This is a genomic window from Celeribacter neptunius (assembly GCF_900113955.1).
Classification (GTDB): domain Bacteria; phylum Pseudomonadota; class Alphaproteobacteria; order Rhodobacterales; family Rhodobacteraceae; genus Celeribacter; species Celeribacter neptunius.
On the sequence record NZ_FORH01000001.1, the window covers coordinates 851,088 to 908,758 of the forward strand.

At 62.8% G+C, this 57,671-nt stretch carries 48 protein-coding genes and 1 pseudogene (2 of these 49 cut by a window edge); 20 read left to right on the top strand and 29 right to left on the bottom strand.

All coding sequences use genetic code 11. From position 1 onward, the window contains the following. From pstC to BM151_RS04235, 6 genes are all read left to right on the top strand, one after another. A protein-coding gene (gene pstC / locus BM151_RS04210) for a phosphate ABC transporter permease subunit PstC (RefSeq protein ID WP_090057868.1) crosses the window boundary here: on the top strand, positions 1 to 1,250 show its 3' portion. The gene continues 217 nt to the left of window position 1, outside the view; 1,250 of the gene's 1,467 nt are visible here — the last part of the coding sequence; its start codon lies off the left edge, out of view; it ends in the stop codon at positions 1,248 to 1,250. Beyond that, positions 1,250 to 2,605, top strand: a complete 1,356-nt coding sequence (gene pstA / locus BM151_RS04215; RefSeq protein WP_090057872.1) for a phosphate ABC transporter permease PstA — start codon at positions 1,250 to 1,252, stop codon at positions 2,603 to 2,605. The genes pstC and pstA overlap by 1 nt, the downstream gene beginning before the upstream one ends. Before the next feature lie 13 nt (positions 2,606 to 2,618). Continuing rightward, the gene (pstB, locus tag BM151_RS04220) at positions 2,619 to 3,416 is read left to right on the top strand and encodes a phosphate ABC transporter ATP-binding protein PstB (protein ID WP_090057876.1); all 798 of its coding nucleotides are present in this window, start codon (positions 2,619 to 2,621) and stop codon (positions 3,414 to 3,416) included. A gap of 11 nt (positions 3,417 to 3,427) precedes the next feature. Then, the gene (gene phoU / locus BM151_RS04225) at positions 3,428 to 4,153 is read left to right on the top strand and encodes a phosphate signaling complex protein PhoU (protein ID WP_090057879.1); all 726 of its coding nucleotides are present in this window, start codon (positions 3,428 to 3,430) and stop codon (positions 4,151 to 4,153) included. Next, positions 4,153 to 4,842: a phosphate regulon transcriptional regulator PhoB gene (gene phoB / locus BM151_RS04230; protein WP_177213017.1), complete on the top strand. Its 690-nt coding sequence runs from the start codon at positions 4,153 to 4,155 to the stop codon at positions 4,840 to 4,842. Before phoU ends, phoB begins: the two co-directional genes overlap by 1 nt. A gap of 227 nt (positions 4,843 to 5,069) precedes the next feature. Beyond that, positions 5,070 to 5,780 carry a GntR family transcriptional regulator gene (locus BM151_RS04235; RefSeq protein WP_090057889.1) on the top strand — a complete coding sequence of 237 codons (711 nt, stop codon included), beginning with the start codon at positions 5,070 to 5,072 and terminating at the stop codon, positions 5,778 to 5,780. Between the two features lie 14 nt (positions 5,781 to 5,794). On the opposite strand, the gene BM151_RS04240 is transcribed toward BM151_RS04235, so the two are convergent. The 3 genes from BM151_RS04240 to BM151_RS04250 are packed head-to-tail and all read right to left on the bottom strand — an operon-like array spanning position 5,795 to position 9,984. Continuing rightward, on the bottom strand, positions 5,795 to 7,234 hold the full coding sequence (locus tag BM151_RS04240) for an aldehyde dehydrogenase family protein (protein WP_090057894.1): 1,440 nt from the start codon (positions 7,232 to 7,234) through the stop codon (positions 5,795 to 5,797). A 38-nt stretch (positions 7,235 to 7,272) separates the two neighbouring features. Beyond that, entirely contained in the window at positions 7,273 to 8,583 is a 1,311-nt protein-coding gene (locus BM151_RS04245; RefSeq protein WP_090057898.1) for an NAD(P)/FAD-dependent oxidoreductase, read from the bottom strand. 15 nt (positions 8,584 to 8,598) lie between these two features. After that, positions 8,599 to 9,984, bottom strand: a complete 1,386-nt coding sequence (locus tag BM151_RS04250) for an aspartate aminotransferase family protein (RefSeq protein ID WP_090057903.1) — start codon at positions 9,982 to 9,984, stop codon at positions 8,599 to 8,601. 485 nt (positions 9,985 to 10,469) lie between these two features. Here BM151_RS04250 and BM151_RS04255 point away from each other — a divergent pair, with 485 nt between their 5' ends. The 10 genes and pseudogenes from BM151_RS04255 to BM151_RS04300 form a co-directional block, all read left to right on the top strand. Next, entirely contained in the window at positions 10,470 to 11,495 is a 1,026-nt protein-coding gene (locus BM151_RS04255; protein ID WP_090057908.1) for a BMP family protein, read from the top strand. Further along, the gene (locus BM151_RS04260) at positions 11,496 to 13,022 is read left to right on the top strand and encodes an ABC transporter ATP-binding protein (protein WP_090057912.1); all 1,527 of its coding nucleotides are present in this window, start codon (positions 11,496 to 11,498) and stop codon (positions 13,020 to 13,022) included. It abuts the gene before it with no gap. 1 nt (position 13,023) lies between these two features. Then, positions 13,024 to 14,073, top strand: a complete 1,050-nt coding sequence (locus BM151_RS04265) for an ABC transporter permease (RefSeq protein WP_090059187.1) — start codon at positions 13,024 to 13,026, stop codon at positions 14,071 to 14,073. Next, the gene (locus BM151_RS04270) at positions 14,073 to 15,017 is read left to right on the top strand and encodes an ABC transporter permease (protein WP_090057916.1); all 945 of its coding nucleotides are present in this window, start codon (positions 14,073 to 14,075) and stop codon (positions 15,015 to 15,017) included. Before BM151_RS04265 ends, BM151_RS04270 begins: the two co-directional genes overlap by 1 nt. After that, positions 15,017 to 16,291: an amidohydrolase family protein gene (locus BM151_RS04275; RefSeq protein WP_090057919.1), complete on the top strand. Its 1,275-nt coding sequence runs from the start codon at positions 15,017 to 15,019 to the stop codon at positions 16,289 to 16,291. The genes BM151_RS04270 and BM151_RS04275 overlap by 1 nt, the downstream gene beginning before the upstream one ends. Positions 16,292 to 16,593: 302 nt before the next feature. Further along, positions 16,594 to 17,175 (top strand): cupin domain-containing protein, encoded by a 582-nt coding sequence (locus BM151_RS04280; protein WP_090057923.1) that lies wholly within the window; start codon positions 16,594 to 16,596, stop codon positions 17,173 to 17,175. Positions 17,176 to 17,589: 414 nt separating this feature from the next. Then, positions 17,590 to 18,693, top strand: a complete 1,104-nt coding sequence (locus tag BM151_RS04285) for an ABC transporter ATP-binding protein (RefSeq protein ID WP_090059189.1) — start codon at positions 17,590 to 17,592, stop codon at positions 18,691 to 18,693. A gap of 86 nt (positions 18,694 to 18,779) precedes the next feature. Beyond that, positions 18,780 to 19,877: an extracellular solute-binding protein gene (locus BM151_RS04290; protein ID WP_090057926.1), complete on the top strand. Its 1,098-nt coding sequence runs from the start codon at positions 18,780 to 18,782 to the stop codon at positions 19,875 to 19,877. 156 nt (positions 19,878 to 20,033) lie between these two features. Further along, entirely contained in the window at positions 20,034 to 21,308 is a 1,275-nt protein-coding gene (locus BM151_RS04295) for an ABC transporter permease (RefSeq protein WP_090057928.1), read from the top strand. Between the two features lie 5 nt (positions 21,309 to 21,313). Beyond that, a pseudogene (locus BM151_RS04300) lies at positions 21,314 to 22,159 on the top strand (ABC transporter permease); the annotation flags it as partial. Positions 22,160 to 22,287: 128 nt separating this feature from the next. Here the strand turns inward: BM151_RS04300 and BM151_RS04305 are convergent. The 3 genes from BM151_RS04305 to BM151_RS04315 form a co-directional block, all read right to left on the bottom strand. Further along, a complete protein-coding gene (locus BM151_RS04305) occupies positions 22,288 to 23,304 on the bottom strand; it encodes a GlxA family transcriptional regulator (RefSeq protein ID WP_177213018.1) in 1,017 nt (338 codons plus the stop codon). 161 nt (positions 23,305 to 23,465) lie between these two features. Further along, entirely contained in the window at positions 23,466 to 24,542 is a 1,077-nt protein-coding gene (locus BM151_RS04310) for a flavin reductase family protein (protein ID WP_090057935.1), read from the bottom strand. A gap of 3 nt (positions 24,543 to 24,545) precedes the next feature. Then, a complete protein-coding gene (locus tag BM151_RS04315) occupies positions 24,546 to 25,781 on the bottom strand; it encodes an aromatic ring-hydroxylating oxygenase subunit alpha (protein ID WP_090057937.1) in 1,236 nt (411 codons plus the stop codon). A 346-nt stretch (positions 25,782 to 26,127) separates the two neighbouring features. Between BM151_RS04315 and BM151_RS04320 the strand changes: the two genes are divergently transcribed. Continuing rightward, positions 26,128 to 27,474 (top strand): NAD(P)/FAD-dependent oxidoreductase, encoded by a 1,347-nt coding sequence (locus BM151_RS04320; RefSeq protein ID WP_090057940.1) that lies wholly within the window; start codon positions 26,128 to 26,130, stop codon positions 27,472 to 27,474. 49 nt (positions 27,475 to 27,523) lie between these two features. On the opposite strand, the gene BM151_RS04325 is transcribed toward BM151_RS04320, so the two are convergent. The 7 genes from BM151_RS04325 to BM151_RS04355 all read right to left on the bottom strand — a co-directional run bounded on the left by BM151_RS04325 (position 27,524) and on the right by BM151_RS04355 (position 36,353). Next, entirely contained in the window at positions 27,524 to 28,858 is a 1,335-nt protein-coding gene (locus BM151_RS04325; RefSeq protein ID WP_090057942.1) for an MmgE/PrpD family protein, read from the bottom strand. Positions 28,859 to 28,861: 3 nt separating this feature from the next. Next, entirely contained in the window at positions 28,862 to 29,710 is an 849-nt protein-coding gene (locus BM151_RS04330) for a nitrilase-related carbon-nitrogen hydrolase (RefSeq protein WP_177213019.1), read from the bottom strand. Between the two features lie 63 nt (positions 29,711 to 29,773). Beyond that, complete coding sequence (locus BM151_RS04335) at positions 29,774 to 30,661, bottom strand: glycine betaine ABC transporter substrate-binding protein (RefSeq protein ID WP_090057947.1); 888 nt, start codon at positions 30,659 to 30,661, stop codon at positions 29,774 to 29,776. A 44-nt stretch (positions 30,662 to 30,705) separates the two neighbouring features. Beyond that, the gene (locus tag BM151_RS04340; RefSeq protein ID WP_090057950.1) at positions 30,706 to 31,458 is read right to left on the bottom strand and encodes an ABC transporter permease; all 753 of its coding nucleotides are present in this window, start codon (positions 31,456 to 31,458) and stop codon (positions 30,706 to 30,708) included. Beyond that, positions 31,455 to 32,591, bottom strand: a complete 1,137-nt coding sequence (locus BM151_RS04345; protein ID WP_090057952.1) for an ABC transporter ATP-binding protein — start codon at positions 32,589 to 32,591, stop codon at positions 31,455 to 31,457. Before BM151_RS04345 ends, BM151_RS04340 begins: the two co-directional genes overlap by 4 nt. A gap of 38 nt (positions 32,592 to 32,629) precedes the next feature. Next, on the bottom strand, positions 32,630 to 33,304 hold the full coding sequence (locus BM151_RS04350) for an ABC transporter permease (protein ID WP_143093034.1): 675 nt from the start codon (positions 33,302 to 33,304) through the stop codon (positions 32,630 to 32,632). A gap of 325 nt (positions 33,305 to 33,629) precedes the next feature. Beyond that, complete coding sequence (locus tag BM151_RS04355; RefSeq protein WP_245781091.1) at positions 33,630 to 36,353, bottom strand: cation-translocating P-type ATPase; 2,724 nt, start codon at positions 36,351 to 36,353, stop codon at positions 33,630 to 33,632. Positions 36,354 to 36,634: 281 nt separating this feature from the next. Here BM151_RS04355 and BM151_RS04360 point away from each other — a divergent pair, with 281 nt between their 5' ends. After that, positions 36,635 to 37,729 (top strand): Gfo/Idh/MocA family protein, encoded by a 1,095-nt coding sequence (locus tag BM151_RS04360; protein ID WP_245781092.1) that lies wholly within the window; start codon positions 36,635 to 36,637, stop codon positions 37,727 to 37,729. A gap of 52 nt (positions 37,730 to 37,781) precedes the next feature. Here the strand turns inward: BM151_RS04360 and argE are convergent, their stop codons facing one another. Continuing rightward, positions 37,782 to 38,927 carry an acetylornithine deacetylase gene (gene argE, locus BM151_RS04365; protein WP_090057959.1) on the bottom strand — a complete coding sequence of 382 codons (1,146 nt, stop codon included), beginning with the start codon at positions 38,925 to 38,927 and terminating at the stop codon, positions 37,782 to 37,784. Between the two features lie 30 nt (positions 38,928 to 38,957). Then, positions 38,958 to 40,319: an aminotransferase class III-fold pyridoxal phosphate-dependent enzyme gene (locus BM151_RS04370; protein WP_090057960.1), complete on the bottom strand. Its 1,362-nt coding sequence runs from the start codon at positions 40,317 to 40,319 to the stop codon at positions 38,958 to 38,960. Positions 40,320 to 40,435: 116 nt separating this feature from the next. On the opposite strand from BM151_RS04370, the gene BM151_RS04375 reads away from it, so the two are divergent. After that, positions 40,436 to 41,257, top strand: a complete 822-nt coding sequence (locus BM151_RS04375) for a helix-turn-helix transcriptional regulator (RefSeq protein WP_090057963.1) — start codon at positions 40,436 to 40,438, stop codon at positions 41,255 to 41,257. Here the strand turns inward: BM151_RS04375 and BM151_RS04380 are convergent. The 11 genes from BM151_RS04380 to BM151_RS04430 all read right to left on the bottom strand — a co-directional run bounded on the left by BM151_RS04380 (position 41,193) and on the right by BM151_RS04430 (position 54,073). Then, a complete protein-coding gene (locus BM151_RS04380; protein WP_090057966.1) occupies positions 41,193 to 42,185 on the bottom strand; it encodes a LysR family transcriptional regulator in 993 nt (330 codons plus the stop codon). The genes BM151_RS04375 and BM151_RS04380 overlap by 65 nt on opposite strands. 26 nt (positions 42,186 to 42,211) lie before the next feature. Then, positions 42,212 to 43,705, bottom strand: coding sequence for an aldehyde dehydrogenase (locus BM151_RS04385; RefSeq protein ID WP_090057970.1), 1,494 nt, complete (start codon positions 43,703 to 43,705; stop codon positions 42,212 to 42,214). Between the two features lie 71 nt (positions 43,706 to 43,776). Further along, on the bottom strand, positions 43,777 to 44,451 hold the full coding sequence (locus tag BM151_RS04390; protein WP_090057973.1) for a DUF1028 domain-containing protein: 675 nt from the start codon (positions 44,449 to 44,451) through the stop codon (positions 43,777 to 43,779). Positions 44,452 to 44,455: 4 nt separating this feature from the next. Next, a complete protein-coding gene (locus tag BM151_RS04395) occupies positions 44,456 to 44,893 on the bottom strand; it encodes a RidA family protein (RefSeq protein ID WP_090057977.1) in 438 nt (145 codons plus the stop codon). Positions 44,894 to 44,987: 94 nt separating this feature from the next. Continuing rightward, positions 44,988 to 46,001: an extracellular solute-binding protein gene (locus tag BM151_RS04400; RefSeq protein ID WP_090057980.1), complete on the bottom strand. Its 1,014-nt coding sequence runs from the start codon at positions 45,999 to 46,001 to the stop codon at positions 44,988 to 44,990. Positions 46,002 to 46,080: 79 nt separating this feature from the next. Then, a complete protein-coding gene (locus BM151_RS04405) occupies positions 46,081 to 46,878 on the bottom strand; it encodes an ABC transporter permease (protein WP_090057983.1) in 798 nt (265 codons plus the stop codon). Then, positions 46,875 to 47,750 (bottom strand): ABC transporter permease, encoded by an 876-nt coding sequence (locus BM151_RS04410; protein WP_090057986.1) that lies wholly within the window; start codon positions 47,748 to 47,750, stop codon positions 46,875 to 46,877. Before BM151_RS04410 ends, BM151_RS04405 begins: the two co-directional genes overlap by 4 nt. Beyond that, a complete protein-coding gene (locus BM151_RS04415; protein WP_090057988.1) occupies positions 47,747 to 48,820 on the bottom strand; it encodes an ABC transporter ATP-binding protein in 1,074 nt (357 codons plus the stop codon). Before BM151_RS04415 ends, BM151_RS04410 begins: the two co-directional genes overlap by 4 nt. A gap of 64 nt (positions 48,821 to 48,884) precedes the next feature. Beyond that, positions 48,885 to 50,483 carry a GMC family oxidoreductase gene (locus BM151_RS04420; RefSeq protein ID WP_090057991.1) on the bottom strand — a complete coding sequence of 533 codons (1,599 nt, stop codon included), beginning with the start codon at positions 50,481 to 50,483 and terminating at the stop codon, positions 48,885 to 48,887. A gap of 395 nt (positions 50,484 to 50,878) precedes the next feature. After that, on the bottom strand, positions 50,879 to 52,162 hold the full coding sequence (locus BM151_RS04425; protein WP_090057993.1) for a flavin-containing monooxygenase: 1,284 nt from the start codon (positions 52,160 to 52,162) through the stop codon (positions 50,879 to 50,881). A gap of 456 nt (positions 52,163 to 52,618) precedes the next feature. Continuing rightward, positions 52,619 to 54,073 (bottom strand): FAD-binding oxidoreductase, encoded by a 1,455-nt coding sequence (locus tag BM151_RS04430; RefSeq protein WP_090058001.1) that lies wholly within the window; start codon positions 54,071 to 54,073, stop codon positions 52,619 to 52,621. A gap of 48 nt (positions 54,074 to 54,121) precedes the next feature. On the opposite strand from BM151_RS04430, the gene BM151_RS04435 reads away from it, so the two are divergent. Continuing rightward, complete coding sequence (locus BM151_RS04435; RefSeq protein ID WP_090058020.1) at positions 54,122 to 55,042, top strand: LysR family transcriptional regulator; 921 nt, start codon at positions 54,122 to 54,124, stop codon at positions 55,040 to 55,042. 5 nt (positions 55,043 to 55,047) lie between these two features. Here the strand turns inward: BM151_RS04435 and allE are convergent, their stop codons facing one another. The 3 genes in view from allE to BM151_RS04450 are tightly spaced (at most 3 nt apart) and all read right to left on the bottom strand, a layout consistent with a single transcriptional unit that may run on beyond the window. Further along, complete coding sequence (gene allE, locus BM151_RS04440; protein ID WP_090058023.1) at positions 55,048 to 55,785, bottom strand: (S)-ureidoglycine aminohydrolase; 738 nt, start codon at positions 55,783 to 55,785, stop codon at positions 55,048 to 55,050. Then, positions 55,782 to 56,918: a M20 family metallopeptidase gene (locus tag BM151_RS04445; protein WP_090058027.1), complete on the bottom strand. Its 1,137-nt coding sequence runs from the start codon at positions 56,916 to 56,918 to the stop codon at positions 55,782 to 55,784. The genes allE and BM151_RS04445 overlap by 4 nt, the downstream gene beginning before the upstream one ends. 3 nt (positions 56,919 to 56,921) lie before the next feature. Beyond that, positions 56,922 to 57,671 carry the 3' portion of a polysaccharide deacetylase family protein gene (locus BM151_RS04450; RefSeq protein ID WP_090058031.1) on the bottom strand. 189 nt of this gene lie beyond the right edge of the window, so 750 of the gene's 939 nt are visible here — the last part of the coding sequence; its start codon lies beyond the right edge, outside the window — the gene reads right to left on this strand; its stop codon occupies positions 56,922 to 56,924.

The following is a 57,671-nucleotide window of genomic DNA, read 5'->3' on the forward strand; positions in this document are numbered from 1 at the left end:
AGATCTCCTCGATGATCCCCGAAAGCGCCTATACCGACGCCGGCTCGCTGAACCTTGTGATGTCGGATGTGAAACGCGTCGCAGAGGGGCTTGATATCGCGGTGCAGGAAGGCGCGCTGAGCGTCGAACAGGCCCGTGACATCCGCACCGAATTCACCGATATCCGGGCGCGTCTGGGCGAGGTCGGGGTGGCGCTCGGCTCCAATGTCGAGGCCTATGTGCTGAAAGCCGCCCAGAGATACCGGGTGATGAATGCCGTGGGGCATTGGATCATGACCGGCGCGGTTCTGGCCGCGGCGCTGGCCGGGTTCGCCTATGCGCTGATGCGCACCAACAAGGACTACCGCGCCCGCAACCAGGTCGAGAAAGTGCTCCTGGGCCTGTTGATCGGCGCCGCGTCGCTCGCCGTTCTGACCACGGTCGGGATCGTGCTGTCGCTGATCTTCAACACGATCGAGTTTTTCAAGCTCTACCCGGCGATGGACTTTTTCTTCGGCACCACCTGGTCGCCCTCCTTTGGCGGCGGCTCCGAGCTTGGCATCCTGCCGCTGTTCTGGGGCACCTTTTATGTCTCGCTGATCGCGCTGGTCGTGGCCGTGCCGATCGGGCTTTTCGCTGCCGTCTACCTGTCGGAATACGCGGGCCCGAAAGTGCGCGCCATCGCCAAGCCGCTTCTCGAGGTGCTCGCCGGCATCCCGACCATCGTCTACGGTCTGTTTGCACTGCTGACCGTCGGGCCCCTCCTGATGAATGTCTTCGGTGAAGATGGCGGTCTCGGCTGGATGCAGGGCGGGCGCTCGGTGATGACCGCCGGTCTGGTGATGGGCGTCATGCTCATTCCCTTCGTGTCCTCGCTTTCCGATGACATCATCAACGCCGTGCCGCAGGCGATGCGCGACGGTTCGCTCGGGCTCGGCGCCACCAAATCCGAAACCGTGAAACAGGTGGTTCTGCCGGCCGCTCTGCCGGGCATCGTCGGCGCCATCCTTCTGGCCGCCTCGCGCGCCATCGGCGAGACCATGATCGTGGTCCTGGGCGCCGGGGCCGCAGCCCGGCTCAGCATGAACCCGTTCGAAGCCATGACCACGGTGACCACGCGGATCGTGTCGCAGCTCACCGGTGACGCCGATTTCGCCTCTGCCGAAGCGCTCGTGGCCTTTGCCCTCGGGATGACGCTCTTTGTCATCACCCTCGGGCTCAACATTCTCGCGCTCGTGATCGTGCGCAAATACCGGGAGCAGTATGACTGATGTCCGATTTTACCGCAGATAACAGCCCCGCCGCCGGCAAGGGTAGCTCTCTGTTCAAAGAGACCGCCCGCACCAAGCGCCGCAACGCCGCCGAAGCCCGGTTCAAGGCCTATGGCATTGGCGCCATCGCCCTTGGCCTGTTCTTTCTGATCGCGCTCCTGAGCGCCATCATCTCGAACGGCATCCCGGCGTTCAAACAGACTTTCGTGACCATTTCGGTCGAATTGCCGGAGGCCAAGCTCGACAAGAACGGCAACCGCGACCCGGCGGAAATGGCCAAGGTCACCACATTCGGCTACAAGCCGGTAATCACCAATGCGCTGATCGCGGCGCTGAAAGCCGAGGGGATCGAGATCCCCTTCGCGAAAGAAAAGGACGTCGCCGACATTCTGTCGTCCTCCGCGCCGGCGCAGGTGCGCGACACCGTGCTCGCCAATCCCGATCTCGTCGGTCAGACCGTCGATTTCCGGCTCCTGGCCTCGTCGCGTGTGGACGGCTATTTCAAAGGCCGCGTGACCCGCGAGGCGCTGGCGCGTGACAAGAATCTCGACGCCGAGCATCTCGATATTGCCGATCAGATGGTGAAGGCCGGTCTGATGGAGACCACGTTCAACGCCGATTTCATCTTTGGCGCCGACGCCTCCGAGAGCCGTCCGGAACAGGCCGGGATCGGGGTGTCGATGGTCGGCTCCTTCTTCATGATGTTGGTGGTGCTGTCGCTGGCGCTGCCCATCGGTGTGGCCGCCTCGATCTATCTCGAGGAATTCGCGCCACAGAACAAATGGACCGATCTGATCGAGGTGAATATCTCCAATCTCGCGGCCGTGCCCTCGATCGTCTTCGGGATCCTCGGTCTGGCGGTGTTCATCCAGTTCGCGCATCTGCCGCAATCGGCACCGCTGGTGGGCGGTCTGGTGCTCACCCTGATGACCCTGCCGACGATCATCATCTCGACTCGGGCCTCGCTCAAGGCCGTGCCGCCCTCGATCCGCGATGCCGCGCTCGGCATCGGCGCCTCGAAGATGCAGTCGGTGTTCCACCATGTGCTGCCGCTGGCGATGCCGGGGATCCTGACCGGGACGATCATCGGTCTGGCGCAGGCATTGGGCGAGACCGCGCCGCTCCTGCTGATCGGCATGATCGGCTATATCGCCTCCAACATGCCCGATGGCATTGCCTCCGGCTTCCTCGATCCCAACTCGGCCATGCCCGCGCAGATTTACGAATGGGCAAAACGCGCCGATCCGGCCTATTATGAACGCGCCTGGGGCGGGATCATCATCCTTCTTTTGTTCCTGATGACGATGAACATCATCGCTGTCATTTTGCGCCGCCGCTTCGAGCGCCGCTGGTAATGAGGTCCGAGCCATGAACGATATGCGAATTGTGAAAAGAGACGTGGACATGAACGACACAAAAATCTCGGCCAAAGGGGTACAGGTCTTCTATGGCGACACCCATGCGATCAAGGATGTGGATGTCGAGATCAAGGACAAGACCGTCACCGCCTTCATCGGTCCGTCGGGCTGTGGCAAGTCCACCTTCCTGCGCTGTCTGAACCGGATGAACGACACGATCGACATCTGCCGCGTCGAGGGCAATATCCTGCTGGACGGCGAGGATATCTACGACAAGCGCGTCGACCCGGTGCAACTGCGGGCCAAGGTCGGCATGGTGTTCCAGCGTCCGAACCCCTTCCCGAAGTCGATCTACGACAACATCGCCTACGGGCCGCGCATCCATGGTCTGGCCAAGAACAAGGCCGATCTCGACGAGATCGTCGAAAAGGCGCTGCGCCGGGGCGCGATCTGGGATGAGGTCAAGGACCGTCTCGACGCGCCGGGCACCGGGCTTTCGGGTGGTCAGCAACAACGTCTGTGCATCGCCCGCGCCGTGGCGACCGAGCCGGAAGTGCTCCTGATGGACGAGCCGTGCTCCGCATTGGACCCGATCGCGACGCTTCAGGTCGAAGAGTTGATCGACGAGCTGCGCGAGAATTTCTCCGTCGTCATCGTCACCCACTCGATGCAACAGGCCGCCCGTGTGAGCCAGAAGACCGCGTTCTTTCACCTCGGCAATCTCGTCGAATATGGCGATACGGAACAGATTTTCACCAATCCGCAGGATGAGCGCACAGAGAGCTACATCACCGGCCGGATCGGCTAAGGAGAAATTTCATGCACAATGATAGCAAACATATCGCCTCGGCCTTTGACCGGGATCTCGAAGCCATCCAGGCCCTGATCATGAAAATGGGCGGGCTGGTCGAGGCCGCGATCACCGATGCCGCCAAGGCGCTCGAAGAGCGCGACGTCGAACTGGCCGAAAAGGTCCACAAGGGCGACAAGGCAATCGACAAGCTCGAAGAGGAAGTCAACGAAGAGGCGGCGCGCCTGATCGCGCTGCGCTCGCCCACGGCGTCGGATCTGCGCACCGTGCTGACGGTGATGAAGATCTCGACCAATCTCGAGCGCTGTGGCGACTATGCCAAGAACCTGGCGAAACGCACCGGCGTTCTGGTCAATATGACCCAGATCGAAGGCGCGGCCACCTCGATCCGCCGCATGGCGCGCGAGGTCGAGGAGATGCTCAAGCTCGCCCTCGATGCCTATATCCAGCGCGACGAGAACCTGGCCGAACAGGTCCGCTACCGCGATCTCGACGTCGATCAGATGTACAATGCGCTGTTCCGCGAATTCCTCACCTATATGATGGAAGACCCGCGCAACATCACCGCCTGTATGCACCTGCATTTCATCGCCAAGAATATCGAGCGCATGGGCGACCATGCCACCTCGATTGCCGAACAGGTGATCTATCTCACCACCGGTGAAATGCCCGAAGATGCGCGTCCGAAAGGGGATTTGACCTCTCAGACCGAAATGGGTTCGGAGGAGCTCTGATGTCGGCCGATCAACCGCGTGTTCTCGTGGTCGAGGACGAACCCGCGCAGCGTGAAGTGCTCGCCTATAATCTCGAATCCGAAGGTTTTGCCGTCTCCAAAGCCGAGAATGGCGACGATGCGCTGCTCTACGTGGACGAAGACAATCCGGACATCATCGTTCTCGACTGGATGCTCCCGGGCGTGTCGGGGATCGAGATCTGCCGGCGCCTGAAAACCCGGCCGGACACCCGCGATATCCCGATCATCATGCTCTCGGCGCGCTCCGAAGAGGTGGACCGGGTCCGCGGGCTCGAGACCGGCGCCGATGACTATGTCGTCAAACCCTATTCGGTGATCGAGCTGATGGCGCGTGTGCGCACCCAGCTCCGGCGCGTGCGCCCGGCCTCGACCGGTCTGGTGCTGGAATTCGAGGACATCCGGCTGGATTCCGAGACCCATCGCGTCACCCGGGGCGAAGATTCCCTGAAACTCGGGCCGACCGAGTTCCGGCTCTTGTCGACCTTCATGGAAAAGCCCGGCCGGGTCTGGTCCCGCGAACAGCTTCTGGACCGGGTCTGGGGCCGTGACATCTATGTCGATACCCGCACCGTCGATGTGCATATCGGCCGGTTGCGCAAGGCGCTGTGCCAGCATGGTGGCGAAGATCCGGTGCGCACGGTGCGCGGCGCCGGCTATGCGCTCGGCTGAGGCCTCCCTGGTCGGCGCGGCAGGGCGAAACTGACAAGGCGACTGTCAGGCAAAATGCGCCGGGCCCTCGGGTCCGGTGCTTTTTCTTTGATCAGAGCGCCAGAACAAGGGAGAAGAAGGGGGCCGCACAGGTGATCTGCGGACAATCCGCGGGCCGGAAGCCTTGCCGTCCGGCCGCAATTCGTGATCAGATAATTTGAGCAAATTATCATAAGGCCGGCGCAGAGATGACGATCGAGATCGAGGACAAGGCAAAGCAATCGGACAAGGCCGCGGCGGCGACGACGACCACGGCCAAGGAACCGGCGCATCTGCGGACCTACCGCGGCATTCGCGAGCTGATCCTGTCGGGCGATCTGGTGCCGGGCGAACCCGTGACCATCCAGGGGCTGACGGAGCGTCTCGGGGCCGGCATGACCCCGGTGCGCGAGGCGATAAGGCGGCTCACCTCCGAAGGCGCGCTGGTGTTTCACGGCAATCGCCGGGTGACCGTGCCGGTGCTGACCCGGGTGGAGCTCGACGAGCTGATCTTTGCCCGTCTGGCGCTGGAACCGGAACTGGCGCGGCGCGGCGCGGAACGGATTTCCGAGGCCGAGATCATCGCGCTCACCGGTATCGATGGCGAGATCGACGCCGCTATCGCCCGGGGCGACACGCGCGCCTATCTGATCCACAATCATCGGTTTCACATGGCGCTCTATGCCCCCGCGCATTCCGAGGTGATCGCGCCCATCGTCGATGCGCTCTGGCTGCGCTCCGGCCCGGCGCTTCGGGTGATGTGCCACCGGGTCGGCACCCAGAACCTGCCGGACATGCACCGTGCCGCGATTGACGCGCTGCATGCCAAGGACACGGGCGCGGTGGCCGAGGCGATCCGCCAGGATATTCTCCAGGGGATGGAAGGCATCCGCAGCCTGCTCGAGACTCCGGACGCCTGATCTGTCACATCGGGTCAGACAGATATTGCCTTGATTTCGCAGAAATCTTCGATGCCGTAGACGCCGCCCTCACGACCATTTCCTGAGAGCTTGTAGCCGCCAAAGGGCGAGCCGTAGGAAATATCCGACCCATTGAGATGCACCATGCCGGCGCGGATCTCGCGGGCTATGGCCATGCCACGGGCCTTGCTCTCTGCGCTGTCGCCGGTCTGGACATAGGCGGCCAGCCCATAGGGCGTGTCATTGGCGATTTTCACGGCGTCTTCGTCATCGGCATAGGAGATCATCGCCAGCACCGGGCCAAAGACCTCTTCCTGGGCGATGGTCATGTCATTGGTGACATCGCCGAACACGGTCGGTCGGACAAAATAGCCACGGTTGAAGCCCTCGGGGCGATCCGGGCCACCGGCGACGAGCCGGGCGCCTTCGTCGATCGCGGTCTGGATCAGGCCCTGAACCTTGTCATATTGCGGTTGCGACACCAGCGGGCCGATATGATTGCCGGGCTGCGACGGCAGGCCGACCTCGGTCGCCTCGGCCACTTCCTTGGCAATCTCCATCGCCGCCTCGTAGCGGCTTTCGGGCACCAGCATCCGGGTGGGGGCGTTGCAGCTCTGGCCGGTGTTCTGGAAACAATGACGCGCGCCGCGTGTCACCGCCTCTTCGAGATTGCAATCGTCCAGGAGGATATTCGGGCTCTTGCCGCCGAGCTCGAGCGTCACGCGTTTCACCGTGGGCGCGGCGGCCTTGGAGATTTCCACGCCGGCGCGGGTCGAGCCGGTGAAGGAGATCATCGCCACATCGGGGTGCGCCGAAAGCGCTGCGCCCACACCCGGACCGTCACCATTGACGAGATTGAACACGCCCTTGGGCACGCCGGCCTCGTGCAGGATCTCGGCATAGATCAGCGCATTCATCGGCGTGAGTTCCGAGGGTTTCAGCACCATGGTGCAGCCGGCGGCCAGTGCCGGGATCACCTTGAGCGCAATCTGGTTGATCGGCCAGTTCCAGGGCGTGATGAAGCCGCAGACGCCGATCGGCTCATGCAGGATCAGATCGCCCACGGCATTCTCATGTTCAAACTCGAACCCCTCGAGCGCTTTTACCACACCGTCCAAGTGACCGATGCCAACGGCGGCCTGCGCCCGGTCGGAGAGCGAAATCGGTGCGCCCATTTCCTCGGTGATCGCGGCGGCCATTTCATCATAGCGGAGTTGATAGGCTTCGCGGATCGCGGCCAGAAGCTCCAGCCGTTCGGTCTTCGTGGTGCGGGCAAAGGACGGGAAGGCGGCTTTGGCGGCGGCGACGGCGGCATCGACATCGGCGCTTGAGCCGAGCGCCACCGTGGCGAATGCCTCTTCGGTCGCGGGGTTGATCACATCGACCGTCGTGCCCCCCAGAGGCGCAACCCATTGGCCGTCGATATAAAAGCGCTCTGTTTTCAACTCTGTCATCTTGGCCTCACATCCGTTTGAATTTCTTTAAAAAGCGCTCAGAGCCGGTCGCGGAGAGCATACCATGTCATCGCCGCCGCCAACAGGGGCGTGCGCAGCGCATGCCCGCCCGGAAAGCTCGGGGTCGGCAGATCCGCCATCAGATCGAAACGGCTGGCCTGTGTCGTCACGGTCTCCGCCGCGATCTGACCGGCCAGCGTGGCGAGCGCCACACCCTGACCGGAGAATCCGGCGGTGGACAGCGTGCTCGGTCCCAGCCGCTGAAACGACGGCAGGCGCGACATGGTGATCCCCAGAGTGCCGCCCCAGGCGTAGTCCAGCTTGGCCTTCAGGTCCGGGAAAACTTTGAGCATCGGGCCGCGCACCTTGGCGCGCAGATCGCTTGGAAACTTGTACCCATAGCTCTCGCCGCCGCCGAAAATCATCCGGTTGTCCTCGGACAGGCGGAAGTAATTGATCACGAAGCGACTGTCGGCCACGGCATGGCGGTTCGGAATGAGCCGGTCGGCGATATCTTGGGGCAGGGGCTCGGTAACGGCGATGAAATTGTTGATCGGCATTACCTTGCGGGCGATCCGCGGCAGGATATTGTTGTGATAGCCGTTCATGGCGAGGATCAGGTGATCGGCCTGAATCACCGCCTGATCGGTGTAGACGCGGGGTTTTGATCCCGCAGAAGACCGGTGCTCGATCTTGGTCACCCGCGACAGCTCGAACAGCTTTGCGCCCGCCGCCTCGGCCAGACGGGCCAGAGCGAAGGCATATTTCAACGGATGGAGATGCCCCGATCCCATGTCGAGCGTGCCGGACTGGTAATCGTCCGATCCGACCTCGTGGCGGATCTCGTCACGGTCCAGATAGCGGATCTGATCATAGCCATAGGCGGCCTGCATATGCGCCACATGTGCCTTGGAATGGGCCGAGAAGCGGTCGCGGTGATTGGCATGAATGACGCCATCGCGCCACTCGCAATTGTCGCCGCTCTCTTGGAGCAGCGATTTCAGCAGGGCGACAGAGTCGGCGCCCATGTCCCAGAGCAGGCGGGCCTTGTCCTTGCCGACGAGCTCCTCGAGATCACCTTGTTCAAGCCGTTGCCCCATGGACACCTGCCCGCCATTGCGCCCAGAGGCGCCGGAGCCGACGCGTGACGCCTCCAGGAGCAGCACATCCATCCCGGCGCGCGCCAGATGCAGCGCCGCAGAGAGCCCGGCATAACCACCGCCGATGATGCAGACATCGCAGGTGAGCGTGCCCGAGGCCGTGGGGTAGGGGCCGGGGGCGTTGGCCGTGGCCGCATACCAGGAGGGCGCGTGCTGACCGGGCGTGTCGTTGATGCTCAGGATGTCCATATCTGGTCCGTTTGCTCAGGCGTAAAGCCCCTCGGCTTTGATTTTCTCATAGGTCTCGTCGAGCGACAGCCGCGCCCGGGCAATGAGCGTGTCGATCTCGTCTTTCGAGATCACCAGCGGCGGCGAGATGATCATCCGGTCGCCGACATGGCGCATCACCAGATTGTTGGCAAAGCAGCGCTCGCGACAGATATAGCCCACGGTGCCGGCGGGGGCGGCGAATTTCGCGCGGGTCGCCTTGTTCGGCGTCAGCGCGATGGAGCCCATCATGCCGACGATCTTCGCCTCGCCGACCAGCGGGTGATCCGCGAGGCTTTGCCATTTTTCCTTGAGATAGGGCGCGGTCTCCTTGCCGGCGCGTTCGACAATGCCTTCCTCCTCGAGGATGCGCAGGTTTTCGAGCGCCACGGCACAGGCCACCGGGTGGCCGGAATAGGTATAGCCATGGGCGAATTCCTCGGCCGCGTTCAGCGTGTCGAAAATCTCGGTGGAGACGATCGAGGCGCCGAGCGGGATATAGCCGGAGGTGATGCCCTTGGCGCAGGTCATGATATCCGGGGTGATGCTCATGGTCTGGGACCCGAACCAATTCCCCGTGCGGCCGAAACCGGTGATCACCTCATCGGCGATCAGGAGGATGCCGTATTTTTGGGTGATGCGCTGGATCTCCGGCCAGTAGCTCTCGGGCGGCACGATGACACCACCGGCGCCCTGGACCGGCTCGGCGATGAAGGCCGCGACCTTGTCGGCCCCGATCTCTTCGATCTTGGATTCGAGCTGACGCGCGCGTTCCAAGCCGAATTCGTCGGGCGTCATGTCGCCGCCTTCGGACCACCAGTCGGGCTGGTCGATATGCGCGATATCGGGGATCGGCAGCCCGCCCTGGGCATGCATGCCTTTCATCCCGCCCAGAGAGGCCGCGCCCATGGTTGAGCCGTGATAGCCATTCCAGCGCGAGATCACCACTTTGCGCTCCGGCTGGCCTTTCGCGGCCCAGTAATGGCGCACCAGACGCAGGTTGGTGTCATTGGAATCCGAGCCGGAGCCGTTGAAGAACACATGGTTCAACGCGCCGGGGGCGAGCTCGGCCAGACGTTTGGCGAGCATGATCGCCGGCACATGCGAGGTCTGGAAAAACGTGTTGTAGAAAGGAAGTTGCTTCATCTGACGGGCGGCAGCGTCCACGAGTTCATCACGGCCATAGCCGATATTGACGCACCAGAGGCCTGCCATGGCATCCAGGATCTCTTCGCCCTCGCTGTCGGTGAGCCAGACGCCCTTGGCCGAGGTGATGATCCGCGCGCCTTTCTTGGCCAGCGCGGCCCCTTCGGTAAACGGGTGCATGTGATGCGCGGCATCGAGCGCCTGAAGCTCGCCGGTGGGCAGGTGATTGTCGATCATGGTCTTTCCTTTGCGGTGGGCTGGCACTCTGACCGATCCGGCGGGGCGGGGCGTGAAAGCCGCGCTCCGAGACCCCAAAGGATCGGCGGGTACGGGTGACAGCGAAAGCCCCGGAACATATCGGTTGCGGAACGTCATTCGGTTGCCTTGAGAAATATGATCAAATTTTTGAGCGGTCAAGTTCCACCCATGAGATTCCTCGCTCTCATCGCCTCGGTCGGAGCGGGGCCTGAGAGCGGATCGGGTCAGGGCGCCGTCTGGAATAGGACGATGCACATTACGATAGATGTCGCGACATGTTTTCTGCTCAATTTCTGTGCGATATTTGCAAATCGCGTATAGAATATGCGAGGATCGCGGCGGATTTGCCGGGCGGGGGCCTGAGGCGAAACTCCGCATTGACGGGAGGCGCCGAAAAACACACCAATTGATCAAAATTATAACGCTGCGGGCCATCCGTGGCGAATTCCACAGGAGAGTGACAGATGACAGAGACTTCCCGTTTCGGCGCGCCTTCGCGCCGGGCCTTCCTGAAAACCAGCCTCGCCAGCGCGGCGCTCGCCAGCGCCCTGCCGGGCATCGCCTTTGCCCAGGGCAAGGTGCTGAAAGTGGCCGGGATCTACACCGTGCCGGTGGAACAGCAATGGGTGAGCCGCATCCATATCGCCGCCGTCGCGGCCCAGACCCGCGGCGACATCGAATATACCTATTCCGAGAACACCGCCAACACCGACTATCCGCGCGTGATGCGTGAATATGCCGAGCAGGGCTATGACATGATCGTCGGCGAGATTTTCGGTGTCGAGCAGGAAGCCCGCGAGGTGGCCGCCGATTACCCGGATGTCGCCTTCCTCATGGGCTCGTCCTTCAAGGAAGATCCGTCGATCCCGAACCTCTCGGTGTTCGACAACTATATTCAGGACGCGTCCTACCTGTCGGGCATCATCGCCGGCGCCATGTCGTCCTCCGGCAATATCGGCATGGTCGGCGGCTTCCCGATCCCCGAGGTGAACCGTCTGATGCATGCCTTCATGGCGGGCGCCAAGGAAATGAACCCGGACATGAAATTCCAGGTCTCCTTCATCGGTTCCTGGTTCGATCCGCCCAAGGCCAAGGAAACCGCCTATGCGATGATCGAGAACGGTGCGGACATGCTCTATGCCGAACGGTTCGGTGTCTCGGATGCGGCAAAGGAAAAGGGCATTCTCGCCATCGGCAACGTGATCGACACCCAGTCCGACTACCCGGACACGGTCGTGGCCTCCGCGATCTGGCATTTCGAGCCGACGATGGATGCGGCGATTGCCAAGGTCAAAGCCGGCACATTCACCGCCGAGGATTACGGTCTCTATTCCTTCATGAAAGAGGGCGGTTGCTCGCTCGCGCCTTACGGCAATTTCGACGGCAAGATCCCGCAAGACGCGCTCGATCTCGTTGAGACCCGCTCCGCGGCGATCAAGGACGGGACCTTCGCGGTCGAGATCAACGACGAAGAGCCGAAGTCCTCGTAAATGGCGACTGAAAAGAGGGGCGCGGGGCAGGGGGAACCCGTCCTGCGCCTTCTAGGCATCACAAAGCGGTTCGGGCAGGTCACGGCCAATGAGAATGTCAGCTTCTCGCTCAACGAGGGCGAGGTGATCGCGCTTTTGGGCGAAAACGGCGCGGGCAAGACCACGCTGATGAACATTCTCTTTGGCCAATACACCGCCGATGAGGGCACGGTCGAGGCGTTCGGCCGGCCGCTCGCTCCGGGCAATCCCCGGGCCGCGCTCGATGCCGGTGTCGGCATGGTGCATCAGCATTTCACCCTCGCCGGCAATCTCACCGTCTGGGAAAACATCGTGCTGGGCACACAGCGCCTGTCGGAGCGCAGCCTCAGCCCGCGCGCCGCCAAGGACAAGATCCGGGCGCTGTCCGGCAAGTTTCACCTGATCGTCGACCCGGATGCCAAGGTCGGCAGCCTCACGGTGGGCGAGCGCCAGCGGGTCGAGATCCTCAAGGCGCTCTATCGCGATGCCCGCGTGCTCATTCTCGACGAACCCACCGCCGTGTTGACGCCGCAGGAGACCGACGCGCTGTTCGCCACGCTGCGCGAAGCCATCGCGCTCGGCCTCTCGATCGTCTTCATCTCGCACAAGCTGCATGAGGTGATGGATATTTCCCATCGGGTGCTGGTGTTGCGCCATGGCAAGCTGGTCGCCGAACGCACCACATCCGAGACCTCGCGCGAGGAACTCGCCACGCTGATGGTCGGCGGCGAGGTGCGCGCGCCGGAGTTCCCAGCGATGCCGGCGGGACCGGCGCTTCTGTCGCTGAAATCCATCTTTACCGACAAGCTGTTCGATCTCGATCTGGAGCTGTGTGCGGGCCAGATCACCGGGCTGGCGGGCGTCTCCGGCAACGGCCAGGGGGCGCTTTCCGATCTGATTTCCGGCATGTCCACGCCGCTCTCGGGCGAGATGACCGTCGCAGGCCAGACCCCGAAGAGCTGGTCGCCGCGTGCCGCCATCGCCATGGGGATCGGGCGCATCCCCGAGGACCGGCACAAGACCGGCACGATCGCCGACTTTGACCTGACCGAGAATGCCATTCTGGAAACCTATCCCGAAGGGTTCTCGCGCAGGGGCTGGATGGATTGGGCCAGGGCCCACGCCCATACCGAACACCTGATCGAGACCTATGATGTGCGCTGCCCGGGGCCGGAGGCGCGCATTCGCCTCTTGTCCGGTGGCAATATGCAGAAACTCATTCTGGGCCGCGTGCTCGAAGAGAGCCCCAAGATCATCCTCGCCAACCAACCGGTGCGCGGATTGGACATCGGTGCGGTGAATTATGTTCATTCCCGTCTTGCCGCCGCGCGCGAAGCCGGGGCGGCCGTGCTGTTGATCTCCGAGGATCTCGATGAGATCATGAAACTCTCCGACCGCATCCATGTGATCTCCGAGGGCCGTCTCAGCCCGGCGTTCGGACGTGGCGAGATGTCGGCCGCCGAGCTTGGCAAATGGATGGCCGGCGAAGGATTTGCCCATGCCGTTTGAGATGCGCCTCGAACCGATCGCCGAGCCAAGCCTCGCGCGGCGCTTGACGCCGCCGGCGCTGGCCATTGTCGCCTCTTTCGTCGTCGCAGCCCTGCTGGCGCTGATCGCTGGCGGCAATCCCTTTGCCGTGTTCGGGCTTATTTTCAAGGGCGCATTCGGATCGAAATTTGCGCTGCTCGAGACATTGAATCGCGCCACGCCGCTGATCTTCACCGGGCTTGCGGTCTCGGTGGCCTTTCGCGCCAAGCTCTGGAACATCGGTGCCGAGGCGCAATTCTACGCCGGCGCGGTGATGACCGTGGTTCTGGGCACTGGCATGCTGACCCTGCCGCCCATGCTGATGCTGCCGCTGCTTGCGGTGACCGCAGCATTGGCGGGCGCGCTGGTGCTGTTGATCCCGGCGCTTCTGAAAACCCGCTTCGGGGTCGACGAGGTGGTCACCACGCTCCTGTTCAATTTCATCTTCCTGCTGTTCGTCTCCTACCTGCTCGAGGGGCCTCTGAAGGACCCGATGGGCATGGGCTGGCCGAAATCCGCGCGGCTCATCCCCGAGGCGCGCCTGCCGCGCATCGTCGACGGGCTCCGGCTGCATTGGGGCTTTGCCCTGGCGCTGATTTCGGCGCTGGCGCTCTGGGTGATCGACCGCAAGACCACATTGGGCTTCGAGATGCGCGCCGTCGGACAAAATGCCGAGGCCGCGCGGTTTGCCGGGATCCCGGTCACCAAGGTGATCCTGAAAACCGCGCTGCTCTCGGGCGGTCTGGCCGCGCTCGGCGGGTATTCTGAAGTGGCGGGTCTCAAAGGGTCTCTGACGCAGGATATCAGCCCGGGCTTTGGCTACACCGGGATTGTCGTTGCCATGCTGGCGCTTCTGAACCCGCTGGGCGTGGTGCTCGCCGCCTTCTTTGTCGCCGCCATCTTCGTCGGTGCCGACAGCATGAGCCGTGCCATCGGCGTGCCGAGTTACCTGGCGGATATCATGCTCGCCTCGGCGCTGTTGCTGATGGTGCTGGCGATCCTCTTGACGAAATTCCGGGTGAGGCGCGGCTGATGGATCTTCTCGACATTCTCTTCTCCGCCGCGTTCTGGGCCGCCACGGTGCGCATCGCCAGCCCGCTAATCTTCGCCACCATGGGGGAACTGATCTGCGAACGCGCCGGCGTGCTCAATCTCGGGATCGAGGGCATCATGGTGGCGGGGGCTTTTGCCGGCTGGATTTCGGTCTGGGCCGGGCTGCCGCTCTGGGGCGGGGTCGGTGTGGCGCTTTTGACCGGCATGGCCTTTGGCCTGTTGCATTCGATCCTCTCCGTGCCCTTTGGCCTGTCGCAACATGTGGTCGGCGTCGGCATCACGCTGTTCGCCACCTCGACCACGTTCTATACCTATCGTGTCGTGCTGCCCGAGGTCTCCTCGCCGCCGAAAATCACCGCGTTTCAGCCGGTTGAGATCCCGTTTCTCGCCGATATTCCATTGATCGGCCCGGCGCTGTTCCACCAGACGCCCTTGACCTATGCCGCCTTTCTGCTCGTGGCGCTCACCGCGTTCGTGCTGTACCGCACGCCCCTGGGCCTGGCGGTTCGGGCCGCCGGCGAAAGCCCGTCGGCCGTCTCCGCTCAGGGCCTGTCGGTGACCGCGATCCGCATGGGGGCGGTGATCGTCGGCAGCGGCTTCATGGCCGTCGGCGGCGCCTTTCTCACCATGTCGGCCTTTGATTCGTTCTTTTTCGACATGGTCGGCGGGCGTGGCTGGATCTGTATCGCACTGGTGGTCTTCGGCGCCTGGAAGCCCGGCAAGGCGCTTTTGGGGGCGATCCTGTTTGCCGCGTTCGATGCGCTGCAAATCCGTCTGCAACAGACCGGGATCGGCGCCATCGTGCCCTATCAGGTCTTCTTGATGTTGCCCTATATCCTGTCCATTCTGGCGCTCGTGCTGATGTCGCGCCGCGCCGAAGTGCCCGCGGCCCTGATGGTGCCGTTCAACAAGGGAGAGAGATGATGTTCGATCTACTGGTCAGGGGCGGCACGCTGCCCGATGGCTCCGTCATGGACATCGCCATCCGAGGCGACAAGATCGCCGAGGTGGCGCCGAAGATCGAGGCCGAGGCCCGCGAGGTGATCGAGGCCAGTGGCGATCTGGTCTCGCCGCCCTTTGTCGATCCGCATTTCCACATGGACGCGACGCTGAGCTACGGCCTGCCGCGGGTGAACGCCTCCGGCACGCTGCTCGAGGGGATTTCGCTCTGGGGCGAGCTGCGCGAGATCGCCAGTGTCGAGGAGATGGTCGAGCGGGCTTTGCAATATTGCGACTGGGCCGCCGCCACCGGGCTTCTGGCCATTCGCAGCCATGTCGACACCACGCCGGATCATCTCAATACCGTCACGGCGATGCTCGAGGTCAAAGAGAAGGTCAAGGATTACATTGACTTGCAACTTGTGGCCTTTCCGCAGGACGGGCTTTACCGCGCGCCGAACGGGCGCGAGAACCTGATCCGCGCGCTCGACATGGGCGTCGAGGTGGTCGGCGGCATCCCGCATTTCGAACGCACGATGCAGGACGGCGCCGAGAGCCTGCGCGATCTTTGTCAGATCGCCGCCACCCGGGGCCTGATGGTCGATATCCATTGCGACGAGACCGACGATCCGATGAGCCGGCATATCGAAACGCTGGCCTATGAGACCACACGGCTTGGCTTGCAGGGCAGGGTGGTCGGCTCTCACCTGACATCCATGCATTCGATGGACAATTACTATGTCTCGAAACTCCTGCCGCTGATCAGGGAGGCCGGGATTTCCGCCATCCCCAACCCACTGATCAATATCATGCTGCAGGGCCGTCACGACACATTCCCGAAACGCCGCGGCCTCACCCGGGTCAAGGAAATGCAGGCCATCGGCATTCCGGTCGGCTGGGGACAGGATTGCGTTCTCGACCCGTGGTATTCGCTTGGCACGGCGGACATGCTCGACGTCGCCTTCATGGGGCTGCATGTGGCGCAGATGAGCCATCCCGACGAAATGGCGCGGTGCTTTAACATGGTGACCGAGACCAATGCCGAGATCATCGGCCTCGAAGACTACGGCATCCGGAAAGGCGCGATGGCCTCGCTCGTCGTTCTCGACGCGGCCACCCCCGTCGATGCGCTCCGCCTGCGTCCAGCGCGGCTCGCGGTGGTGGCGAAGGGCAGAGTGATCGCCCGGGCGCCCCGCGGCGATGCCAGACTCAGCCTTCCGGGCCGTCCCGAGACTGTCCGGCGGCGTGCGCCGCGCTGAGCGCCGCACCTAAGGTCCGCCAGCCTGTCTGCCTGCATGTTGGTCGCTGCCTGTGCCGGTCTCGCCCCGTTTAACGGGGCGATCCGGTTTGCGGCGGCTCACGTCGATATTTTGAAAAAATATTTTAAATAAACTCAACAGTCGCGCGAAGATCGTCTAAGCTCTCCTGAAACAAGCATGATTTTTGGGCGAAAATCCTAATTTCTTTGCGTGAATCAGCAGAAGGGGAACCGGGTCAGTTGCAACCGATCCGCCCTTCCGTATCTAGTGATGCGATGACGATACTGTGAGATGGTGAGCGGATGGAATTTGATGTCGGAGCGCGGCTGAAAGAGGTCAGGAAGGCCAAGGGCCTGTCGCAGCGGGTTGTTGCCGAACGCTCCGGCGTGACCAATGGCATGATCTCTCTCATCGAGAGCAACAAATCCAGCCCGTCGGTGAGCTCGCTGAAAAAGATCCTGACCGTGCTCGACATCGCCCTGGCGGATTTCTTCGAAAGCGAAACGCCGGAGCCCAAGCAGTTCGTGTTCCGCCCCGCGGACTTTGTCGAGATCAATCCGCAACAGATTTTCAGCAGTGACGACGAGCCGGCGCTTGAGGCCTTATCCATTAAAAAGGTTGGGAATTCTTCGACAAACAGCCTGTTGCTGCTCTACGAGGTCTATGAGGCCGGCGCCGACACCGGTGCCGAGGCCCTGTCGCATGAGGGCGAAGAGGGCGGCTTTGTCATTGAGGGAAAACTTCTGCTCGAGGTCGATGGCGAGACCCAGGTGCTCAAGGCCGGGGATGCCTATCTGTTCGACAGCACCAAGCCGCACCGCTTCCGCAATGTCGAGAAAGAGCGCTGTGTGATCGTCAACGCCAGCACGCCACCGACATTCTGATCCGCGCCCATCGCAGCCCGGCCCCTGTCGCGGCACCCGCCGCAATGTCATGGGGCAGGGCTTGGCCGGGGCAGGGATTCGCTGCGCGCATAACCCGCGCGCGGGGCTGGTCCTGGCGGCGCGATCCCGTCCTCTCCGGTACGGTCTGGATCGGCTTTCAGCCCGGAAATCACCTGTCTATCCTTGCACAGGAAGGGTGCGTTTTTTCAGGATGCCCAATTTTTGCGCCGAATCCCCGCGCGACGCAAGAATTTTCAATATATTTAACGCCTGTATGAAAATTTTTGAAAAAACACTTTATTTTGAAAAAACACCGGCTAACCTGACGGCAATTGAAGCGAGCAGCGGAGCCGGCGTTAAACATGCTCGCAATGGCTGTCAAACAAGCGCACCGGCGCGCATACAGGGGTGACCGTGGGGAAACATAGGAAAGCAAATGCGTTCGTCGAGTTCGAACGCGTGCAGAAGAGCTACGACGGTAAAACGCTCGTCGTGAAAGATCTCAACCTCTCGATCGGCAGGGGCGAGTTTCTCACCATGCTCGGGCCGTCGGGCTCCGGCAAGACCACCTGCCTGATGATGCTGGCGGGGTTCGAAACCGCCACCCACGGGGAAATCCTCCTCGATGGCATGCCGATCAACAACATCCCGCCCTACAAGCGCGGCATCGGCATGGTGTTCCAGAACTACGCCCTGTTCCCGCATATGACCATTGCCGAGAACCTCGCCTTTCCCCTGGAAGTCCGCAAAATGGGCAAATCCGAGCGTGAGGAAAAGGTCAAACGCGCTCTCGACATGGTGCAGATGGGACAATTCGGCGGCCGTCGCCCGGCGCAGCTTTCCGGGGGTCAGCAACAGCGGATCGCACTCGCCCGTGCTCTGGTGTTCGAACCCGAGCTCGTGTTGATGGACGAACCCCTGGGCGCGCTCGACAAGCAGCTGCGCGAGCACATGCAATTCGAGATCACCAATCTGGCGCATCAGCTGGGCATCACCACGGTCTATGTCACCCATGACCAGACCGAAGCGCTCACCATGTCCGACCGGGTCGCCGTGTTCAACGACGGCCGCATTCAACAGCTCGCCCCGCCGGCCTCGCTCTATGAAGAGCCGGAGAACAGCTTCGTGGCGCAATTCATCGGCGAAAACAACACGCTCGAAGGCGTGGTGAAGGAGCTGAGCGGCGAGAAGGCCCTCGTCGAACTGGACGATGGCGAGCTGATCGACTGCAAGCCAGTCAATGTCACATCGGTCGGTCAGCGCACCCGCGTGTCGATCCGTCCGGAGCGGGTCGAGGCCAACCCGGACCGCCTGCATCCCGATGCCCATACGCTCAAGGCCGAAGTGCTCGAGTTCATCTATATGGGCGATGTGTTCCGTACCCGCTTGCGGGTTGCCGGACGAGATGATTTCATCATGAAGAGCCGCAACGCCCCGGATCAGGTTCGCCTGAAACCCGGCGAGCATATCAAGATCGGCTGGATGCCGTCCGATTGCCGGGCGCTGGACGCGCTGTAATACGGCGCCGATGACGCCAGAGAACACCGAAATCTCGGCCCTGAGCCGGGTAAAATCCATAAAAAAACTCAACATGGAGAAGAGACTTGACTCATAAGACACTTGCAGCGCTGCTTGCGGCCACTGCTCTGAGCACCCCGGCGATTGCCGCCGATATGACCGTCGTATCCTGGGGCGGTGCCTACCAGACCAGCCAGCAGAAAGCCTATGCAGACCCCTATATGGAGATGCACCCGGATGTCAGCATCATCTGGGACGAGAGCTCCAATGACGCCACCGCCAAACTGCGCGCCATGGACGAAGCCGGCAACGTGACCTGGGACGTGGTCGACGTCGAGGGCCCGGACGCCGTGCGTCTGTGCGACGAAGGTCTGGCGATGGAAATCGACGTCGACGCCCAGCTGGCGCCGGGCGATGACGGTTCCACTGCCACCGCCGACTTCGGCGACTCGCTGATCAGCGAATGTTTCATCCCGCAGATCGTGTTCTCCACCACCTTCGGCTACCGCACCGATGTCGAAGCCTGGGGCGGCAACACCCCGTCCGATCTCTGCGCCGTGTTCGATCTCGACACCTTCCCGGGCAAACGCGCCCTGCAGAAATCGCCGAAGAAGAACCTCGAATGGGCGCTGCTCTGTGACGGCGTCGAGAAAGACGATCTTTACGACGTGCTGGAATCCGATGGCGGCATCGAGCGCGCTCTGGCGAAGCTCGACACCATCAAGGACGAAACCGTCTGGTGGTCCGCCGGCGCCGAAACCCCGCAGCTTCTCGCCGATGGCGAGGTTGTGATCGGCTCCACCTACAACGGTCGTCTGTTCTCGGTGATCGAAGAGCAGCACCAACCGGTCGCCATGCTCTGGGACTACCAGGTGTTCGATTTCGACGGCTGGATCATCCCGGCGAACCTGCCGGCCGAGCGTGAAGCCGCAGCGCTTGAGTTCGTGAAATTCGCCACCGACACCCAGCGTCTCGCCGATCAGGCCGCCTATATCTCCTACGGTCCGGCCCGCGCCTCGTCGCAGCCGCTCGTCGGCAAGCACGCCGAGCTCGGCATCGAAATGGCGCCGCATATGCCGACCAACCCGGAAAACGCCAAGCGTTACCTGGTCAACAACCTCGATTGGTGGGCTGACAACCAGGACGACGCCGAAGCGAAATTCCAGGCCTGGCTTGTGAAATAAACCCTTGCGAGAGGGGCGGCGAAACGGTCGCCCCTTTCCTTTGATCCGCGCGGTCCCCGGTGACCGCGAGCGAGGATCGTATTCCTATTCAGTCTGCAAGATCGCGGCGTTTCCCGCCGCAGAGATCGAACGCATATCCAAAGCAAAGGAAGTTGCATGAGCGCGCCCATCGAAGAACCCGGGGAAGTTCTCGCCGCTGACGGAACCCCTCTCAAACGCTCTCTCGCGCGTGCGCTTCGCGTGCAGAAACTGCGGGCGTTGATGCTGATCGCGCCTTTGCTGATCTTCATTCTCGTGACCTTCATTCTCCCGGTTGCCGATATGCTCTATCGCTCGGTCGAGAACCAGATCGTCTCCGAAACCCTGCCGAAAACCGTCGTCGCGCTGGAAAGCTGGGATGCGGATTCCGGAGAGGCGCCCGACGAGGCGGTGTTCGCAGCACTTGCCGCCGATCTCCAGATCGCCGCGGAGCAAAAGATCCATACCAAGCTCGGCACGCGTCTCAACTATGAGAACCCGGGCATGGCCTCGCTGTTCCGCAAATCCGGGCGTCAGGTCAAGAAGTGGGATCTCGAGACCGACGGGCCGTTCAAGGAACAATTCGTCGATGTCGATGAGGATTGGGCCGACCCGGAAGTCTGGCAGACGATCAAGACCTATGCGCCGAAAATCACCGCCGGCTATTATCTCAATTCCGTGGACATGAAGCTCGGCGCCGACGGCGTGGAAGTGCGCCCGGAAAGCGAGAGGATCTACCTGACGCTGTTTGGCCGCACCCTGTTCATGTCCTTCGTCATCACCGCCAGCTGTATCGTTCTCGGCTATCCGGTGGCCTGGCTCCTGGCCAACCTGCCGATGAAGACCTCGAACCTGTTGATGATCCTCGTCCTGCTGCCGTTCTGGACCTCGCTTCTGGTGCGCACCTCGGCCTGGAAAATCCTGCTGCAACAACAGGGCGTGATCAACGATATCCTCGTGTGGATCGGACTTGTGGCCGATGACAACCGACTTGTGATGATCAACAACCAGCTTGGCACGATCATCGCCATGACCCATATCCTTCTGCCCTTCATGATCCTGCCGATGTACTCGGTCATGCAGTCGATCCAGCCGACCTATCTGCGCGCGGCCAAGAGCCTTGGCGCAACCAACTGGACGGCGTTCTGGCGGGTCTATTTCCCGCAATCGGTGCCGGGCATCGGCGCGGGCTCGATCCTCGTCTTCATCCTCGCCATCGGCTATTACATCACGCCGGCCTTGGTCGGGGGCACCTCCGGGACCTTCATCTCGAACCGTATCGCCTTCCATATCTCGATCTCGCTCAACTGGGGTCTGGCGGCGGCGCTCGGCGGCATCCTTCTCGCCGTGGTTCTGATTTTCTACTACGCCTATGACAAGATCGTCGGCATCGACAACGTGAAGCTGGGGTAACAGACATGAGCCTTCCTTCTTACGCCACCACCGGTGAAAAAGCCTGGTACTACGGGTTCCGCGTCATTACCGGGTTGATCTTCTTCTTCCTGATCGCGCCGATCCTCGTGGTGATCCCTCTGAGCTTCAACGCCCAGGACTTCTTCACCTTCACCCCGGAGATGCTGCGTCTCGACCCGGAAGGGTATTCGCTCAAGCACTATCGCGATTTCTTTTCCAACAGCGACTGGCAACATGCGATGGTGAACTCGCTGAAGATCGCACCGATGGCGACCGTCCTGTCGGTGAGCTTCGGCACGCTGGCCGCGATCGGGCTGAGCCAGCCGCATGTGCCGTTCCGCCGGGCGATCATGGCGATCCTGATCTCGCCGATGATCGTGCCGCTGATCATCTCCGCTGCCGGCATGTATTTCTTCTACAGCCGGATCGGTTTGCAGGGGACTTATATCGGTGTGGTTCTGGCCCATGCCGCGCTTGGCATTCCCTTTGTCATCATCACAGTGACCGCGACGCTCGTCGGTTTCGACCAGTCGCTGACCCGTGCCGCCGCCAATATGGGCGCCAACCCGGTCACGACATTCTTCCGGGTGCAGATGCCGCTCATTCTGCCGGGGGTGATCTCCGGGGCGCTGTTTGCCTTCATCACCTCATTTGATGAGGTGATCGTGGTGCTCTTCGTCGGCTCAGCCGGCCAGAAGACGCTGCCATGGCAGATGTTCATCGGGCTGCGCGAACAGATCAGCCCGACGATCCTCGCGGTCGCCACCATCCTCGTCGCCATCTCGATTGCGCTGCTGACCACGGTCGAACTGCTGCGGCGCCGGTCCGAGAAGCTGCGCGGCATCGCCTGAGCGCGACAGCCAGGGGTGAGGACCGAAAATCGGATCGCACCGAAAACCGGGCAGGGGCGTTTGGCGCTCCTGCCTTTTTTCATGCCTGACGGTATGCTCTGCGACTGAAAGGACCGTGGTGCTCCGGCTCACCTGTCCTTTGGCGCCGGTGTCTCCAGCGTGAACTGCCGGAGCTGCGAGGGCGAGGTGCCGAAGAACTCCGAAAAGCAGCTCGAGAAATAGGAGCCGGAGCGGAACCCGGTGGCGATGGCGACATCGAGGATGGTCATGCTGCTGTGAAGCAAGAGATCGCGGGCCCGTTCGAGCCGCTGTGCCTTGCTGTATTTCGACGGTGTCAGCCCGGTGTATTTCAGGAACAAGCGCTCGAGCGTGCGCCGGCTGGTGCCCACGGCCGAGGCCAGCTCATTGGGCGAGAGCGGATGTTCCAGCCCGCTGTTGATCAGCTCGATCGCCTTGCGCACCTGTTTCGGGGCGGTGTCGAGAACCCGGCTTGCGCCGGTGTTTTGCGGCGAGATGCTGGTGCGCACCCGGTCGGTTTGCAATTGGTTGGCAATGGCCCGGACCATCCGTTCGGAATGATCCCGCCCGATGATCTCGAGAAACATGTCGAAAGACGACAGCCCGCCGGCACAGGTCATGATGCCGCGGTCGATCTCGAAAATCGCGGTGCTGAGATCGATATCGGGGAATTCCTCGACAAAGGCCGGCTGACCTTCCCAGTGAATGGTGCAACGCACGTCTTTCAAAAGCCCGGCGCGGGCGAGAAAGATCGTGCCCATGGAAATCGCCCCCAGGGTGACGCCGGCGGCCTGGCGGCGGCTGAGAAAGGCGTTGAGACGGCTCTGGTTCTCGGCAATCAGGCTGAGCCCGGCACAGGCAAAGGTATAATCCGGCAGGCGGCCCTCGCCGACGCGTCCCTCGCTTTCCACCACGATGCCGTTCGAGGCCCTGACCGGCGCACCGCTCTCAGAGGTGATCTTCCAGGCGTAATAGCCATAGCCCAGAATGCGATTGGCCACGCGCAGGGGCTCGATGGCGGAGATCACCGAGAGCATGGAGAACGCGTCCAAAAGCACAAATTCGAACAGGATCGGAGCCTGATCGTCGCGTGTGCGTTGGGGGTGAGATCTGGCGGTGTCGCTCACGAGGCGGGGTCCTTGGCTGGACTTGGGGAACCGGCCCATCATAGCAAGCCGGGACAGCGAAGCGAAAGCCTGTTTCCGACCGGGCCGCCCGGTTGCCCCCGGTTCCCCCGGTCGGCCCTGTCGGCCCTGTCGGTCACATGGGCCACATGGGCCACATGGGCTCAGGCCGGATCTTCCAGGCTCAGATCGCTTTTCGCCGTCGAACAACAGGCGAGGATATAGCCGGCCGCCTCATCGCGCGCGGACAGCCCGCCCTGATGGTGCATCTCCACCTGACCTTCGGTGAGGCGCAGACGACATGTGCCGCATTGGCCCTCGCCACAGCCGGTCGGGATGCGCAGCCCGGCGCGGGCGGCGACTGCGGTCAGGGGCTGACCTGCGATAGCGTCAAAGCTTTTGCCGCGATAGCTGATCTTGTGGCCTGTGCCGGGCGCGACCGGCTCGGTCGGCTCCGCGGGGGCGGGGGCTTTCGTCGGGCCGAAGCTCTCGGTGAGAAACCGCGCGGGATCGCCGCCCTCGGCGCGATGGATCTTGCCGACCTCGGCCATGAAACCTTCGGGACCGCAACAGAACACCCGACGCCGTGCCAGATCCGGCACCATGCTCCGCAACAAGGCCCGGCTGACCCGCCCGCGATAACCGCTCCAGGCGCTGCCCTCCGGTACGGTGCTCACACAGTCGACGCGGTGCAGATGCGGCATCTCGCGATCGATCTGCGTCAGCTCGTCTGCAAACAGCAGATCCTCAGACGCATGGGCAAATTGCGCCACCACGACGTCGACGTGCTCGCCACGCCCGTGCAGCCAGCGCAGCATCGACATCATCGGGGTAAAACCGCTGCCGCCACCGATCAGCAACAGCGGCTCGCCCGGGTGAAAGGCCAGCGAGAAATGCCCGAAAGGGCCACGTGCCGAGAGCCGGGTGCCGGGGGTGAGCGCCGCATGCGCCCATTGCGTGGCATGGCCCGAGGCGGCGGCCTTCATCGTCACGGTGAAACTGCCGGGGGTGAGCCCGGCGCTGGCGATGGTGAACATCCGCGTCGCGACCCCGTCCTGCATCGGCAGGTTCAGTGCCACGGCCTGACCCGGCAGGTGGCGAAAATCGCCATCCGTGCCGAAGGTGAAGCTCACGATATCGGCGGTCTCGCGCCGGATCTCGATCACCTCGAGAGCGATCTCCTGGATCGCCGGCACGGGCACGGCGCGTTTCGGGAAGGCGTGGGGGTTCAACGCAGTCATCGCTCACTCCGCCGCCGTGCGGCTCTCGGTGTCGCCGGCCTCATAGCGGCTCAGGCAATCGCGATACCATTCGGTGAAATTGATCAGCATGAATTCGGAAATCTCCGAATAGGGACCGGGCGTGTAAGAGGGCGAGGTGACGCCTTTCTGGTTGTTCTCGGCCAGCTCCTTGTCCTGGGCATTGGTGGCGACCCAGACCTCGGAAAGCCGGTCCACATCGTAATCCCAGCCCTCGATCGCGTCCTCATGCACCATCCAGACCGTGCGCACTTCGGTGCGGTTCGGACCCAGCGGCAGGATGCGGAAATGGATGATCATTTCCGAGAGGAAATGGTGCCAGTTGTTCGGCACGCGGAAGGCCCGGACGGAGCCGAGATCAGGTTCTGTCAGCTCGCCCAAAAGCTTTTTCGAGGCCGGCTGACCATCCATGGTCATGGAATAGGCGCCTTCGCGGAACGGCAGACGGATACAGCGGAATTCGACCCCGCCATCGACCGGCGCATGCGGCAGGTTCAGCGCGTCCCACTCGCGGGCTTTCTGCTCCATGATGCGGAATTCATCGGCAAAGCGCTGATCATTCGGCAATGCCATTTCCACCAGCGAGACCAGAAGCTCGGGATGGGCGCCGGCGCAATGATAGCATTCGCGGTTGTTCTCGATCACCAGCTTCCAATTGGCCTCTTCGACAATGGTTGATTCTGCGACAATCTTGGTCTTTCTCGGCTCATGCGGGGCGATATAGGGCGTGATCGCGGCGCGGAAATTCTCGATATCCGGCGGGGTTTCTGCCAGGCAGATATAGACCAGCCCCTCGATCGAGGTCACATGCACCGGTTTGAGCGGGAAATCCTTCGGATCGAAATCACCGCCCATGAAGCGGGTGACGATCAGCTTGCCGGTGAGATCGTAGGTCCATTGGTGATAGGGACAGACCAGCCGGGCGGCATTGCCACGCTCTTTCTGACAAAGTGTGGACCCGCGGTGGCGGCAGGAATTGTGAAAGGCGCGCAGCTGGCCGTCATTATCCCGCAGAACGATGACCGGGGCCTCGTGCACCTGAAGCGTGACGTAATCGCCGGGTTCGGGCAGCTCGCATTCCGGACCGACGAACAGCCATTCGCGGTAGAACACCGCATTCATATCGTCCTCGAACACCGCCTGATCGGTGTAGAAGGCGCGCGGCAGGGCATGTCCCGGCCGGCTCTCGGCAAGGGCCGCGCGCGTGGTGTCGGAAAGCATGTGCGTCTGCGGCTGGGCAGGCCTGTTGGATGGCATCTGGGATGGCATGAGAACCTCCGGCTGTCTTGATCTCGGGTCTTTAAAAGCTGTGCTGCGAAAGACTGTGGTTTGTTTTTCTGCAGTCTCGCCAGATCCGCCGCCGGATGTTTTCAAAATCGCGACAGGTTTGGCGAAACCCTGACCAAAATTCCGTTTGTTACGGGGCAAAATCCGTATCGAAACAGCGTCACCAAGCTGACGGGCAATCGAAAATAAATGTCGGATTTCCGGCGTGGGGCGGGGCGGGCGCACGGCAGTATCGGGACAACGACATCCAGTCGGCTTGCTAAGACTTCGGAGAAAGAAAATGGCATTTCCGCAAAGCGCACCCTATCTCATCATCGGCGCCGGGATTCACGGGCTCTCGACCGCCCTGCATCTCGCCCGCCGCCTCAAGGCCACCGGCAAAGGCACGGGCGAGGACATCCTCGTGATCGACAAGACCGGCATTGCCGCCGGGGCGTCGGGCATCGCCTGTGGCGTGGTGCGCAACAACTATTTCCAGCCCGCCATGCGCGAGCTGATGGCGCATTCGGTCGGTCATTGGGAGGCGAACCAGAAGGCGTTCCAATACAACCCGGTGGGCTATATGCAGATCTCTGCCGAGAGCATGCATGAAGACGTTGCCACGATCTATGAGCAGCAACAGGCGATCGGTTACGAGAGTAGCTTCATCGAGGGGGCCGAGGCCTGCGACGCCTATATGAAAGACATCTTCTCGGACTGGCGCGCCAAGGGCATCACCTCGGTGCTGCACGAGAAAAAGGGCGGCTATGCCCATAACGCGGCGGCGATCTATGCCCTGGCGAAAATGGCCGAGGAAGAGGGCGTGCGCATTCTCACCGGCGTCACCGTCACCGGGTTGAAATTCGCCAATGGCGCCTCTTCCGCCGTCACCGGGGTCGAGACCGACAAGGGCGAGATTGCCTGTGACTATCTGGTGATCGGCGCCGGGCCCTGGGTTCGGGATTTCTGGTCGATGGCGGAGCTGCCGGAGACCATTTCGATCAAGGGGGCCGATGGCGAGATGCATGACGATATCCCGATGTGGAAATTCTGGCAGCTCGAAGAGGGCGTGCTGCGCGTCGATCCGGAAAGCTTCAAGACCAACGATGGCAACCTGCCGCCGGTGGTCCATGTCGACACCGATGCGCCGCTCTATTCCGATGTCGATGGATCGCTGATCACCGATGAGATGTGGGGCATCTATTACAAGCCCGACTTCAATTTCGGCGGCATCCAGGGCGGCGCCATGCCCTACAAGGTCGAGACACCGGTGAACGAGGTGGCGATCGATCCCTATGGCCCGTCCTCGCCGGAATTCATCGCCTCGCCGGAGTTTGCCCATATGTGGGTCTCGGCCCTGGCGTTTTGCAACGAGCGTTTCTCCGGCACCATGCCGAAGTTTCACAAGGAGCCCTCGGGCGGCATCGGCTGTTTCACCCCGGACAGTTTCCCGGTCTTCGATGTGTTCCGCGAGAATTGCTACATCATCGCCGACAGCAACCACGGCTACAAGATGATCGGCGTCGGCGAACTGGTGGCCGAAGAGATCACCGGCGGCAAATCCGCATTGTTGGAACCGTTCCGCTTCAGCCGCTACGCAACCGGCAAGCTGCACCCGGTGTCGCACAGCCCCTATCCTTGGAGCTGAGTGTGGGAACAAAGCGAATGAGGGAGGCCTTCGGGCCTCTCTTTTGCGTTCAGGGGATCGGAAAGATCCGGGATTGCAAGGTTCGGAGCGACGCCTCGGTTTCATCCAACCCCATCACGGCATCGTGGATCGCGTCGAGCCGCTCCCGCGAGGCGGTATCCCCGGCAAGATCGTAGAATTTCGCGATCATTTCGGCCTCGGTATAGGGCGTCTCCGGGTCGCCCTTGGCCTGTGTTGCGGGCGTGTGCCGTACTTCACCGGTTCTGAGCGTGACCTTCAGCCGGGCCCAACGTTCCGCCGGGAAGCGGGCATTGAACGCGTCGCTCTCGGTGAACGAGAGGCAGGCCGTGAGGGCACAAAGATCGGCATCCTGAAAGGCCGGGGCAGAGATTTCCGCCACGCCGACGCGGCCGCGCAACAGCGCCGCCGCCACCGGAAACCCGATGGCATATTGCGCCTCTTCGGTGCTTGCGGGCACGCCTTGGAACAGGCGCGTGGCCTCGTGAAATGTCTCGACCTCGACCGCGGCGATCTCTTCGGCCTTCAACGGTTGATCCTGTGTGAGATCGAGCGCGGCCTGCACCGCGGGTTGCGCCCAGCGGCAGACCGGGAAGCCTTTGACATATTGGTTCAACACGTCCCAGTCCGTCCCGAGCGTCGCCCAGATCCCCGCCAGATCGGGGGCCATAACGGTGATCGCGGGCGCGCCGGTGAAGCCTTCGGCCGCCAGTGCCGCCGCCGAGACGCCCGCCATCGCGCCCCAGCCGGAGCCGTCCTTGAGCATGGTCGGATGGTCGATCACCCGCATCATCTGGCTGCGCGGGCCATGGTATTCGGCGATGCCAAGCGCATGGGCAAAGGCTTCCGGCGACAGCTCCATCAGATGGGCGGCAAGCGCAGCGGCGCAGACGGCGATCCAGGCGCCGCTGGTGTGATAATCGGGAGCCGAGGCATGCAGCGCAATCCCGGCGCGCGTGCCGATTTCATAGCCCGCCGTCAGGAGTGTCAGGAATTCCTCTCCGGTGAGTGCGGTCTCTCGGTCATCCTTGGCGGCCAGCAGCGCCGGCAGAAGCCCGCAGCCGACATGGCCCTTGGTCAGCCTGTGACCGTCATGGGCATCCACCGAGTCGATGGTCAAGCCGCCGACGAGGGCGGCGCCCTCGGGAGACAGAGCTGTTCCGGAGAACAAGGCGCGTGACTTTCCGCCGGAAAGATTGCGCGAGGCGTAGCGTAGAACCGCACCGTGCAGCTCGGTCCCGGTGCCGGCCAGCGCCGTACCCAGCAGGTCGAGCAACAGAAGCCTGACCCGCGACTGGACCGGGGCCGGCAGGTCCTGCCAGCGCAGCTCTTGCAGAAAGTCACGAAGAGAGGCGCTGGCAGGCATGTGTCACTCCATCAGGCCGGGCAATTCGCGCAGCATGAGCTGCGGCATCAGGGTGCGCACCGTCGGCATGGTCTGGCGCGCGTGGATCACATCGGCATAGGCGATCTCGGCGGTCAGCAGCTCTTCGCCCGCACCCGCATGGGCGTAGCGTGTGCCGTCGGGGCCAAAGATCGAAGAGCCGCCCCAGAAAGTCATGTCGAGATGTGGTCCGGTCCAGTTGCACATCAGGATCGGCAAGCCGTAGATCATCGCGGTATAGCGCCCGACAATGTCCCAACCGTGTTCATTGGAAAACCCGCCGCCAACGCCCTCTTTGGTCGAGGCGATGGGCAGCGCCAGCACCGTGCTCTTGCGCATGGCGGAGAGGTAGAGCTGACCGGGGTCCCAGCTGTCGGCACAGATCATGCCGCCGCAAATCCAGTGCCGGTCGATGTCGAGCGTCATGCTGCGCTTGCCGGCGGTGAAATATTTTCCCTCGTCGAGACGGCCATAGGTCGGCAGGTTGATCTTGCGATAGACCTTGAGCACCTCACCCTTGTGCAGCCAGGCGATGGAATTGTAGAAATTGCCGCCGCGCCCGTGTTCGACAAACCCGACGACACCGTAGCTGTGGCGGCATTTCTGCGCCAATGCGGTGAGTTTCGCATCATCGGCCCAGATCGCCATCTTGCGCACCGCGTCGCCGCCCGGCGGATAGCCGGTCAGCGAGGTCTCGGGGAAGACCACCAGATCCATCTGCCCATCATGGGCCTGTTCGAGGAACTCCACATGCTTGTGGAACAGCGTGTCGGGACTATGGGGGGTATGTTCGATCTGCGCGCAGGCGCAGCGCAGGATATCGCGGTGATGCATCGTTGGGTCCATCAAGAAAGAGCCGCTCCCCGGTCCGGGCAGGAGGGGAGCGGCGGGTCCGTATCAGATCAGCCCCTGATCCTTCAGGAAGGCTTCCGAGACGTCTTCGATGGTCTTCTTGTCGACGTCAACCTCGGCGTTGAGCCCCTGCATGACAGAGTCGTCAAGTTTGGCGGCGAGACCATTCAGAAGATCGCCGAGCTCCGGATTGGCCTCGAGCACCTCGGTGCGGATCGTCGGCGCCAGCGCGTAGTTCGGGAAATAGCCCTTGTCATCCTCGAGCACCTTGAAATCGAAAGCGGCGATGCGACCGTCTGTGGCAAAGACCAGACCGACATCGACCTTGCCGTCCTTCAGCGCCTGATAGACCAGACCGGATTCCATCGGCGCCAGATCCCGACGTTTGGTTTCGAACCCGTAGGCTTCTTCGAGCCCCGGCAGACCGTCGGCGCGTTTCGGGAATTCGATGTTCACGCCCATTTTCGGATTTTCGCCGTCGCTGTAGGCCGTGGCCAGATCGGAGAGCGTCGATAGGCCTTTGTCATCGCCCGCGCGCACGGCGAGCGCATAGGTGTTATTGGCGTTCGACGCGTCGAGCCAGGTGATGCCGACACCGGCATCGAGTTCCTTGACCTTGGCATAGGTTTCCGCGGCGCCCATCGGCTCGGTGATCTTATTGAAGGTCACCAGCGAGGTGCCGGTGTATTCCCAGTAGAGATCGACCTGACCGTTCTCCATCGCCGTGCGCAGCACGGTGGTGCCCATGCCGTCGAGCTTTTCGGTGTCATAGCCCTTCGCCTGCAACAGCTGGTCGGTCATTTCAGCCAGAATGAGCTGTTCGGTGAAATTCTTGCCGCCGACCTTGAGGGTCTCGGCCTGGGCCGAGAGGGGCAGGGCGAGGCTGGCGGCGAGGGCGACCCCGGCCAGGAGCGTTTGCGTTTTCTTGATCATGGTGTGACCTCCGTTGGTGTCTTTGTGCTTGATATGTTTTGAAATTACTTGCGCAGCGGGTTCACACCGCGTGGGATCAGCCAGTATTGCGCCTGTGCCAGCAGGAAATCGGCGAGCATCGACAGGAGCGCCACCGGGATGGCGCCGGCCAGAAGCATGTTCATGTCGTCGAGGCTGATGCCGGAAAAGATCAGCTCGCCAAGGCCGCCACCGCCGATCAGAAAGGCCAGCGGCACGGTGCCGACGTTGATCGCCACGGCGGTGCGGATGCCGGCGAAGATCACGAAGAGCGCATTCGGGATCTCGACCGTGCGCAGGATGTGCAGAGGTGTCATCCCCATGCCAGTTGCGGCTTCTTTCAGATAGCCGGGGACCTCTCGCAGCCCCTGATAGACATTGCGCACGATCGGCAAGAGCGTGGCGACCCAGAGCCCGAAGACGGCGGGCACGAAACCGATGCCCAGAAGCGTGATCGACAGCGCCAGGATCGCCAGCGTCGGAATCGTCGTGCCGATGTTGAAGACCTGCAGTGCACCCTCGGCATAGCGCTCCATGCGTGGCCGGCTGAGCCAGATCCCCATTGGTACGCCGACGAGGACCGCCAGGGAGGCGGAGATCAGCACCAACACCACATGCTGGCCGGTGAGATAGAGGATATCGTCGCTGAAATCGGCCCAGAGCCGGCCGAAATAGCCAAGTTCTCCGGTCATCAGGCCAAAGGTGAAGGCGGCGCCGACGGCAACGCCCGCCACCGTGCGCAGGTGATCGCTCAGATCGATCTTGTTGGCCGCACTCATTCCGCCGCCTCCGCAGAATCGCGATAGGTGGCGCCCAGAGCATGCGAAATCGCGCGCTGGGTGATCGAACCCTTGAAGAACCCGTCGTCATCGACACAGGCCAGCCAGCTCACGTCGTGGCGGAACATTTTCGACACGGCGGTGCGCAGGTCGTCTTTGACATGCACGGTCGAGGGCAGGGCGTTGTGATGCTCGGCCACGGTGCCGCGGGCCTCGAGAATGTCGTTGAGATGCAGAAAACCGCGGGCCCGGCCCTGTGGCCCGACCATGACGATGTTCTTGTGACCGGCCTCCTGCATCAGATGGCGGGCCTTGCCGACCTCGTCCTGGGCGGTGACGCGGAGCTGATCGCCATGCATCACCTCACCGACGCGCAACAGGCTCAGGCGTTTGAGCGTGCGGTCGGAGCCGACGAAGCTGGTGACGAAATCATTCACCGGCCGGGCCAGAAGGTCATCCGGCGACGCATATTGCACCAGTTTGCCATCCTTGAAGATCGCTACCTTGTCGGCCATCTTGATCGCCTCGTCGATGTCATGGCTGACAAAGGCGATGGTCTTGCGGATCTCGCTCTGCATTTTCAGGAATTCGTCCTGGATCACCGCCCGGTTGATCGGGTCGATGGCGCCGAAAGGCTCGTCCATCAGCAGAACCGGCGGATCGGCGGCCAGGGCCCGGATCACGCCGACGCGCTGTTGCTGCCCGCCGGAAAGTTCCTTCGGGAAGCGTTTCAGGAAGATCGCCGGGTCGAGATTGACCATCTCGAGCAAGTCTCCGGCGCGGCTGCGGGATTTTTTGCGATCCCAGCCGAGAAGATCCGGCACGACGCAAATATTGTCCTCGATCGTCATGTTCGGGAACAGGCCGATCTGCTGGATCACATAGCCGATGGAGCGGCGCAGCTCGACCGGGTTCAGCGTATCGACATCGCGCCCGGCCACGGTGATCTTGCCAGACGTCTTTGGGATCAGCGCGTTGATCATCTTCAAGGTCGTGGTCTTGCCACAGCCCGAGGGCCCCAGAAGGACGCAGATCTCGCCTTCGTTCACCTCCATCGACACCTGATCGGCGGCGATGACCGAGCCCCCGCCCGGGGTCTCGAAGACTTTGGAGAGTTTTTCGAGTTTGATCATATCGGGTCCCTTGAAATCTTGGGGTGAAGTTTGTCGGCTCAGGCGTTCGAGGGCGACGCGGAGGTAGAGGAGGAGGACGCCGGGGTCAGGCGCCTTTGCGCCCACATCAGCGCGTAATCGGCGGCAATCGCCAGGAGCGAGACCATGACGGCGCCGGTGATCAGCTGGCGCGGATCGGTCTGGGAAATGCCACGGCTGATGAAAACGCCAAGCCCTCCAGCGCCGATATAGGCGGCAATGGCGGTGATGCCGATGTTCATCACGACGGCGATGCGCACCCCGGCCATGACCACCGGAATGGCCAGCGGGATCTCGACCTTCATCAGCCGCTGCATCGGCGTCATGCCCAAGCCCCGTGCCGCTTCGCGCAGCGCCGGGTCGACATTGGAAATCGCGGTATAGGTGTTGCGGATGATCGGCAGCTGCGAATAGAGCAGCACCGCGATCACCGCCGGCAGGTAGCCGACCCCGTGGCCGATCAGCGACAGAATGGGGATCATCAGGCCGAAGAGCGCGATCGACGGGATGGTGACAATGATCGCCGCCACATAGAGCACGATATTGGCGGCTTTGCGGTTCAGCGTGATGGCGATCCCGATCGGCACCCCGGTCAGAATCGCGAGGCTGATGGCAACCCCGACGATGGCGATATGCTGGAGCGTCCTCTCAAGGATGACGTCCAGATTGTCCATGAAAAAGACAATCGTCTCCAATGTGTATTCCTCGTGTTGGACCAGATGGCCTGCCGGATGACAGGCGGAGCATCGGGATATGCGTTGCTGCGGAACTCATTTGGCGGTTCCTGTCTGTCCGGTATGTTGCAAAGCCGGGCGCCATTGCCTTTTTAAAAAAACGACAATTGTTGCGAATTTTACGTCAGTGCCGCAGATCGCGCGGGATGAGACCCGCCGGCAGCGCCCATCGCCCGCGGAGAGGCCATCGGGACAGATATCCCCTTGGGTCGCTCCCCCTTGGATCGGCCTGTGGCAGAGGGGTGGATCGGCGCGCCTGGCGGGCCAGCGCTTGCCCCGGTCGCGGCTATGCCGCAGGCAGCAGACGGCGCACCAGCATCACCACTTGCCAGATCAGGGTCGGCAACAGGCTCATCGACAGCACCACCATCCACATCGTGGCGTCGGGGGCCACGAGGCCGAGCACGGCCCCCAGCGGCGGCAGATAGGAAGGGATCAGCAACAGTATCATGCAAAGCGCCAGCGCGGCCCAGACCCATGGGTTGCGGGTAATCTCGTTGCGGATCAGCGGCGCGGTGCCGGCGTGCATGTTGAACACCTGCCAGAGCTGGGCCGTGGCCAGGGTCAGGAAGGTCACTGTCACCGTCGCCTCCGGCGTAATGCCGAGCCGGGGGCTGAGCCACATGGCGCCAAAGACCCCGGCGCTCATCAAAAGGCTCTGGGCGCCGAGCCGGAGCCATTGCGGCCGTCCCAGGATCGGTTCCTGCGGTGGCCGCGGCCGCCGCTCGAGCACATCGCTTTCCCCCTCGCCAAGCGCCAAGGCGAAGGCGGGAAACACATCGGTGATCAGATTGAGATAGAGGATCTGCAGGGGCAGGATCGGCAAGGGCAGGGACAAGAGCACGGCGAGCCCCACCACCAGAACCTCGGTCAGGTTGCAGGCCAGAAGATAGGCGGCAAAACGGCGGATATTGCCGAAGATGATCCGACCCTCGCGAATGGCGGCGACGATGGTCGGAAAGGCATCATCGAGCAGGATCATCGCCGAGGATTCCCGCGCCACATCGGTGCCTCTGAGCCCCATGGCCACGCCGATATCCGCCTGTCTGAGCGCCGGCGCATCGTTGACGCCGTCACCGGTCATCGCAACGATCTCGCCCGCGGCCTGATAGGCGCGTACCAGTTCGAGTTTCTCCTTTGGGCTGACCCGGGCGAAAATCCCGATCCGGGCGAAATTGTCGGCGCCATCGGCCGTGAGCTTTGCCACCTCGACGCCTTCGACGACATTTTCCGCCGCGCTTTCGAGGCCGACGCTCTGACCGATGCTGCGCGCCGTGGCGGCGTGATCGCCGGTGACCATGACGACGCGGATGCCGGCGCGGTGACAGGCGGCGATGGCATTGGGCACATCGCTGCGCGCCGGGTCCTCCAGCCCGATCAACCCGAGAAAGGTCAGCGCCTCATAGGGGGCGGGCTCCGGTCCGGATTCGGCTTTCGCGGCGCAGGCCAGCACCCGCAAACCGTGACGGGCCAACTCGGCGGCGCGCGCCAGCCAGAGTTGCCGGTCCTCTTCTTTGAGCGCGGCGAGCTGGCCTTCGGGAGAGATGAAATCGCTGTTGCGCAGCACCGCTTCCGGCGCGCCTTTGATCGCGTAGAGCGCATCCTCGCCGCGGCGGTGGATCGTTGCCATCATTTTGCTGGTGCTGTCGAAGGCCACCTTGCGCAGCAAAGGATAGCGCTGCAGCAAGCTGTCGCGGGCATGGCCAACCGTGAGCCCGGCGCGCAGCAGTGCCACCTCCATCGGGTCGCCGGTGCCCTCGGCCTCGGCATCCTCGAGCGCGGCATCGTTGCAAAGCACCGCGACCTCGATCAGCGTGGCAAGCTGGGCGTCGCTCTCACCGGGGCGGGCCGCGTCGTCTGTCGTCATGCCCTGTGTCGTCAAGCCCGGTGTCGCCATACCCGGTGTCGTGATGCCGTCCAGCGGGCCGTCCAGCCCGACCTCGCCCGAGGGCAGCCAGACCCGCCGCACCGACATCCGGTTCTCGGTCAAGGTGCCGGTCTTGTCTGTCAGGATCACGGTGGTGGCGCCCAGCGCCTCGACCGCCGAGAGATGTTCGACCAGCGCATTCTGACGCGCCATGCGCCACATGCCGCGGGCCAGTGTCAGGGTCGCCACGACCGGAAGCCCCTCCGGGATCGCCGCCACGGCGAGCGCAATCGCGGCTTCGGCCATCATGAACGCGTCCTTGCCGCTCAGAATGCCGATCCCGGCGATCAGGACGGTCAACACGAGCGTCGCCCAGACCAGCTGCGACGACAGATGCGCCAGTTTCTTTTCGATCGGCGAGCTTTCCGTTCCGGCCTCGGCCACCAGCTCGGAGACCTGACCGATTTCGGTCGCAAGCCCGGTCCCGGTGACCACGCCAAGCGCGCTGCCGGCGGTCAGGGAGGTGCCGCGGTAGAGCATGGAATGTCGGTCTGCCAGCCGCGCCTCCGCCGCCACCGGTGCGGCGGATTTGTCGACGGCAAGGGATTCCCCGGTCAGGGTGGATTCATTGACCTGAAGATTTGCGGTCTCGATCAGCCGCAAATCGGCGGGCACGGCATCGCCGGCATCCAGCAAGACGATATCGCCGGGCACGAGCTCTTCCGAGGCGATCATCCGGTCATGGCCGTCACGGCGCACCCGGGCTTTCGGGGTTTCCAGCGCCTGCAGCCCCTCGATCGAACGCGCCGCCTTGTATTCGGTGAAAAAGCCGATCAGCGTGTTGATCAGCAGCACGATCACGATGGCGATCGTCTCCGCCGCCTCGTGAAACAGCGCCGCGAGCACCGCCGCACCGGCCAGCAGGAACACCACGGGGCTCTGCAATTGCCGCAAGAGCAGGGTGAGGAGGCCAACCCTTTGTTTCGAGGCGATCCGGTTGGGGCCGAATTGGCTGCGTCTCTTTGCGACCTCCGGCTCGGCAAGCCCCTTATCCGCCGTGACGCCAAGCCGGGTCAGGATCTCATCGCCCGACTGCGCATGATATCGGAGCACCGGATCGATCTGTTCTGTCACCTTGGTCACGTTGAGTCGCCCTAATTGCTTGTGTTCAAACATGATATGGATCTGTGATATTCACAACCATCGGTCACCACCTTCGCTGCGCGCAATGCCCGGATCGGAACCGGGCGTGCACGATGTGAGATCTCGGCGGGTCGATTTTTCACCGACTTCTCAAAACGGACGCAATAGGGCTATGTTGGACGGAGGGCGCCAAGGCGTGCCATGTCAAAGCGCCGGCCGAAGGACGCTACCCGGAGGCGGCAACATGGACGCGCCTTCAGAACCTTTTGGGAGAGTTCCGGATGAAACCTGTTCCTTTGGGCATGGTCGGTGGCGGGCAGGGCGGTTTTATCGGCGCGGTGCATCGCATCGCCGCCCGGCTCGACAATCGCTTTGAACTGGTGGCGGGGGCGCTGTCCTCCGACCCGGAAAAAGCCCGGACCTCTGCCGAGGCGATCGGGCTCGAGCGCAGCTATGACAACTGGGCGGAGATGGCCCGGTCCGAGGCGGCCCGCCCGGACGGCATCCGCGCCGTTGCCATCGTCACGCCCAATCATCTGCATTTCGGACCCGCGAAAGCCTTTCTCGAAGCGGGAATTCACGTGATCTGCGACAAGCCGATGACCGCGACGCTCGAAGAGGCCGAGGCGTTGGCCGAGATCGCCACACAGTCGAAAGCCCTGTTCATCCTGACCCACACCTATGCCGGTTATCCGATGCTGCGCGAGGCCCGGCGGCTGGTCGCCGAAGGCGCGCTCGGGCACCTGCGGCTGGTCAATGTCGAATATGTTCAGGACTGGCTGGCCGAACCGCTGGAGCAAAGTCAGCCGATCTGGCGCACCGATCCGAAACAGGCGGGGGCCGGCGCGATTGGCGACATCGGTACCCATGCTGCGCATCTGGCACGCTTTGTCTCCGGCCTGCCGATCGAGGCGGTCTCCGCCGAGTTGCACAGTTTCGTCGCGGGCCGTCAGGTCGATGACAATTGCCATGTCATGCTGCGCCTAGCCGATGGCGCGCGGGGGATGCTCTGGGCCTCACAGGTCGCGCCGGGCTTCGACAACGATCTGCACCTGCGGGTGATCGGCGAGGCGGGCGGGCTGGAATGGCATCACGATCGCCCCGACGAGCTGCGTTTTACGCCCCTGGGCGAGGCGACGCGCATCCTGAGCCGCGGAGGTCCCGGATTTCAGGGGCAAGCCCGTGTGCCTGCTGGCCATCCCGAGGGCTATCTCGAAGCCTTTGCCTCGCTCTATACCGACGCCGCCGATGCCATCGCGGCCGGGCAGATGCCCGAGGGGCTGCCGGGGATTTCCGACGGGCTGAGCGGGCTGCGGTTCATCGCGGCCTGTCAGGCCTCGAGTACCGCCGACGGGCGCTGGACCGCGCTTGTCTGACCGTTTCCGACGGTGATCGTCTGACCCCTCCGGTCCCCGGGCGCAGAGTGGCTCAGGCCCGGAGGCTGTCGAGAATGCGATCCATCATGGCGTCGCAGGCAAGGAGCTCGGAGAGTTCGAGATATTCGTCGGGCTTATGGCCTTGCCCCTCCATCGAACCGGGGCCGCAGACCACGGTCGCAATCCCGAGCCCCTGAAAGAACCCGGCCTCCGTGCCGAAGGCGACCTTGGTCACGGCGTTGGTTTTGGCGAGGGTTTTCGCCAAGGTCACGATCTCCGCCTCCTCCGGCACGTCGAGACCGGGATAGGCGTTGACTTCCGTGACCTCGATACGTGCCACGGGGCACTGTGTCGCAAAGCGGTCGGTAACGCGCGCCGCGGCGGCGTAGATCCGGGCGGCGATGTCTTCGGCGGCATCGGCGGCGAGGTGGCGGTATTCGAACCGCATCTCCGCCCGGTCCGGCACGATGTTCAGAGCGGTCCCACCCGAAAGCGTGCCGACATGGACCGTGGAATAGGGCACGCCGTAAGCCGGGTCACGCGCGCCCTCTGTGGCGTAATAGTCCTGAAGGACGCGCAGCTCGGTGGTGAAGTCGGCGGCCAGATGCAGCGCATTGGTGAACAGGGGCGCCAGCGCCGAGTGCCCGCTTTCGCCATGACAGATCGCTTCAAACGCCGCCTTGCCCTTGTGCCCGATGGCCACCTGCATCCCGGTCGGTTCGCCGACGAAACAGGCGCGGGGGTGACCGAGGGCCGCGGGCAGGGCACTGATCATCTGTTGAATGCCGACACAGCCCACTTCCTCGTCATAGGAAATCGCCAGTTTGAGCGGTTCTTTGAGAGGGACCTTGGCGGCGCGGTCCGCCAGCGCCAGCATGGCGGCCAGATAGCCCTTCATATCCGTCGTGCCGCGGCCATAGAGCCGGTCGCCTTCGCGGGTCAGGCGAAACGGATCGCGGCTCCAGTTTTGCCCGGTCACCGGCACCACATCGGTATGCGCCGACAGCATGATCCCGTCGCCCTCGGGCCCGAGCACGGCAAAAAGCCCCGCCTTCTGACCGGTCGCATCCGGCACGCGGGTGATGCGAAATCCGCGGGCGCGCAGATAGTCTTCGACAAAATCGATCAGCGGCAGGTTGGATCTGGCGCTGGTGGTGTCAAAGGCGATCAGCCGGTCGAGAAGGGTCAGGGTGTCCATATGTGCTGTGCTCGGTTGGGGGCGGCGGGCTCAGAGACCCGCCGCGACTTCGGTGATGGCCTCGCGCAGAATGCCCTCGATCTCGTCGATCATCGCCTCATCCATGATGAGGGTCGGCGAGAGGATGAGCACATTGCCCAGAGGCCGGGCGATGAGACCGCGTTTCTGACAGGCGCGGGCGACCTTGAGACCGACCTCGACCTCGGCGGGATGGCTTTCCTTGGTGGTGCGATCCTTGACGAATTCGATGCCGATCATGAAATGGCTGCCGCGCACTTCGCCGACCAGCTCAATGTCCGAGAGCCCGCGCAGTTTGCGCTCGAAATAGGCGCCGGTGGTGCGGACGCGCTCCGGGATGGCTTCGCGTTCCATGATCGCGATATTGGTCAGCGCGGCGGCGGCGGCGGCGGGGTGGCCGGAATAGGTCATGCCGTGCAGGAACATGCCGTCGGGGCCGGAGATCACGTCGTGAATCTCGTCCGACACGATGGTGGCCGACATCGGCTGATAGCCCGAGGTCAGACCCTTGGCGGTGTTGATGATGTCGGGCGTGGTGTCGAACACGGCCTCGGAGGCAAAGAAATGGCCGAGCCGACCAAAGGCGGTGACCACCTCATCGGCGATATATTTGATGTCATGGGCGCGGCAGATCTCCTGCATCCGGCGGTGATAGCCCTGAGGTGCTGCGATCACGCCGCCCGCGCCCTGAATCGGTTCGGCGATGAAGGCACAGATGTTTTCCGCCCCGATACGATCAATGCTTTGGCTCAGATCCAGGGCCAGCGCGTCGAGGAATTCGGCTTCTGTCATCTCGCCGCCCTCGCGCCAGTGATGCGGCGCGCGCAGGTGATGCACGAGCTCTGAAGCGGCGGTCCAGCCCTCCGAATAGCCGGGCGTGGTCATCGCCATCGAAAGGTGGGTCGAGCCGTGATAGGCGCCATGCCTTGAGAGCACCTTGAGCTTGTTCGGGCGGCCCTTGCGGATGTTGTAATGGTGCAGAATGCGGATCGCGCTGTCATTGGCGACCGAGCCGGAATTGCCGAAATAGACCGCGTTGAGATCGCCGGGGGCGAGCTCTGCAAGCTTTTGCGACAGGGCCGCCGCCGTCGGGTGGGTGAAATTGTAGAAGGTCGAATAATAGTCGAGCGTCTGCAACTGATTGGCAATCGCCTCGATCATCTCGCGCCGCCCATGACCGATGTTGACACACCACAGGCCGGCGATGCCGTCGATCATCTTCTGCCCGTCATTGTCATAGACATAGGCCCCCTCGGCACGGCTGATCACGGTGCGGGCGCCTTGGGCCTTGAGCGCGTTGAGATCGGCGAAGGATTGGATGAGATGGGCATCCTGGTCGAGAATGGCGGCGGTGGAGGCGCGTGCGAAGGTCATGATCTGTCTCCTGGACTGTTTCCGGTGCGGCGAAATCGGGATAAATTACCCCTTTTCTTACAGGCCTTTTTTCTTCTATTTCCGACAGAGGGGTATATACCCCCAAGGAGGTATGCATGATCCCCGAACCGTCTCATGCGCCAGAACAGCAGCGCGCCGCAGATCATCTGGCCGAGGCCATCACGCGCCTCGGAGAGGAGGATTTTGCCGCCGCTTTCACCGCATGGCTGCACAGTGAACTGGCTTTCGACAATATGACCATTCTGGCCTATGCCGAGGCCGGACCTCCGGCGCCGGTGTTTCGCGCGGCAGGGGATCGGCGCGTGCACGCCCGGCTCGACAGCGCCTATCTCAACGGCGCTTACCTGCTCGACCCGTTTCATCAGCTGCATCTCGACGGCGCGCCCGACGGGCTGTACCGGCTTCAGGACATCGCGCCGGATCATTTTACCCGTGGCGAATATTACCTGACCTATTATGCGGCGACGACGCTGACCGATGAGATCGCGTATCTGATCGCGCCCGGGCCCGGCGTGAGCGTGACCGCCTGTCTGGGGCGCGACGCCTCCACAAACCGAAAGTTTTCCGCCCGTGATCTGGCCGAGGCCGCGCGCATTGCGCCGGTCTGTCTGGCGCTGATGCGACGGCATTGGGCAGAGCTCGATACTGATATGCCGGGGCAGGGGACCGAAACCGTGCCGGACCGATTGCGCCGGAACGCGGCAACGCTTGGCATCGCGCTGACGCCACGACAGGCGGAGGTCGCGTTTCTGATCCTGAAAGGGCATTCGACCACCTCTATTGCATTGCGGCTTTCGCTCAGCCCGCAGACCGTGAAAGTCTTTCGAAAACAGCTCTATAGCCGCTGCGGCATCAGCTCTCAGGCGGAGCTGTTTTCGCTTTTTCTGCCACTGCTGGGCTCGCCAGAGGGCCGCTGATCTCGCGGGGTACACCGCCCGGCGAAAATCCGTCCCGGACCCAGGATTGCGCGAACTCGAGAAAGCTGCGCACCACATGGGTGGTCTCGGCATGCGGTGGCATCAACAGCCCCATTTTCAAGGGCCGCAGATTGCCCGCGAGCGGTATGAATTTCAGCGACTTGCCATCGGGGGACATGCCGTTGAGCGGTCGCAGGTTGGCGATCGAATAGCCAAATCCATTGGCCACCAGGCTGCGCACCACGGCAATGTCGCGCGAGCGTTCGGAAATCTCCGGCTTGATGCCCTTGTCCTGAAAGAACGACAGGAAATAATCCGCGCTTTGCGGCAGGTCGAGCAGCACCATCGGCAGGCTGCGCAGCTCCTCGACGTCGATCTCCACCCGATCCGCCAGCGGGTGATCCGCCGGGATCAGCACAAAGGGCGGCATTTCGATCAAGGGAATAAAGGTCAGATCGGGCGGCACCACCAGATCATAGGCCAGGGCCACATCGATCTCCGCCCGTCTGAGCGCGCTGACCAGATCGTTGGCGTCATATTCGCTCTGGGAAAACCGCACCTCTGGGAAACTGTCGGTGAAATCCTTGCGCAACGCCGGCAGGACAACCTGGGCAAAGGTCAGCATGCAACCGACCATGATCGGCCCGCGCACCTGACCGGAAATATCCCCGGCCAGATCGACCAGCCGGTCGGCCTCGCGCAGCACGGCGCGGGCCTGATCCATGAGTACGCGCCCGGCCTGTGTCAGCGACAGGCCCTGCGCGTGCTGGCGCACGAACAAGGGCATGCCGAATTCGGTTTCGAGCTGGGAAATCGCCGTCGAGATCGAGGGGGACGAGACATTGACGCGACCGGCGGCCACCGTGATGCTGCCGGCCTCTCCGACCGCGACGAAATATTCAAGCTGTCGGAGAGTGAAACGGATCATAGGTCGCCTTTTGTCCATGCTGCGCCCTACAGTTTGTACTTGATCCACGTGGTTTTCAACGCAGTGTATTTGTCGAGCGAATGCAGCGAGAGATCGCGGCCAAAACCCGACTGTTTCATGCCACCAAAAGGTGTCTGGGCCGAGAGTGCATCGACCGTGTTCACGGAGACGGTGCCGACGTTCAGACGCTCCGACACCCGAAGCGCGCGGCTGAGGTTGTCGGTCCAGACCGAGGCGGCGAGGCCATAGATGCTGTCATTGGCCATGGCGATAACCTCGTCCTCGCTGTCAAATGGGATGACCGCCAGCACCGGGCCGAACACCTCGTCGGTGGCGATCGGATCGTCTTGGGCCACATCGCCGAAAATCGTCGGGGTGACGAAACAGCCCGTGCCTTCGAGCGTCACGCGCTCGCCACCCGACACCAGTCGCGATGTGTCGGCGGCGGCCTCGATCCGGGCCATGATGGATTGCGTCTGTTTCTCATCGACGATGGCGCCGAGCTTGGTTGCGGGATCGAGCGGATTGCCGGGCTTGAGCGCTTCGGCGCGGGTCTTCATCAATTCGAGGAACCTGTCCTGAATCGAACGCTCCACATAGAGCCGGCTGTTGGCGGAACAGACCTGCCCGCCGTTGAAGAAGATCCCGAAAGCGGCCATGTCGGCGGCGGCCTCGAGGTCTTCGCAATCGGCGAAAATGATGTTCGGGCTTTTGCCGCCGGTCTCCGGCCAGACCTGTTTCAGATTCGATTGCCCGGAATATTCCATGAATTTCTTGCCGACAAAGGTCGAGCCGGTGAAGGCCAGACAATCGACATCCATATGCAGGCCAAGCGCCTTGCCCGCCGTCGCGCCAAAGCCCGGCACAACATTGAACACGCCATCGGGGATGCCGGCCTCTTGTGCCAGTTCCGCCAGACGCAGCGCCGAGAGCGGCGATTGTTCGGCGGGTTTCAAGACGACGGAATTGCCCGCGGCCAGTGCCGGCGCGGATTTCCACGTCGCCATGTCGAGCGGGAAGTTCCACGGCACCACCGCGCCGACGACGCCCAGCGGCACACGCCGCACCAGCGCCAGATCACCGGCGGCGGTGGGGGCCACCTCGTCATAGAGCTTGTCGATCGCCTCGGCATACCATTGGAAGAAATGCGCCGATCCCGGCACATCCACGGTGGCGGCATCCGTGACCGGCTTGCCCATGTCGAGACTGTCCAGAAGCGCCAGTTCCACAAGGTTTTCGCGAATGAGGTCCGCGAGTTTGAGCATCACCGCCTTACGCGCGCCCGGCTCCATCCGCGACCAGCGCCCGTCCTCAAAGGCCGCCCGTGCGGCCTTGACGGCGTGGTCGATGTCGGCGGCATCGCATTCGGCGATCTGCGCGATCTCCTCGCCCGTGGCCGGGTTGATCGTGGCAAATGTCTTGCCGGAGAGCGCATCGACGAATTGCCCGTCAATGAAGGCCTGTGTGCGAAAGCTCAAAGCCGCGGCATGATCTTGCCAGTCGGAAAAGCTCAGTTCCATGGTGAACCTCTTATGATCTGCGGCCTTGGCCGCGCATGTCGTTTGAAACGCTCATGGCGCTGATTTGGCGCTTATTCGTCGCCCGGCACGCCGTAGGAGGGCGCTTCGCGCGGGTCGAGGGCGCGTTGAATATAGGCGTCGAGTTGGGGCCTGTAGACCTCCCAGGCGGTGGCGATGTTCTCGATCGGGCAGTCCTCGGTCCAGTCACAGCGTAGTTCGGCCACGGGCCAGGAGACCTTGTCGACGATCAGCATGCCGGCGGAATGCACCGGTCCGGCTTCGCCTCCGGCGGAGAGCCCCGCGCGCATCGCGGCGATCAGCCGGTCACCAATGTGGCCGGAGCTGGCGAGGTACGCATCGACGATGGCCTGTGGCACCGTGTCATTGGCCAGAAGATTACCGCCGGAGGCGACGTTCTCGGCCCGGGCCTCGGTCCAGATGCCGAGGGAATTCGGACCGGAGTGAACCGCCGTACCGCCCTGGGTGTCGACCGCGAGCACCTGTCGGTACGCGATGTATTTCCCCGTCGCCTGGATCTCTGCAATCGCCTCGGCGGCGCTCATGCCCTCTTCCATCAAATCAAGGGTGAGGGGACCAAGCGTCGGATCGGTGACGTTTTGCGAGGCCACCGCACCGACGCCCGCACGGGCATAGGCACAGCGCGCGGCGACGGCCGGGGAGGAGGAGGAAATCGCGACACCGAACATGCCGGTCTCGGGACAGCGGGCGACGAGGGAAAAGGTCATCGGATCAGGCCTTTTTCTGGATGTAATCGTCGGGGATCACTGCCGTGCCGTCGATCTCGACCAGCCAGTCGGGGCGCGCCAGTGCGTTGACCACCAGCCCGGTGGAGACCGGGTGCACGCCTTTGATATATTCGCCCATGGTGCGATAGACCGCCTCGCGGTGACGCACGTCGGTGATGTAGACGACCACCTTGACGAGATGCTCCATCGCGCCGCCGGCCTCTTCGATCAGCTGCCGGATATTCTGCATCACCTTGTGGGTCTGTTCGACCGGATCGTGGCTTTCGATATTCTTGGCATCGTCGAGGTTCTGCGGGCACTGACCGCGCAGCCAGACCGTTTTCCCGCCCTGGGTCACGACGGCCTGACACAGGTCGTTGTCGAGGTTCTGCTCGGGATAGGTTTCTTTGGTGTTGAATGTGCGGATGCGCGTGTGGGCCATCGTGGTCTCCAGTCAGTGTGCGGGCATACCCTCCCCGCGGGGTCTTTGAAAATCCTCCCGCCCCCAGGGGAAACGGGGCGGGAGGCAGGCAAGCTTACTGTAGCAGGTCTGTCCAGACCTTGGTCACCAGATCCTGTGCCGCCGGGCTACAGGCCTGGGCAAAAACCACCGGGACAGTCGGGAAAAGTTCCGGCGCGTTTTCCGGTGTGTAGAGGGCCTTGCTCTCATCGATCGCCACCGGGGCGGAGTGGGCGTAGTAGTTGTACTGCTCCGTGGCGTTCTCGACGGTGGACATGAAGTCGATAAAGGCCTTGGCATTGTCGACATTCGCGGCCCCTGCCGGAACGACGAAGCTGTCGAGCCAACCGACGAGCCCCTCTTTCGGTGCGGCATATTCGACATTGGCGCCGGAGTTGCGCAGGCGCAGCGTGTTGCCATCCCACCAGAAATGCGCGGCAACCTCGCCGGAGCCGAGACGGTTCTCGATATTGTCGGAAGTGTACGCCACGACCGAGGGTTTCTGAGCCACGAGAAGATCGTAGACCTTTTTCATCTCGGCCTTGTCCTCGGAACAGAATTCGACGCCGAGGTAAAGCTGGGCGGCGGAGACCACTTCGTCCGGGTAGGACAGGAGCGCGATGGAGCCGGCAAGATCGGTCGGTTCGAACAGCACGGACCAGCTGTCGACCGGGCCATCGTATTTGTCACGGTTCACCGAGAAGCCGGCGGTGCCATAGGCAAGCGGGATGGAATAGTCGTTCTCCGGGTCCCACCACTGGCCTTTCCAGCGCGCGTCGAGCTGGGCGTAGGCGGCGAGCTCATAGGCGTCGATGTCTTCAAGCAGACCTTCGTCGGCCATGATCTTCACAAAGTGCTGCGACGGCGTCACCAGGTCATAGCCCGAGGACCCGGCCTGCAGCTTGGTCAGCGCGTCCTCGTTCGAGGAAAAGCTGTCGACATTGACTTCAATGCCGGTCTCTTCGGTGAATTTGGCGATCAGATCGGGCGAGATGGAATCCGCCCAGGCGTAGATATTGAGCGTGCCTTCTGCCGCGGCAGGGGCCGCAAACGGCAGGATCAGCGTGGTGGCAAGCAGAAGTTTCTTCATTGGGTGTCTCTCCTTGTTGCGCCCTTGATGGTTGATATGTGGAGGATGGCCCAAGGGCAGGACCGGAACGTATCGGGGATCAGCCTCGCCGCATCGCCCTGACATTGAGGATCAGAACGAGGGTTGCCAGCAGCAGCGACGCGGCGATCAAAAGCGTCGAGATGGCGTTCAGCTCGGGCGTGGTGCCCTGACGGATCAGGCTGAAGATATAGACGGGCAGGGTGGTCGCGCCGCCGGAGTTCAACAGGTTCGAGGTGATGAAATCGTCCATCGACATGACGAAAGCGGTCATCGCGCCGGCAAAGACACCGGGCAAGATCATCGGCAGGGTGACCAGCCGGAAGGCGGTAAAGGGCGCGGCGTAGAGATCGCGGGCCGCCTCTTCGAAATCCAGTGACATGCCCTGAAGCCGCGCCCGGATCGGCAGGAAGGCGAAAGGCGTGCAAAAGGCCGTGTGGGCAAGAACGAGTTTCAACAGCCCGTTGGTCAGGCCGATCTGGGAAAACAGGATCAAGACGGCCACGGCCAGGACGATTTCGGGCAACAGAAGCGGCAGGTTGACCACGGTTTCCGAGACCCGGCGGAACCTGAGATCCGTCGCGCGGGTCAGCACGATGGCCGCGAGAAGCGCGATCAGCGTGGCGCAGAGGGTCGCGATGACAGCGACCATGACGGAGATCTCCAGCGCGCTCATCAAGGCCTCATTTGCCAGAGCGGCGGCGTACCATTTCGTCGAGAACCCGGTCCAGACCGACACCAGACGGTTGTCGTTGAAGGAATAGACCACCACCACGGCAATCGGCAGATAGAGCCAGAGAAAGAACAGGATGCTGAGCGGGCGCAGGCCGGGATAGGCGCGGATATTGGGCTGTTTCATAGCGTCGCCTCCATTTGACGGCCGGCGCGGCGGGCGTTGAGCAAGAGCGTGAGCACCACGAGGATCAGCAGGACCATGGCGATCGCCGCCCCGAAGGGCCAGTTGCGCGCACCGCCGAATTGGGTCTGGATCAGCGTCCCCATCATCAATTGCTTGCCGCCGCCCAAGAGCATGGGTTCGAGCACCGTGCCGAGACAGGGCACGAAGACGAGGATGCTGCCGGCGGTCAGGCCGGGGGCGGCAAGCGGAAGGATCACGCGTTTGAGCGCGGTCCAGCGCCCGCCATAGAGATCGTGGCTGGCCTCGATCAGCGCCGGGTCGATCTTTTCGACCGAGGCATAGACCGGCAGGATCATCAGCGGGATATAGCTGTAGACCATGCCGGTGATCATCGCACCCGGCGTGAACAGAAAACCGGAAATATCCGCCCCGCCGAAGATCCGGTAGATGCGTTCGAGCAAGCCATCATTGCCGAGAATGATCAGCCAGGCATAGACCCGCACAATCATCGAGACCCAGAATGGCAGGGTCACGAGATAGAGCAGGATGGTTTTCAGCCGGCTCGATTGCTGGGAGATATAATAGGCGACGGGCAGGGCGAGGAGCAGCGAAATCAGCGTCGCACCGCCTGCAAACAGAAGTGTCCGACCGATGATGAGGACATATTTCGGATCGAACTCCAGCTCGTCGGTCCAGCCGACGGTATAGAGGATCTGACGATAAGAGCTGAGATCGAAGGCCCAGTTGAAGCCGCCGTAAGCGCCGCGCTCGGCGACGCTGACGCCCGCGACGATCAGGATCGGCACGATCAGCGTCAGAATCATCAGCGCCCAAGCGGGCACGAGGCCCCAGAAACGAAACGCCTTGCTCATTGTCCCAACACCCTTGCGTCGCTTTCGCGAAAGCCGACCTGCACGGCGGCGCCGATTTCCAGCGAATCCTGATGCGAATGGGCGTTGCGGCGCGATAGGCGCAGGGTCTGTTCGCCGATTTGCACGGTGTAATGGGTGAACCCGCCCATGTAATTGCGCGCACGCACCGTGCCGGTGAGGACCACACCCTCGGCCTGATCGCCGACGCCGATCTTTTCCGGCCGGATCGACATGGTGGCCGGGCCGGGACCGGTCAGGCCCTGATGCGTCGTGGTGATCTCGGCCCCCAGGGCCGTGCGGATCGTTGCCTTGGCGCCGTCGAGCAAGATCACCTCGCCCTCGAGGAAATTCGTATCGCCGATGAAATCCGCGACAAAGCGGTTGGTCGGGTCCTCGTAGATTTCCTTTGGCGAGCCGATCTGTTGCACGCGGCCCTTGCCCATGACCGCGATCCGGTCGGACATGTCGAGCGCTTCTTCCTGATCATGGGTCACGAAGACAAAGGTGATGCCGGTGTCGCGCTGCAGCGCGCGCAGCTCGTCGCGCATCGCCTGGCGCAGTTTCAGATCGAGCGCCGAAAGCGGTTCGTCCAGCAGCAGCACCTCGGGCTCCGCCGCCAGCGCGCGGGCCAGCGCGATCCGCTGCCTCTGACCGCCCGAAAGCTGATCGGGTTTGCGCTGTGCGAATTGCTCCATATGGACCATTTCGAGCATCTGCCCGACGCGTGCGGTGATCCGCGCCTTGTCCCAGCCGAGGTTCTTGAGCCCGAAGGCGATGTTCTGGCTCAGCGTCATATGCGGAAACAGCGCATAGTTCTGGAACACCGTGTTCACCCGGCGTTTGTGCGCCGGCATCTGGGCGATTTCCTGACCGTTGAGCAACAGCGTGCCCGAGCTCGGCGTCTCGAACCCCGCGATCATCCGCAAGAGCGTGGTCTTGCCGCAGCCCGACGGCCCCAGAAGCGTGAAGAATTCGTTCTGGAAAATTTTGAAATCGACATGGTCGAGCGCCGTGTAATCGCCGAAATTTTTCGACACGTTCACGACTTCGATCGCGGAGGAACGGCTCATGCGTTAAGTCCTTGGGTTCGGCCAGTTCTTTGTGGCTGGCTTGTCGTTGTCTCGGGGCTTCGTTTCAGGCGGCCTCGGTGAGGATCATGCGGGCGCATTTCTCACCGATCATCATCGTCGGCGCGTTGGTGTTGCCGCCGATCAGCGTCGGCATCACCGAAGCATCCGCCACGCGCAGCCCTGTGACCCCGCGCACCTTCAGCGTCGCCGGATCGGTCACCGCCATCTCGTCGGTGCCCATCTTGCAGGTGCCGACCGGGTGGAACACGGTCAGCGCCGCGTCGCGCAGGTAGTCAAAGATCCTGGCATCGCTGTCGACCTGTTTGCCCGGCAGCATCTCGACGCCGCGGATCGCATCGAAAGTGCTGTCACCCAAAATGCTCCGCGCCACCTTGATGCCTTCGACCAGCACTTCGGCATCCTGCGGGTCGGAGAAGAATTTCGGATCGATCGCCAGCGCGCCATTCTGACCGAGGCGGATTTCACCGATGGATTTCGGACGCAGCACACAGGTGTGTACGGCATAGCCATGGCCGTATTCGATCACCCGGCCGCGGTGGCTGCGATAGCCGGGGACGAAATGGAACTGAATATCCGGGTTGTCGCCCGCGTATTTCGTGCGGGCAAAGCCGCCCGCCTCGACATAGTTGGTGGTGAACATGCCCTTGCGCTGCGCCAGCCAGCGGAACGGGGCGGCGATCATCGAGGGCAGGTTGCGCACCGACAGGCCCAGCGTCTTGGTGGATCTCGAACGCACCGTGATCATGCCGTCGACATGGTCGCGCAGGTTCTGGCCCACGCCCGGAAGATCATGCGCCACGCGCACGCCCGCCGCCTGCAACATCGCCGCCGGACCGATGCCGGAGCGCAAGAGCAACTCGGGCGAATTGATCGCGCCGGCCGACAGGATCACCTCCTTTTCGGCCTTGAGCAGCTTTTGCCCCTCCGGGCCGGAGACCTCGATACCGGTCGCCTTGCCGTTCTCCACGACCACCCGCTTGGTGTCGGTGCCGGTCAGGATGGTGAGATTGGCGCGGTCGCGCACCGGATGCAGGAAGGCGCGATACGACGACCAGCGCTTGCCGTCATGCTGCGTGACATTGTAGATCCCGAGGCCTTCCTGGGTCTCACCGTTCATATCGGTATTTTCCGCGAGCCCGGCCGCGCGTCCCGCCTTGATGAACATCTTGCCGACCGGGTTCGGGTCGCGGTGCAGCTCGACATGGAGCTCGCCGCCGGTGCCGTGGTATTTCGGGTCCTGGCCGATGGCGTTGTTCTCGAGATCCTTGAACACCGGCAGCACATCGTCCCAGGCCCAGCCGTCACAGCCCAGCTCCGCCCATTCGTCATAGTCGGAGGCGGCGCCGCGAATGTAGAGCATCGAGTTGATCGCCGAGGAACCGCCAAGCGCCTTGCCGCGATTGAGCGGAATGCGGCGGTTGTTCAGCCCCGGCTGCGGCACGCTCATGTAGCTGTAATCGTATTTCGGATCATTATAGAGCGACAGGATGCCGGCGGGCACCTGCACGCGCGGCGAGCTATCCTTGCCGCCAGCCTCGACAATGCACACCCGGGTCTGCGGGTCTTTGGACAGCCGGTTTGCCAGGACGCAGCCCGCCGATCCGGCGCCAACGATGATATAGTCGAAGCTGTCTTTGTGCATTGGAACCTCACTTTGTCCTTTTGCACCTAGGTGCCAGCGCGCGGCGTCTGATGCCCATTCATAAGATTTAACGCGCTGATTAGACGGGCTCTAACATCATTAAATTCAATTAGTTGGCAGGCTTTTCAATTTTTCGGCGGTCGCTCTCGCTTGAGAAATGGGCAGTGCGCATAAAATATATGCACAATAAATCATACAGCAGGGGCGGAAGCTCGGGGCGGCAGATATCGCGATGCCGCGGGATCGCTCTGCGCCGGGCTGCCTTGGATTGCGCAGGCGCGCGCAAGCGGACATGGCACAGGTTGTTTCAGGAATTCCTATGCAGCCCCCGACAGATAAAAAGCCCCGCCCGGAGACCGGGCAGGGCGGGGTATTCAGGCTTTGGGGCGGTCAGTTCAGGTGCCGACGGCAGCGCCTTTCAACGCGTCTTCCGAAGCCTCGTAATCGGCATAGGTGCGTCGGGTGGCGATATGGTCGGCAATATATTTGGCGTCGTGCCAGACGCCCCAGATAAAGGTCGATCCGCGCCGCGACAGCCATGGCAGGCCGAGGAAATACACGCCTTGCTCGGTGGAAACGCCGCGCTGATGCGCAGGTTTGCCCTCCGCGTCGAAGGCATCGACCTTGAGCCAGCTGTAATCCTGCCCGAAACCGGTCGACCAGATGACGGTTTTGATACCGGCCTCGGCGAGATCCAGCTCGGACAGCGGGTTGACCATGCAGTCCGGGTCCGGACGTTTGATCCGGGCGGAGGGTTCCTCCGGCAGGTCGAGCCCGTTGCGGAGGATATAGGCATCGGCGGCATCCAGCAGGGAGCGCAGATTTTCATCGCCGCCGTTCACATTGGCGACCAGATCGGTCCCGAAGAACACCTTGCCATCGGCATAGCTGTTGCTGCGTCCGACCAGCGTCATGCCGCGTGCGGCAAGGTCGCGAAAATCGATGGTCTTGCCGCCGTCGGCACCGCTGACCGCGATGGTGACATGTTCCTTGCCGGGTTCCATGGCGGGGGCATCCCAGAGGCCCAGAACGCCGAGCCACCAGACGAAATCGCGGCCACGATAGCTGCGCGGCGGGCGGTCGTGCGGACCAACGGAGAGGTACACCTTGCGCCCGGCTTTCATCAGCTCCTCGGCGATCTGCACGCCGGAGGAGCCGGCGCCGACCACAAGGATCGCGCCATCTTCGAGCTGGTCGGGATTGCGATAGGCGCTGGAATGCATCTGGGTCACCGGAACGTCAGACGGGATCACCGGCGGGATCACCGGGGTCTGGAACGGGCCGGTGGCGGCGACCACGGTGTTGGCCTCATAGGTCCCGTCGGAGGTCTCGACGATGAACCCCGGCGCGCCCTCTTTCTTGCGCACTTCTTTCACATCGACCCCGCAGCGGATCGGCGCGTCGATCATTCTGGCGTAGTCTTCGAAATATGCGGCGACGCCGTCTTTCGGGACAAAGTCATCCTGGCCGTATCCTTCGAATTCGAGCCCGGGAAAACGGTCGTGCCAGGCCGGACCGTTGGCGACCAGCGAATCCCAGCGCTCGCTGCGCCAGCGTTCGGCGATCCGGGAGCGTTCCAGCGCGACGTGCGAAATGCCAAGCTTGCCGAGATGCTCGCACATCGCGACGCCGGCCTGTCCTCCACCCACAATCAAGGTTTCGACTTTTTCAATCGCCATCGGCTCTTCCTTTCGTGACATCGTGCATGTGGCGCTGATCCGCGCCTTTGCCACGATGATTACGGAACTGCCGGCGCAGCGAAAAACATGATTTATTGAAGCCTTGATTTTGTTTCGGCTAATGGCACGCGTGACACCATCTGTCCTGCGATGAGCGCCTCAGGACGCGACCTGGGTGCGTTGGGGGTGCGTCCGGGGTAAGCCGGCGCGGCGGGGGGACACAGGCAGGGGGTCTGGCGAGGGCTGGCGTTCGGTGATCTCCAGTCTCAATGATGAGTCTCGGTTTTAACCCGGTTTTCCAACCCATGTTACATCTGCTCAAAACTGAGACCGGAAGATCAACCTTTTCAAACGCGCTCATCCAAGAAGTCTGAGACCAATGTCGCATCCGTCCCGGGGCTCGGCATATGCTCGAACAGGTGCGGCTGGCGTCTTGCGCTCGCGTCAGTCAGGCGGCTACGGCTGTTTCAGGGCAATCTCATGACATGCCGCATCCGGGGCCGCGAAAAGCGCGCCGGGATTGAGGAGGCCGTGCGGATCGAGCTGGGCTTTCAAGCCGCGCATCAGGGTCAATTCCTCGGGGCTGCGGCTGCAACCGATCCAACGGGCCTTGATGCGGCCGATCCCGTGTTCTGCGGTCACTGCACCGTGCCAGTCGCGCACCAGCTCGTAGATGACGGACTCGATCCGGTCTTCGGAGATGTCACGACCATCATGGGCCACCAGCAAATGGACATTGCCGTCACCGATATGACCAACCTTGAGCACGGCACCGGCCTCAGGCAGGGTCGCAAGCCTTGCGTCGGCGGCCTCACAGAACTGGCCGAGGGCGGACGGCGAAACCCCAATGTCGAAATTGATGTGGGGACCGAACGCGTCATCCACCTCGCCGACCGCCTCGCGCAACTTCCAAAGCGCCTGCGCCTCGGCACCGGATTTCGCCAGAACCCCGTCCAGCGCGATGCCCTGTTCAAACAGTTCGGTAAAAAGAGCCTCGAGCTCTTCTTCCGCCCGGCCGGTTTCGGCGTCGATCTCGATCAACACGTAAAAGCCATACCTGTCAGCCAGCGGCGAACTGGTCAGCGTGGTCTCCCTGCAGACGAAATCCCAGTAGTCGGGCCACATGCCTTCGAACGCGACGATACGCCCGCCGAACATGCTCCGTGCGAGGTTCAGGCAGTGCAGGGCGGCCGCATGGTCGGGAAGCGCCAGAAGGGCGGTCGCGGTACCCGGAACTTGGCGATGCAGCCGAAGCACGGCCCGGGTCACCAGACCAAGCACGCCTTCCGAGCCGATGAACAGGTGTTTGAGATCAAACCCGGCATTGTCCTTGACCGTTTTCGCGAGGCGGGAGATCACGGACCCGTCCGCCAGCACCGCTTCAAGGCCCAGCACATTGTCGCGTGTCATGCCGCGCTGGAGCACACGGATGCCGCCGGCATTGGTCGCGATCGTGCCGCCGATCGTCGCCGTGCCACGCGCGCCGATGTCGACGCAGTATTCGAGACCGACGGCACGCGCCGCCTCCTGCACCGTCTCAAGCGGCGTGCCGGCCCATGCGGTCAATGTCATCGCCTCCTCGTCGATCTCGATGACGCCGGTGAGGCGTTCCGTCGTGACCGCGACCACGCCCGCCGGACAGCTCGCGCCGCCGGACAGGCCCGTGCGGCCGCCCTGCGGCACGACGCTGAGCGCGTGACGATGGCAGATGGCCATGAGCTGCGACATTTCCTCGGTAGAGGCCGGACGCAGCACGGCGAGCGGCGGCGTGCCTGCCAGCCCGGACTGATCCGTGGCATAGCGGGCGCAATCTTCGGGTGTCGTAAGAACACCATTGGGTCCAAGCGTTTCGGTCAGCTCAGAGATTGCCGCTTTGGGGGCACTGTTCGGTTGAATGCCGGTGCTGTCCATCTATGATACGCTCCTTGGCGCTGAATTGTTCGATCCCTGGAGACCCTCATGCCCCCCAGCAAAATTCTCGGGCGACTGCCCGGCCTGCGGCATTTCATCGAAGTGGCCCAGCTTGGCTCGTTCCGGGCCGCAGCCGACAAGCTGCATGTCGCACCTTCCGCGGTCAGCAAACAGATCAAGAATCTCGAACTGGCGCTCGACATCGAACTGTTTCGCCGCGACCGGGGCCGGGGCGGGCTTGAACTCACGGAAGCCGGAGAGATCCTGTTGTTTCGCTGTGCCTCGGTGATCAACGAATTGACCATCGCCCAGGACGAGATCGATCAGCTGCAGGGGCTGCAGCGCGGTCATCTCCGGCTTGGCGTCAACGAGGTGCTGGCCTCCGATCTTCTGCCCGGTCTCCTGCGGGACATGAGCTACAACCATCCGGGGCTCAAATTCACCATCTATGTCGAGAACACCCGCGAGATCGTCGATCGGATGCAGGACGGCGATATTGACATCGCCCTGGGCTATAACTTCCCGCCGACAGCCGAGATCGAGATCCTGGCGACGCTGAGACGGCGCACCTATGTGGTCACCTCGCTGGATCATCCGTTGGCGCGGCTGCGTTCCGTGCAACTGACGGATATCGACGGCGAGCGGATCATCTTTCCCGATCATTCCGTGCCGATGCGACAGTTGTTGGAGGACGCGCTGGTGCAGAGCGGCGTGAGCCTGCACGAGGTCATGAGCACCAACAGTTTCACCCTGTTGCGGCAGATGGTCGAAAGCGGCATGGGCATCGGCATCGTCTTTGGACGGTTCCTGCAGATCCGGCGCGAAGAGATTGCCTTTGTCGAGCTGACCGACCTGCCATTCGACAGCCCGCCGGTCGCCTGTTGCCGCATGGCGGGACGGACACCGACGGCCTCTTCGGTCGCTTTTGCGGCCGCGATCAAGACCCTGTTCGCCAATTATGGCGGCTGAGACCCTCATCGCTTGTCCAGCGGCCCGCGGTTGTAGTTCTTGTAGATCAGATAGCGGGAGCTGTCCCGACCGAGCGCGCCGAACCATTGCGGCACATGCGGTCCCATCCAGATCGCGTCACCGGCCCCGACCGGATACCATTGATCATCCAGGCGATAGACGCCGCCGCCATCGAGCATGAGCAGCCCGTGCTCCATGAAATGGGTCTCGACATAGGCGAGTGACGCGCCGGGATGAAAATTCATGATGTTGAATTCCGCATCGAACCCGGCCTCGGTCGGCAAGAGCTTTTGCACCATCAGCCAATCGTCGCCCCGCAGTGGCGTGCCCTCAATCTCTGCGACCGAGCCGAAGACCGGGGCGGGCAGATCGCCGCGCGCGAGGAAATGCCATTCGAACAGCACGAAAGACGTGCCTTTGGAGGCGCTCAATGTGGTCTCTTCCTGCGGCGGCAGGAAGGCATAGCCCTCGGGTCCGAGCGCGGGGTTTCCGGGGAAACGGACCTCACCCCCAAGCACGAAGATGAAGCGCGCGACACCTGCCGCCGCCGGGGCGATCTCGCTGAGATCCTCCACCGCCCGCACCAGCCCCATGGCGAATTTCGCGCCCATATCCGGGCTGATGAGAAAGGCCAGCTCGGCCCCCGGCCAGTCCGGCTGGGTGATCCATTCATGGCTTTCCGGGGTCAGAAGGGCGTGGTTGCGGCGGATATCGGAACGGGTCTGTCCAAAGCTGGGGTTCATGAGTTCTCTCCGGTCGGGCAGGGGGCCGGGCGCTGGCCCGCATAGGTCAGGATCAGGTCGCGCAAAAGCGCCATGCGGCGCGCCAGTGGCGAGACCAGGATATGTTCTTGCGGCGAATGCCAATTGTTGCCGATCGCACCGAGCCCGTCGAGGGTCGGCACACCGGCCGCACAGGTGAAATTACCGTCGCTACCGCCGCCCGAGCGGGTCTCGATCATCGGAACGCCGAGGGCTGCGTTGATCTCGGTAGCGCGTGCAAACATGGAACGCGTCTCGGGCGTCCGCGCGAGACAGGGCTTCTCGATCTCGCCCGAGAGCCGGATTCTCACATCCGGATCGTCGGATCGGAGCGCCCTGAGCTGGCTTTCGATGTCATGCCCCAGAGCATCCTCGGCAAAGCGGATATCGAGATCACAGGCGGCATGACCCGCCACCACGTTGGGTTCGGTGCCGCCGCGAACACGGCCGACATTCACCGTGGTTTCGGTTGCGAGATCCGTCATCGCCTCGATCCTGCCGATGCTGCGGGCCAGTTGCAGAATGGCGGAGCGACCGTCGGCGAAGGCGGAGCCGGCATGGCTTTCCCGACCATGGAAATCGAGCGTGTATTTCGCGCGCCCTTTGCGAAAGGTGATCGCCTCGTCGCCGCGCGCCGGTTCAGGGATCAGCGCCGCGCCGTGTTTGCGCGCCTCTGCCTGAATGAGCCCGTGCGAGGTGGGCGAGCCGATTTCCTCGTCGGAATTGTAGATCAGCGTGACCGGACCGGGCAGGCCCCTGCCGCTTTGCACGATATCGCGCATGGCGCAGAGCGCGAGATAACCGCCGCCTTTCATATCCGCGATGCCCGGGCCGTATTGCCGGTCGCCGTCGCGGCGGATCTCGACGCTTCCCGGCTCACAAACCGTGTCGATGTGGCTGGTCACCAGCACACCGGGGCCATCGCCGCCCTTGAACCGGGCGATGAGATGATCGCCCATGCCGTCACGACCTGGGATGCGCTCGATTGCGCATCCCAGTGGCGCCAGCTCTGAGGCGATCTGATCCACCAGCCGGGTGATGCCGGAAATATCGCCGGTGGGCGTGTCGATTTCGACCCAGCGCATCAGGCCGTCGAGAATGTCTTCGCTTGTCATGTCTTAACTCAGGCTGTCTTCAAAATCCTGCCAGATGCTTGGCGCGAGTTGGAGGGCGGTCTCCTTCGGGTGTGCCTGTTGCCAATGGGCTTCGATCTCGGCGCCCGTTGTGGCCCAGACACCGGGGTGGGACATCGCTTCGCCGAGGAGAGCGGCCAGATTGGCGAAGCGATGTCCCCAAGCCGAACGAGCCGGCGAGACGCAGAGGTTGAAATAGCGCCCGCGCCGATACTGCGCCCGGAATTCTGCCCGCCAGTTGTTGAGAAGCGCCTGCGGGCGTTCCAGCCCGGTGCCCTCGCGGGGAAACATCAGAAAGAACGTGTCGTCGAAATGGTAGTAATAGGGCAGCGCCAGAAGTGCCTCGGCCTTTGCAGCATCACTCACCCAATAATAGGGCGCGTCATCGGCGAGCCCGTTGCCGATATAGGTATAGCCCTGAGCTTTCAGCAGGCTGATGGTGTCATCCGTGGCGCAGCCGGTGGCGGCACGATCGTCAGGACGCGAGAGCGCGAACCAGCCCTTGGGCTTGGCACCGGTCACGCGGGTGAGCACCTCGGTGGCGCGGGCCATATGCTCCTCTTCCTGACCCGCCTCCAGCAGGGCGGGATCTTCGCCATAAAGCCCCTGGGCCGCGATCTCGTGACCGGCGGTCAGGATGCGCCCCATGAGATCGGGATAGCTCTCGGCGACAAGCGCCGGGGTCGCGAAGGTCGCGCGAATCCCGAGATCCTCAAAGAGCGCGAGAAAGCGGTC

What these genes read in the sequence shown, in the direction of transcription:
- pstA (WP_090057872.1), top strand. Translation starts at nt 1,250, where the DNA reads ATGTCCGATTTTACCGCAGATAACAGCCCCGCCGCCGGCAAGGGTAGC.
- pstB (WP_090057876.1), top strand. Translation starts at nt 2,619, where the DNA reads ATGAACGATATGCGAATTGTGAAAAGAGACGTGGACATGAACGACACA.
- phoU (WP_090057879.1), top strand. Translation starts at nt 3,428, where the DNA reads ATGCACAATGATAGCAAACATATCGCCTCGGCCTTTGACCGGGATCTC.
- phoB (WP_177213017.1), top strand. Translation starts at nt 4,153, where the DNA reads ATGTCGGCCGATCAACCGCGTGTTCTCGTGGTCGAGGACGAACCCGCG.
- BM151_RS04235 (WP_090057889.1), top strand. Translation starts at nt 5,070, where the DNA reads ATGACGATCGAGATCGAGGACAAGGCAAAGCAATCGGACAAGGCCGCG.
- BM151_RS04240 (WP_090057894.1), bottom strand. Translation starts at nt 7,234, where the DNA reads ATGACAGAGTTGAAAACAGAGCGCTTTTATATCGACGGCCAATGGGTT.
- BM151_RS04245 (WP_090057898.1), bottom strand. Translation starts at nt 8,583, where the DNA reads ATGGACATCCTGAGCATCAACGACACGCCCGGTCAGCACGCGCCCTCC.
- BM151_RS04250 (WP_090057903.1), bottom strand. Translation starts at nt 9,984, where the DNA reads ATGATCGACAATCACCTGCCCACCGGCGAGCTTCAGGCGCTCGATGCC.
- BM151_RS04255 (WP_090057908.1), top strand. Translation starts at nt 10,470, where the DNA reads ATGACAGAGACTTCCCGTTTCGGCGCGCCTTCGCGCCGGGCCTTCCTG.
- BM151_RS04260 (WP_090057912.1), top strand. Translation starts at nt 11,496, where the DNA reads ATGGCGACTGAAAAGAGGGGCGCGGGGCAGGGGGAACCCGTCCTGCGC.
- BM151_RS04265 (WP_090059187.1), top strand. Translation starts at nt 13,024, where the DNA reads ATGCGCCTCGAACCGATCGCCGAGCCAAGCCTCGCGCGGCGCTTGACG.
- BM151_RS04270 (WP_090057916.1), top strand. Translation starts at nt 14,073, where the DNA reads ATGGATCTTCTCGACATTCTCTTCTCCGCCGCGTTCTGGGCCGCCACG.
- BM151_RS04275 (WP_090057919.1), top strand. Translation starts at nt 15,017, where the DNA reads ATGTTCGATCTACTGGTCAGGGGCGGCACGCTGCCCGATGGCTCCGTC.
- BM151_RS04280 (WP_090057923.1), top strand. Translation starts at nt 16,594, where the DNA reads ATGGAATTTGATGTCGGAGCGCGGCTGAAAGAGGTCAGGAAGGCCAAG.
- BM151_RS04295 (WP_090057928.1), top strand. Translation starts at nt 20,034, where the DNA reads ATGAGCGCGCCCATCGAAGAACCCGGGGAAGTTCTCGCCGCTGACGGA.
- BM151_RS04310 (WP_090057935.1), bottom strand. Translation starts at nt 24,542, where the DNA reads ATGACTGCGTTGAACCCCCACGCCTTCCCGAAACGCGCCGTGCCCGTG.
- BM151_RS04315 (WP_090057937.1), bottom strand. Translation starts at nt 25,781, where the DNA reads ATGCTTTCCGACACCACGCGCGCGGCCCTTGCCGAGAGCCGGCCGGGA.
- BM151_RS04320 (WP_090057940.1), top strand. Translation starts at nt 26,128, where the DNA reads ATGGCATTTCCGCAAAGCGCACCCTATCTCATCATCGGCGCCGGGATT.
- BM151_RS04325 (WP_090057942.1), bottom strand. Translation starts at nt 28,858, where the DNA reads ATGCCTGCCAGCGCCTCTCTTCGTGACTTTCTGCAAGAGCTGCGCTGG.
- BM151_RS04330 (WP_177213019.1), bottom strand. Translation starts at nt 29,710, where the DNA reads ATGCATCACCGCGATATCCTGCGCTGCGCCTGCGCGCAGATCGAACAT.
- BM151_RS04335 (WP_090057947.1), bottom strand. Translation starts at nt 30,661, where the DNA reads ATGATCAAGAAAACGCAAACGCTCCTGGCCGGGGTCGCCCTCGCCGCC.
- BM151_RS04340 (WP_090057950.1), bottom strand. Translation starts at nt 31,458, where the DNA reads ATGAGTGCGGCCAACAAGATCGATCTGAGCGATCACCTGCGCACGGTG.
- BM151_RS04345 (WP_090057952.1), bottom strand. Translation starts at nt 32,591, where the DNA reads ATGATCAAACTCGAAAAACTCTCCAAAGTCTTCGAGACCCCGGGCGGG.
- BM151_RS04360 (WP_245781092.1), top strand. Translation starts at nt 36,635, where the DNA reads ATGAAACCTGTTCCTTTGGGCATGGTCGGTGGCGGGCAGGGCGGTTTT.
- argE (WP_090057959.1), bottom strand. Translation starts at nt 38,927, where the DNA reads ATGGACACCCTGACCCTTCTCGACCGGCTGATCGCCTTTGACACCACC.
- BM151_RS04370 (WP_090057960.1), bottom strand. Translation starts at nt 40,319, where the DNA reads ATGACCTTCGCACGCGCCTCCACCGCCGCCATTCTCGACCAGGATGCC.
- BM151_RS04375 (WP_090057963.1), top strand. Translation starts at nt 40,436, where the DNA reads ATGATCCCCGAACCGTCTCATGCGCCAGAACAGCAGCGCGCCGCAGAT.
- BM151_RS04380 (WP_090057966.1), bottom strand. Translation starts at nt 42,185, where the DNA reads ATGATCCGTTTCACTCTCCGACAGCTTGAATATTTCGTCGCGGTCGGA.
- BM151_RS04385 (WP_090057970.1), bottom strand. Translation starts at nt 43,705, where the DNA reads ATGGAACTGAGCTTTTCCGACTGGCAAGATCATGCCGCGGCTTTGAGC.
- BM151_RS04390 (WP_090057973.1), bottom strand. Translation starts at nt 44,451, where the DNA reads ATGACCTTTTCCCTCGTCGCCCGCTGTCCCGAGACCGGCATGTTCGGT.
- BM151_RS04395 (WP_090057977.1), bottom strand. Translation starts at nt 44,893, where the DNA reads ATGGCCCACACGCGCATCCGCACATTCAACACCAAAGAAACCTATCCC.
- BM151_RS04400 (WP_090057980.1), bottom strand. Translation starts at nt 46,001, where the DNA reads ATGAAGAAACTTCTGCTTGCCACCACGCTGATCCTGCCGTTTGCGGCC.
- BM151_RS04405 (WP_090057983.1), bottom strand. Translation starts at nt 46,878, where the DNA reads ATGAAACAGCCCAATATCCGCGCCTATCCCGGCCTGCGCCCGCTCAGC.
- BM151_RS04410 (WP_090057986.1), bottom strand. Translation starts at nt 47,750, where the DNA reads ATGAGCAAGGCGTTTCGTTTCTGGGGCCTCGTGCCCGCTTGGGCGCTG.
- BM151_RS04415 (WP_090057988.1), bottom strand. Translation starts at nt 48,820, where the DNA reads ATGAGCCGTTCCTCCGCGATCGAAGTCGTGAACGTGTCGAAAAATTTC.
- BM151_RS04420 (WP_090057991.1), bottom strand. Translation starts at nt 50,483, where the DNA reads ATGCACAAAGACAGCTTCGACTATATCATCGTTGGCGCCGGATCGGCG.
- BM151_RS04425 (WP_090057993.1), bottom strand. Translation starts at nt 52,162, where the DNA reads ATGGCGATTGAAAAAGTCGAAACCTTGATTGTGGGTGGAGGACAGGCC.
- BM151_RS04430 (WP_090058001.1), bottom strand. Translation starts at nt 54,073, where the DNA reads ATGGACAGCACCGGCATTCAACCGAACAGTGCCCCCAAAGCGGCAATC.
- BM151_RS04435 (WP_090058020.1), top strand. Translation starts at nt 54,122, where the DNA reads ATGCCCCCCAGCAAAATTCTCGGGCGACTGCCCGGCCTGCGGCATTTC.
- allE (WP_090058023.1), bottom strand. Translation starts at nt 55,785, where the DNA reads ATGAACCCCAGCTTTGGACAGACCCGTTCCGATATCCGCCGCAACCAC.
- BM151_RS04445 (WP_090058027.1), bottom strand. Translation starts at nt 56,918, where the DNA reads ATGACAAGCGAAGACATTCTCGACGGCCTGATGCGCTGGGTCGAAATC.